The following is a 56123-nucleotide window of genomic DNA, read 5'->3' on the forward strand; positions in this document are numbered from 1 at the left end:
CGCCCACCTTGGGTGGGGCCGGGGGTGTTGGCCGGGGGGGGCCCCCCCCCCCCCCGGGGGGGGGGGGGGGGCGGGGGGGGGGGCGCCGCCACGCCCCACCAGGCCGCACTGCGGCAGGGCGACTCCGGCAGGCGCAGTGGATGCGCATCCCGCGCCGATCCCGCTGACGTAGACTCGGTGACCGTGTCCCGCTACGCCTCCCAGCCCGCGTTCAACCGCGCAGCGCTCGCGCCAGGAATCCTCGGCGCGATCGTCCTGATCGGCGGCCTCGCACTGATCGGGGGCGAGTGGTATCTCTACGTGCAGTACGCGGTGAGCATCCTCGCGCTCATCCTCTGCGTGTTCGCCGGGCAGGCGAAGCAGTGGTGGTGGCTGGCCGGGCTCATCCCTGTCGCCGTCATCTGGAACCCGGTCTGGCCGATCGCGTTCGACGACGTCGTGATCCGGCTGCTGCACCTCGCGGGCGCCGTGCTCTTCATCGCCGTCGCCGTCACCGTGAAGATCCCCGTCGATCAACGTCGCTGATTCCGGCATCCTCGCGTAAACTGGTGTGCGCGCCGCCGTTTCACTCGCGACGCATCCCGGCGCTCACCGCGGCGGGCAGGACCATTCGGTTCCCTGTCCGATCGCTGCGCCGGCCCTCACGCCACACGGCGTCCGCTCTTCGTCAGCGCGCGACGCTCCCACTGGAGGACCATGTCTCGTTCCGGTCAACGCACCAGCTCGTCGCGCCAGCAGCAGCGACGCAACCGCCACGCGAACAACGACGGGCTGATCCCCGTCCTCGCGCGCAAAGTGCGGGAGGTGGAGGCCAAGGCCGCTGACGGCAAGAAGCTCGGACCGACCAATCGCACCAAGTTCCAGGTCATCGCGTTCCTGATGCGCGAGGAGCGCGCGCGGGCGAAGTCCGACCCTGAGCTGAGCGACGCCGCGCGCGCCGAGCAGCTCAAACGGCTCGACGGCATCGCGACCATCCTCGCGAAGACCGCCGCGCGCGACACCTCGCTGATCTCTCTGCTGGAGAGCGAGTCGCCGCCGACCGCCACCGCGCAGACCATGCGCCGCGACTGGCTGCTCGAGTCCGGTACAGAGCTCACGCCGGACGACCTCATCATCACGGTGGAGCGGCCCGTCGCCAAGCAGGACAGCGTCATCACGCCGGAACTCGCCGAGAAGCAGGTCATCCCGCAGTCGGTGCGCGCCAGGCAGCTCTCCAACCCGTTCCTCGCCCCCGACTTCTCGAAGGCGACAGCGGCGCAGCCCGCCCCGCGGCGCCGCCTCGACTCGTGGGAGCTGCTCGGCCCCCTGTTCAAGTCGTTCGAGTACGGCTCAGGCGGCCAGGCGGCCAGCATGGACCTGCCGCCGGCGCCCGCGATCGACAGGTACTCGCCTCCCGGCCTGGAGCTGATGCACCACCAGGCGCGCTTCGTGGAGAGCGTCAGGCTCGGCCACCGCAGCTTCCTGCTCGCCGACGAGCCCGGCCTCGGCAAGACCGCCCAGTCGGTGCTCGCGGCGTCCGTCGTCGGCGCGTACCCTCTTCTCGCCGTCGTGCCGAACGTGGTCAAGATGAACTGGGCGCGCGAGGTCGAGCGTTGGACGCCGCACCGCAGGGCCACCGTCATCCACGGAGACGGCGAGGGGCTGGACGCGTTCGCCGACGTCGTGATCGTCAACTACGAGGTGCTCGACAGGCACCTCGCCTGGCTCAGCACCCTGGGCTTCAAGGGCATGGTCGTCGACGAGGCGCACTTCATCAAGAACCTGCACTCGCAGCGTTCCAAATACGTTCTCGGGCTCGCCGACGCCATCAAGAAGACCGGCGACCCTCTGCTGCTCGCCCTCACCGGCACGCCGCTGATCAACGACATCGACGACTTCAAGGCCATCTGGCAGTTCCTCGGCTGGATCGACGGCAACAAGCCGTCGCCGGAACTCATGCAGAAGCTGGAGGAGACCGAGCTCACCCCGGCCGACTTCGGGTTCTACGCCGCGGCCCGCGAGGCGGTCATCGACATGGGCATCGTCCGCCGTCGCAAGCTCGACGTCGCCTCCGACCTGCCGAGCCGCCGCGTTGTCGACCTGCCCGTCGAGCTCGACGACGACCTCGGCCGCAGCATCCGCCAGGCGGAGAAGGAGCTGGCGGCGCGCCTCGTCGCGAAGTTCCGCCGCGCATCCGCCGCTGGTCGCCCCGACTCGTTCGACGGCGACGACGACGCGCATCGCACGCACCTCATCCGCCTCGTCGCCCAGTCGGAGCTGGAGGAGTCGAAGTCGGCCAAGAGCGGGGACAACGTCTTCACGATGGTCCGCAAGATCGGCCAGGCGAAGGCCGGGCTGGCGTCCGACTACGCCGCGCAGCTCGCGCGCTCGGTGGGCAAGGTGGTGTTCTTCGCCAAGCACATCGACGTGATGGACGCGGCGGAGGACGCCTTCGCCGCCCGCGACCTGAAGACGATCTCGATCCGCGGCGACCAGACCGCCATCGCGCGCCAGCGCGAGATCGACGCGTTCAACAACGATCCGGAGGTGTCTGTCGCGGTGTGCTCGCTGACCGCGGCGGGCGTCGGGCTCAACCTGCAGGCCGCATCCAACGTGGTGCTGGCCGAGCTGTCCTGGACGGCGGCGGAGCAGACGCAGGCGATCGACCGCGTGCACCGCATCGGTCAGGAGGAGCCGGTCACCGCGTGGCGCATCATCGCTGCGCAGACCATCGACTCGAAGATCGCGGAGCTCATCGACGCCAAGCAGGGCCTCGCCGCCCGTGCTCTCGACGGTTCGGACGTCGAGATCGGCTCCGCGGACTCCGTGCAGCTCGACGCCCTCATCCACCTGCTGGAGGATGCGCTCGGCTAACCTGCGAATCGTGCGTCAGGCGATGTCGGCGTCGTCCGGGTCGAGCGGCACAGGGCGGTCGTCGTCGGGAACCAGCTCGTCGTCATTGTCGTCGGCGACGGGGAGGTCGTCTTCGTCGCGGACGTTCGGCGCAGGCTCGTAGTCGCCTTCCTGCTCCTCGCGGAAAGCGTCGAGGTCGTCGTCGCCGGGGCGCGTGTCGCTCTCGCTCATGCACCGAGGGTACCTCTCGCGCCGCCGGTGGTCGAGGGCAGATCGACGGGCGTCGCGCGTTCAGTCGAGCTCGAAGACGAAGGACGGCCCCCGCTCGTCGTGCAGGATGCGCGCGCTCCCCGCGAACCGGGAGAAGTCGCCCGTCCCTGTGCCAGGCACGATGTAGCCGAACGCCGAAGGATCGCCAGGGTGCTGCAGCGCGCCATGGTGCACCGTGAACGACCCTGTGCGCCCGTCCGGCAGCGTTCCTGTCACCCGCTCGGCGGCGAGGTAGCCTCGGCTCTCCTCCGTGCCGGACGACACGAAGTGCGCCACCGACTCGCCGACCAGGCCATCCGTGTACGTCTTGCGCATGGTGATGCCGCCGACCCAGTCTCCGTCGATGCCTGGCAGGTCGGCCGGGTCCCATCCTGTGACGTCGAATCGGGCGGTGATCGTCTCGCGTTCGCTCATCTCTTCACGATAGACAGCGCTGCCGTCCTGGTCTGGAAATTTCGCGACAGAGCGAAACTGCACTAGACAGGGGGAATGCCCCAGCACTCTCAGGTGGAAATCGAACGGAAGTACGACGTCGACGAGAACACGGAGCCCCCGTTCCTGGTCGGCGTCGGCGCCGTGGCGACGGGGTCGAAGCCGGAGACGGCCGAACTCGTCGCCACGTACTTCGACACCGCCGACCTCGCTCTCGCGCACGCGAAGGTCGCCGTGCGCGTCCGCCGTGGAGGCGCAGACGAGGGCTGGCACGTCAAGCTGCCTGCGGAAGAGGGCCGCACGGAGCTGCACTGGGCGCTGACCGACGGCGACGATGTGCCGGCCGAGCTGATCGCATCCATCGGCCAGGTGGCTCCGGATGTACGGGTCGGCGACGCCCGGCTCGTCCCGATCGCGCGGGTGACCAACACCCGCACGACGGTGGTGCTGCAGGACGCGGCCGGGTTCGACCTCGCGGAGTTCTGCGACGACCACGTGACCAGCGAGAACCTGCGCACCGGCGGAACGCAGAGCTGGCGCGAGTGGGAGGTGGAGCTGCTGAGCGGCGCCCCCGACACGCGCTCCGGCCGCACGGCGCTGCTCGACGAGATCGAGGAGCGGGTGCTCGCGGCTGGCGCCGTGGTGTCGGCCAGCTCGTCCAAGCTGCAGCGCACCCTCGGGCTCTAACCGCCCGCGCGCGTTGCGCACCGCTCGCACGCCGATGCTGCCGTGCCGGGCGTTTTTGTGCTGACGACCGGCGTCAGGCATGATTCACAGGTAGCGAAAATCACCCAGGGAGCAGCATTTTGAAGATCGGCATCCTCACCAGTGGCGGCGACTGTCCAGGACTGAACGCGGTCATCCGCGGCGCCGTCCTGAAAGGCGACCGCGCCCAGGGCACGGAGTTCGCCGGATTCCGCTACGGCTGGCGCGGCGTCGTCAACGGCGACATCATGCCGCTCGACCGCCACAGCGTGCGCGGACTCTCCCGTCAGGGCGGCACGATCCTCGGCTCCAGCCGCACCAATCCGTTCGAGGGCGACAACGGCGGCCCGGAGAACATCCAGCGCATGATGGACGAGAACGGCATCGACGCGATCATCGCCATCGGAGGCGAGGGTACGCTCACCGCGGCCCGCCGCCTGACCGACGCAGGACTCAAGATCGTCGGCGTTCCGAAGACCATCGACAACGACCTCGCCGCCACCGACTACTCGTTCGGTTTCGACACAGCCGTCGAGATCGCCACGGAGGCCATCGACCGCCTCCGCACCACGGCCGAATCGCACCAGCGCTGCATGGTGGTCGAGGTCATGGGCCGCCACGTCGGCTGGATCGCGCTGCACTCCGGCATGGCAGGGGGAGCGCACGCTATCCTCATCCCCGAGCAGCCGCAGTCGATCGAGCAGATCGTGGAGTGGGTCGAGTCGGTCCGCGACCGCGGAAGGGCGCCGGTCATCGTCGTCTCCGAGGGCTTCCACCTCGACACGATGGAGGAGGCGCACTCCCACAAGGGTTTGGATGCGTTCAACCGTCCGCGTCTCGGCGGAATCGGCGAGATGCTCGCCCCCATGATCGAGGAGCGCACCGGCATCGAGTCGCGAGCGACGGTGCTCGGCCACATGCAGCGCGGCGGCGTGCCGAGCGCGTACGACAGGGTGCTCGCCACGCGCCTCGGCATGGCGGCGGTCGACGCCGTCTACGAGGGACGCTGGGGCTCGATGGTGTCGCTGCGCGGCACGGACGTCGTCAACGTGTCGATCGCGGACGCCACGGGCGGTCTCAAGACGGTTCCGCAGGCGCGCTACGACGAGGCGGCGCTGCTCTTCGGCTGAGTTCGGGCTGCACCCCTGGCGGTCGCGGCAGCCGGAACTAGACTCCTCGTCACAGACGTAAGGAGTTCGTGTGCCCAGGTCCGTTCGATTCGACGAGTTCGGTTCCCGCGAAGTGCTCCACCTGATCGAGACGGCGCGGCCGTGGCCGGGCGCTGGACAGCTCGTCGTGCGGGTGATGGCAGCCGGCCTCAATGCCATCGACGCCAAGGCGTTCCAGGATGAGCGGGTGGCGGCGCGCTTCGGCGTCACCACGCCGAGCGGGCTCGGCCAGGACTTCGCCGGTTTCGTCGAAGAGGTGGGAGACGGCGTCACCGGCTTCACGGTCGGAGAGGCCGTGTTCGGGAGCGTGCCGTTCGCGACGTTCGCCGACTTCGTGGTGGTCCACGCCGACGGCGCCGTGCTGCACAAGCCGGACCCGCTCACCTTCGAGGTGGCCGGGTCGCTGGCGACGGTGGGCCGGACGGCGATGGCGACCACCGCATCCCTCCGGTTGCGCGAGCACGACACCGTGCTCGTGAGCGCGGTCGCAGGAGGAGTCGGCGTGCTGGCCGCCCAGCTCGCCGTGCGCGCCGGCGCGACGGTGATCGGGACGGCGAGCGAGGTGCACCACGACTACCTGGAGGGGCTGGGCGTCGTGCCGGTGACATACGGCGACGGCCTGGCCGACCGCATCAGGGACGTGCTGGACGGCGACAGGATCACCGCCGTGCTCGACAATCACGGTGCGGAGACGATCGAGGCGGCCCTGGAGCTCGGCGTGCCCGTCGACCGCATCAACACGATCGCCGCGTTCGGTCCCGCCGCCCACGGTGCGCGAACGGTCGGCGGCTCGGCGGCGGGGAACGCCGAGCTCGCAGAGATCGCGGCCATGCTCGCCGAGGACGAATGCCTGCTGCCGATCGACTCGATCTTCCCGATCGAGCGCGTCGCCGAGGCGTTCGCCAGGCTCGAGGCAGGGCACGTGCGCGGGAAGATCGTGCTGGTCACCGACTGACGGCCGATGTGGGCCGCACCCGGTGGATGCGCTCGCCAGCACCCTGGGAATCGCGGGGAAGGACGCCTAGACTCGCGGACATGGTTTTCCCGCTGAGCGTCAGGAGCATCCGATGATCGCCGACGACACCGCACGCCTGCTGCGTGCAGCAGGGCTCCGCTGGCGGCCCCAGTCAGGGGACACCTTCGCGATCGACCGCGAGGAGCTGGCAGGCGACCGGTTCACCGTGAGCGACATGACCATCGAACCGCACGAGTTCGACACCGGCACCATCCTCGGCTTCAACGGCACCACCGAGTGGGCGCTCGACTCGCTGGCCGTGGAGGACGCGCTCTGGATCCCGCGCGAGGACCAGCTGCGCGAGCTGCTCGGCGGCGCCTTCCGGCATCTCGCGCGCACCGACGACGGCTACCGGGTGACCATCCTGCTCGGCGGAGACGAGCGGCAGTTCGAGGACGAGGATGCGGCCACGGCGTACGCGCAGGCGCTGCTGTCGTTGATCGGCGCGTCGGTCTCCTAGCGAGGCTAGCGCGCGGCTCAGGGCGGCTGGCGCGGCTCAGACGCGGCTCAGGCGAAGATCGACGCGTCCAGCTCCGCCACGCTGCGCACCCCGGCGAGCCCCAGCGTGATGTCGAGCTCCGCGATCGTGTTCCTCAGCAGCTCGCGCACTCCGGCCTCTCCCGCGATGGCGAGAGCGTACACGTACGGCCGCCCGATGGCGACGGCGCGGGCGCCGAGCGCGAGCGCGACCACGGCGTCGGCTCCGCTGCGCACGCCGCTGTCGAACAGCACGGGGATGCGGCCGGCCACCGCCTCGACGACACGAGGGAGCGCATCCAGAGCCGGCTGCTCGTTGTCGAGCTGACGTCCGCCGTGCGTCGACACCTGCACGGCGTCCATGCCTGCGTCGACGGCGCGGGAGGCGTCATCGGGATGCAGGATGCCCTTGAGCACGATCGGCAGGGTCGTGCGCTCGCGCAGGAACGCCAGGTCGGCCCAGGTCAGGGCCGGGTTCGCGAAGACCTCAAGGAACGTCTCGATGGCGGCGAGCGGCTCGGGCGAGCGCAGATTGTCGCGCAGCCGGCCGGGGTGGTGCCGCAGAATGCTCGCGAACGAGGCGACGGTGGCGGGAGTCAGCGGCGTGCGCGCGCGTGGACCGCTCGCGGCGATGCGCTCGCGCACCAGGCGTCGGAACACCGGATCGCTCGTGTATTGCGCGATGCCCCTGCCGCGGCTGAACGGCAGGTAGCCGAGGTCGAGGTCCCGCGGCCGCCAGCCGAGAACGTGGGTGTCCAGCGTGACCACGATCGCCTCGCAGCCGGACGCCTCCGCGCGGGAGACCAGGCTCTCGACCAGCTCGTCCGACGAGCTCCAGTAGAGCTGGAACCAGCGGCTCGCGCCGGGGGACACCGCGTCCATCGCCGAGGCGACCTGCTCCATCGGCGTCGATGCCTGGTTGGAGAGCACGGCGGGGATGCCGAGCGCTGCTGCGGCTCGTGCTGCTCCCGCGTCCGCCGATGGATGCGCGAGATCGAGCACTCCGATCGGCGCGAGCAGCAGCGGGGTCGGCCTCTGCGTGCCGAACAGCTCGATGCCGAGGTCGCGCGACGAGACGTCGCGGAGCACGCGCGGCACGATCCGGTGATCGCCGAACGCCGCGGTGTCCGCCAGGTCGGTGCGCTCCAGCCCAGCAGAGCCCGCGACGTACGCGAACGCCGCCCTGGACATGCGGCGCTCCGCCGCCCGCTCGAGCGCGGGGAAACCGACAGGGATGCGCGGGGTGCGGCCGGAGACGCCCGCCCGGTAGATGGCGGACTGGGCATCGCGGCCGACGCTGGATGGCATGGCAACATTCTGCACCGTGGCCGAGAGTCGGCGGGGCCGAGAGTCGGCGGGGCCGAGAGTAGTCGTGGCGGACAGTCGGCGAGGCGGCGGGCCGGCTGGGCAGCGCGCCGTCAGCGGCCGGTCTGTGCTGCCCGCGCGGTTCAGCGGCCGCGGCGCGGCTTGCGCGAACGCGCGACGGGGCGCTTGCCCTGCTTCGCGCCTGGGCGGTTCTGGCTCTTCGCCGCGCGCGGGGGCTTCTTGGCGTCCTGCTTGGCGGCGTCCGCCTGTGCTGCGGCGACGTCGAGGTTCCGGGAGCTGTGGGCGGTGCGGCCGCGGACGATGCCGATGAACTCGTCGACCAGCTCGTGCTGTGCATCCCGTGGCCAGGCGAGGCCGACCCTGCTGGGCTCCGCGTCCTCCAGCGTCATCGCCACCACGTCTTTGCGACGCAGCGCCTTCGCCACCGACTGTGGCACGACGGCGATGCCGTCGCCCGCCGCGATGCTGCGGAACATCGCCTCCGACGGCACGCCGTCGATGCGCGGCTGGTCGTCGAGGTCGGCCAGGTGCAGCTTCTTCTCCAGGGTGAGCAGGTGCTCGTGGTGCATCGCGACCACGATGTCCTCCGCGTACAGCGGGATCAGGTGCAGGCCGTCCGTGTCGACGGGCTCGCGCACGAACGCCATGTCAGCGCCGCCCGTCTCGATGGCGTCGCGCTGCTCCGCGTCTGCCACGCGGGTCACGACGAGCTGCACCTCCGGGTGCCGCTGCTCGAAGACGCGGGTCCATTTGCCGACGGTCACGCCGAGGGGGAAGACGATCGTGAACGTAGACGGCATCCTCCGAGGGTAGCGAACGGATACCCTTGAAACCATGAGCGCCCAGAAGAAGCCCCAGACGATGAAGGCGGCGACCGCCGCGAAGAAGCTGGGGATCTACCTCCCGGCCGCCCCAGCAGAGTTCCAGGACGGCGAGATCAGCCGCACCGAGTTCGACGAGCTCGCCGCCAACCCGCCGGAGTGGCTGGCGACGCTGCGTGCGGATGGACCGCATCCACGGGATGTTGTCGCCCACAAGCTCGGCGTCTCCAACTCCGGTCTCGCCCGCGGCGGCGTCACGGAGGCGCTCACCACCGCCCAGATCAAGGCGCTCCTGGAGGAGCCTCCTGCGTGGCTCGTCACAGAGCGCGCTACGCAGGCCGCCGTGCACGCGGAGAACGCGCGCGTCAAGGCCCGCAACGCCGAGCGCGCGGCGCGCACCGACTGAGCGCAGCTCTCAGTTCGAGCCGGATGCGTCGCCCCCGGCGCCGCCGCTAGCTTCACCGGAGCGCGCGGCCCTGCTTCCAGCACCGGAGCGAGCCGCCGCCCTGCCGATGACCTCCGGTCCCGTGACGAGGGCGCGGCGCCACGGCGCGACGCCGTCGATCTCGATCTGCAGCGAGAAGCTCAGCACGGTCCTGATGAGGACGATCAGCGCGAGCACCAGGGCGTCGGTGAGGGACGGCGTCGACGTGACCGTCCTGACCAGGTCGGCGGCCACCAGGACCTCCAGGCCGAGCAGGATCACGCCGCCGAAGCTCTGCCTGAGCGTCGTGAAGGCGGTCGCGCCGCTGCGCGACACCACCCAGGCGCGGATCGCGATGCCGACGGCGACGACGAACCCGATGGCCATCGCGCTGACGCCGACCACCTCGAAGGCGATGGCGATGGTCTCGAAGAAGGCGTGACCGGACATGTCAGGACACGTGGACGGCTGGTCGGCGCTTGACGTCGCGCTCCGCCTCGCGGAGCACCTCGCGGGTGACGGGCGCGACCTCGCCGACGCCGGTGATGAGGAAGCGGAACATGTTGGAGATGGGGTTGCCCTCCGTCCACTCGAAATAGATCGTCGGCACGATCCCTGTCACGTCGCGGATCTCCAGCAGCACGGCCGCGATCGTGTTCGGCACGTTTCCCGCCTTCACCTGCAGCACCCGGTAGCCGTGCTTGACCACGCCGTGCACCACCAGGTCCTCCTCGAAGTCGGAGGAGTCGGAGCGGTAGACCTCGATGAAGATGGTGCGCGAGCGCTGCGGGATGTGGCTGAACTTGCGCTCGTCCTTGTTCTTCTGCTCGTACTCCGTGTTGGTGTCGACGTCCGGTTCGTGCGAGATGATGCGGATCTCGCCCTCCTCCGCGTCTTCGAGCACGAAGTCGAGCGCCGTCACGTCGAGCGTCACGCTCGTCGCCCTGAGCTGGAACGAGCGACCGATGCGGGAGACGATCGAGATGGTGAGGATGCCGATGATGAACAGGCTCGCGATGCGCAGGCCGTCCGGCCGCTCGAAGATGTTGGCGATGGTCGTGTAGACGAAGATCGCGGTGATGATGGCGAAGGCGATCGTGCGCTTCCGCTGCTTCTTCCTGAGCGCCGACAGCGTGACGGCGAGGGAGGCGGAGGTGATCAGCACCAGCACGCCTGTCGCGTATGCGCCGCCCTGCGCATCCACGTCGGCCTGGAAGACGAGGGTGATGATGAACGCGATGAGCGTGAACACCAGCACCAGCGGCCGCACGGCGCGCGCCCACTGCGGCGCCATGCCGTAGCGCGGCAGGTAGCGCGGCACCAGGTTGAGGAGGCCGGCCATCGCCGACGCCCCGGCGAACCACAGGATGAGGATGGTGCTGAGGTCGTAGACGGAGCCGAAGACGCTGCCCAGGTATTCGTGCGCCAGGTAGGCGAGCGCGCGCCCGTTCGCCTGGCCGCCGGACTGGAACTCCTTCTGCGGGATCAGCAGCGTGGTGGTGAAGCTCGACGTGATGAGGAAGCAGCTCATGATGATGGCCGCCGTCGTCAGCAGGCGACCCGCGCCCCGGATGCGCCCCTGCGGGTGGTCGGGGTCGTCGTCCGGCTTGCCCTTGATCTGCGGCATCACGGCGACCCCGGTCTCGAAGCCGGACAGGCCGAGGGCGAGCCGGGGGAAGACGAGCAGCGCGATGGCGATGACCATCAGCGGATCGCCGTGCTGCGTGTTCAGCGCCTGCCACCAGTCGTCGATGGCGCTGACGTGCTGGAACACCTCGACGATGGAGGTGCCGACCACGATCACGTTCAGGGCGAGATACACCGCGACCAGCACGACGGCGATGCCGATGGCCTCCTTGAAGCCTTTCAGGAACACCGCACCGAGCAGGGCGAGCAGGAACAGCGTGATGCCGACCTGGTTGCCATGGAACCACGACGGCGTGAACGGGTTCTCGATCGCGTGCGCCGTGGCGTCGGCCGCCGAGAGGGTGATCGTGATCATGAAGTCGGTGGCGGCGAAGCCGAGCAGCACGAGCACGAAGAGCTTGCCTGCCCACCAGGGCAGCAGCCGCTCGAGCATCGCGATCGAGCCTGACCCCTTGAAGCTCTCACGCGCGACCCTGCGATACACCGGCAGCGCACCGAGCAGGGTGAGGGCGACGAGCACGAGGGTCGCGAACGGCGAGACCACGCCGGCGGCGAGGGCAGCGATGGCGGGCTGGTAGCCGAGGGTGGAGAAGTAGTCGACGCCGGTGAGGCACATGACCTGCCACCAGGAGTGCTGCCGTTCCGGCTTCCTGCCGTGCGGCCCCTGGTGCGTCCCGCGCTCGTCGACCAGGCCGGAGAGCAGCCAGTGCCGGAACGCCCCGCCGCTCGACCGGGGCTGGGGCTCGTGCGCCTGCCCGGGAGCTGGGGCGGGGCTGGTCGGCGTCTGCTCCGCAGAAGTGCTGGACATCGAGTTCCTTCGTTCTCGCGCAGAACGTCGCGCAACTGAATTGTACGCATCAGGAGATCGCGCCACGGCGCGCGAATGACGCCGAATCAGCGGGTTTCGCCGATCGTTACCAAGCCGAGTTGCGGTAGTCCTTGAGGAACACTCCGTACAGGTCTTCTCCGGCCTCTCCGCGCACGATCGGGTCGTACACGCGGGCCGCACCGTCGACGAGGTCGAGCGGGGCGTGGAAGCCCTCCTCCGCCAGGCGCACCTTGGTGTAGTGCGGGCGCTCGTCGGTGATCCAGCCGGTGTCGACGGCCGTCATCAGGATGCGGTCGGTCTCGAACATCTCGCCTGCGCTGGTGCGGGTGAGCATGTTGAGCGCCGCCTTCGCCATGTTGGTGTGCGGGTGGCCTGGGCCCTTGTACCTGCGGCCGAAAACGCCCTCCATCGCGGAGACGTTGACGATGTACGCGCGTCCCGTGCCTGTTTCCGTGCCGGTCGCTGCCGCCATGGATGCGCGCAGCCTGCTGATCAGCAGGAACGGCGCCGTGGTGTTGCAGAGCTGCACCTCGAGCATCTCCAGCGGGTCCACATCCTGGACCGCCTGCGTCCAGCTGTTGACCGTGTGCACGTCCGGCACCAGGCCGCCCGCGTCGATCGCGCTGCCGTCGGCGTGCTTGGCGAGCGACGACGAGCCTGGCGCCATCGCGAGCGCTGCCAGCTCGTCCGCGGTCAGCGCCGACGGGCCGGCGAGCTCGGCGACCGTGCCCGCGACGTTCGCGGCCGACAGCAGGGGATGCGCGGCGACGGACGCCTCGAGCGCGTGCGGGTGCGGGTCCGCCGTGTGACCGAACGTCTCCATCTCCGGCAGCGGGCCGTCCGGCAGCGGCTGCGTCTCCGCCTCAGCGAGGAGTGAGTACGCGCCGGCCGAACGGCGGACGGTCTGCGCCGCGTTGTTGATGAGGATGTCGAGCGGGCCGTGCGCGGCAACGGAGTCTGCCAGCGCGATCACCTGGGCGGGGTCGCGCAGGTCGATGCCGACGACGCGGAGGCGGTGCAGCCACTCTCCGGAGTCCGGAAGCTGGGAGAACCGGCGGACCGCATCCCTGGGGAACCGGGTGGTGATGGTGAGGTGCGCGCCGTCGCGCAGCAGGCGCAGCGCGATGTGCATCCCGATCTTGGCGCGACCGCCGGTGAGGAGGGCGCGCTTGCCGGTGAGGTCGGTGCGGGCGTTGCGCTTGGCGTGGCTGATGGCAGCGCAGTCCGGGCAGAGCTGGTGGTAGAAGGCGTCGACCAGCGTGTAGTGCTGTTTGCAGATGTAGCAGGCGCGCGACTTCAGCAGGGTGCCTGCGCTCGCACCCTCCGCACTGGTGGAGAGGTCGAGCCCGCGGGTCTCGTCGTCGATGCGGTCCGGTGCTCCGGTGGCGGTGGCGGCGACGACGGCCTTGTCCGCCTCTGCGACGGCGCGGCGGATCTCCTTGCGCCTGGCCTGCTTGACGGCCTTGAACATGTGCGCGGTCGCGCGGCGGACGGTGATGAAGTCCGGGTGCTCCTCATCGAGCTCGTGCAGGTTCTCGAGCACGCGCAGGGCCGCGGCGAGGTCGGCGGGGTCGACGCGCGGCGCGTCGGGGGAATCGAGCGGGGAGGAGTCGGGGAGCACCGGAGAATTCTACGCGGTGGCGCCTGGACGCACTTCCAGCCAGCTCAGCCCGCGCAGGTCGATGCACACCCGCTCGCGCTCTTCGACGGCCACGAGGAGCACATCCCCGCACACCGAGCAGCGGACCACCAGCCCGTGATCGTTCGGGTACACCCGCGCGACGGCGACGACGGCCTCGTCTCCGCAGCTCGCACACCGCCCGACCGCACTGGTGATGTCGACGGCGAACACCTCGGAGAGGAGTCCGGCCGCCGCGTTTCCGTCGAGGTAGTCCTGGTCGGTCATGACGCGCCTCCGATTCCGCCATAGCGCTCCGTCTTGATGCGGGAGGGGTCGTGCCCGGCGTCGACCAACCAGCCGGACACGGTCTCGACGAACGCGGTCGCTCCGCAGAGGAAGAATGTGGGGGACGCGCTCGCCGGCAGCGCTGCGGACGCCAGGACCGCCGCCGTGAGGCGTCCGGCCGGCACCGGCCAGTCGGCGGGGGCGGTGCGGGTGTAGACGTATTCGACGGAGAGCGGGGCCGCCGCATCCCGCGCAAGCGCCGCGAGTTCGTCGCGGTAGTAGACCGACTCAGGCGACCGCACAGAGTAGAGCAGCCGGAACGGCGCTGCGCTCGCCGCGGCCGAGTGGGCGCGCGCCATCGACATCAGCGGCACCACACCGGACCCGCCGGCGATGAGCTGGACGGGCGTCAGGTCGCCGGGTCGCCAGACGAACCAGCCGCCGACGGGGCCGCGCACCTCCACCTGGTCGCCGACCATCACGCCGCGCACGAGGTAGGGGGAGACCTCGCCGTCCGCCAGCTCCTCGACCGTCAGCTCCAGTTCGTCGCCAGGCAGCGCAGACGCGATCGAGTACGACCGCACGGCCTGGTAGCCGTCGGGGGCGGTGAGCCGGACATCCACGTGCTGTCCGGCCAGATGTCCGCTGAGGCCGGGGATGCGCAGCCGGAGCGTGCGCGCGGTCGGCGTCTCGAAGCGGGCGGCGATCACGTCCGCGACGCGCCAGGCCGTGCTCACCAGTAGCGCTCTTCCTTCCAGGGATCCCCGTACATGTTGTAGCCGTTGCTCTCCCAGAAGCCCGGCTGGTCCTGCGGAAGCATCTGCAGGCCGTTGACCCATTTCGCGCTCTTCCAGAAGTACAGGTGCGGCACGAGCAGCCGCGCGGGTCCTCCGTGCTCTGGTGCGAGGTCGGCTCCGTCGAAGGTGTGCGCGATCCAGGCCTTGCCGTCGAGCAGGTCGGCGAGCGGGACGTTGGTGGAGTACCCGCCGTATGAGTGCGCCATCGTGTACTCGTACTCGGTGTCGACGCCGTCGAACAGCGTGTCGATGGCGACACCCCGCCACGAGGTGCCGAGCTTGGACCAGCTGGTGACGCAGTGGATGTCCTGGGTCACGTCCTCCTGCGGGAGGGCGAGGAACTCGTCCCAGCTCCAGCGGTGCACCTGTCCCTTCTCCGTGGTGATCGTGAAGGCCCACTCGTCGTGCGTGATGCGCGGAGTGGGGCCGGCGGAGAGCACAGGGAAGCCCTCTGTGAGGTATTGGCCTGGCGGAAGTCGGGTGTCCTCGGTACGGCGGCGGCCGAGGAATCCGGAGGAGATGATTCCCATGCGCGCAGCTTATTCCCCAGCGGGCGGCGCGGTCTATGGTGATGGAATGACCGTCGTGAATCTCGGCACACCGCGGAGCGCCGCTCTGCGGGACGCTGCGCGACGGGAGACTGCGCCGCGGAGCGCGCCGAGCCTCGACGGACGCCCCGCTGTCCCCGGCCTGATCGACCGGTTCGGCAGGGTCGCCCGCGACCTGCGAGTGTCCGTCACAGAGAAGTGCTCGCTGCGCTGCACGTACTGCATGCCGGAGGACGGGTTGCCGAGCATCCCGCGCGAGGAGCTGCTGACCGCCGCCGAGATCGCCAGGCTGGTGCGCATCGCCGCGCGCGACCTGGGGATCACCGAGGTGCGGTTCACCGGGGGAGAACCGCTGATGCGCGCCGACCTCGCCGAGATCGTCGGGCTGTCCGCGGAGGCGGCGCCAGGGGTGGACCTCTCGATCACGACCAACGGGATCGGGCTGGACCACCGCATCCGGAGCCTGGTGGATGCGGGCCTCACCAGGGTGAACGTCTCGCTCGACACGGTCGACCGCGAGCACTTCGCCCGCCTGACCAGGCGCGACAGGCTCCCCGCGGTCATGGCTGGCATCCGCGCCGCCCACGACGCAGGGCTCACCCCGCTGAAGCTCAACGCGGTGCTGATGCGCGAAACGCTCGCCGGAGCGCCCGCCCTGCTCGCCTGGGCGATCGAGAACGGCTGCCGCCTGCGTTTCATCGAGCAGATGCCGCTCGACGCCGACCACACCTGGATGCGCGACAACATGGTGCCTGCCGCCGAACTCCTGGACGTGCTCGGCACCGGCTTCACGCTCACGGAGGCGGGGAGGGACGACCCGTCCGCCCCAGCGGAGGAGTGGCTGGTCGACGGCGGACCGGCGACGGTCGGGATCATCGCGTCGGTGACCCGCTCGTTCTGCGCCGCGTGCGACCGCACCAGGATCACGGCGGAAGGGACGGTGCGCTCCTGCCTCTTCGGCGACGACGAGACCGACCTGCGCGGTCTGCTCCGCGGCGGGGCGGACGACGCGGAGATCGCGCGCTGGTGGCGCGGGGCGATGTGGGGCAAGCAGGCAGGGCACGGAATCGACGCGGCCGGGTTCGTCCCTCCGCGCAGGAGCATGGGGGCGATCGGTGGCTGACAGTGCGGACGGGGCTGCGGCGACGGTGCTCGTGCGGTACTTCGCCGCGGCGGAGGGGGCGGCGGGGCGGCAGGAGGAGCGCATCCAGCTGGCGGACGCGACCCTCGGCGCACTGCGCGCCGAACTGCTCGCGCGCTACGGGGCGCCGATGGAGCTGGTGCTGCGGTCCGGGTCGTTCCTGGTGGATGCGGTCGTGTCCCGCGACCCTGAGCGACGGGTGACGGGGACCGTGGATGTGCTTCCGCCGTTCGCGGGCGGCTGACCCCGCATCCGCTAGGTTGGGGGCACAGGTGGGGCTGAGCAGGGGAGGCGCGCGATGAGTACACAGGCTGAGACAGGCACGCTGATGAGCGAGTTCGAGGCGATGCAGCGGCGGCGTCGCCGGGTGGCGCTGCTGGTGGTCGCGGCGGTCGTCGCCGGTGTCGGCGCGTGGCTGACAGGGCCGATCGGCGTCGTGATGATCGGGTTCGGGAGCGCAGCAGGCTGGGCGCTTGCCGCACTCGGACTGGTGCTGCTGGCCGCGATGGTCGTGGCGCTCGTCGCCGCTGCCCGTTCGCGGCTCGCTCCGGAGAGCCGTCCAGGAAAGGCCAACGCCCGATTCGACGAGCCGGTGCCCTCCCGCAATCCCAACGGCGGCCACGGCATGATCGGCTCCGGCATCGGCGGTCACTGACCCGGCACCCGGCCGGGGGGACGGCCGGACGGGGTCAGGCGGGGTAGACGCGGAGGTCGTCGGGGGAGACGGCGAGGGTGACGGGCGTGCCGGGGGCGAGCGCCAGGTCGGCGACGATCGACGGCGCGACCAGGGCAGGGAGAGTGTCGGTGCGCACCAGGACGAGGTCGGCGCGCGGCTCGAGACCGGTCACCACCGCGGAGATCAGGTTGGCCGTCGCCGTGCCCGGTTCCGCGGCGAGCACGCGCACGCTCGACGGGCGAACGGCCGCCGCGACCCGGTCGCCGGGAGCAGCGGCCTCCACGACGGTCGCCGCGAGTGAGAGGCCGTCGTCGGTGACGATCCCGGATGCGGTGCGCCGCCCCGTCAGCAGCGTCACCCCTGTCAGCTCGGCGGTGAACGCCCTGCGCGGCCGGTCGAGGACGTCGCGGACGGGGCCGTCGTCGACGATGCGGCCGTCGTGCAGCACGATCACGCGATCGGCGAGCAGGTAGGCGTCGAGCGCGTCGTGGCTGACGATGACGGCGGTGCGGCCGTCGAGGGCCCGTGCGAGCGTCTGCCGCACGTCGCCGGTCACCGCGACGTCGAGCGCGGAGAGCGGTTCGTCGAGCAGCAGCAGTCGCGGCTCCGCTGCCAGCGCACGGGCGACGGCCACGCGCTGCGCCTGGCCGCCGGAGAGTTCGTCAGGGCGGCGCGCGGCGAACCCGTCGACGCCGACCGTGCGCAGCCACCCGTCCGCGACAGAGCGGGCATCCGCACGGGATGCGCGTGCTGCCCGCGGACCGAACTCCACGTTCTGCCGAACGGTCAGATGCGGGAACAGCAAGGGCTCCTGCGCGAGCAGCGCGACCCCGCGGCGGTGCGGAGGAGTCCAGGAGCCAGGCAGGTCGAACAGCACGTCGTCGCCGAGCGTCGCCCGGCCGGTGTCCGGGCGGATCAGCCCGGCGAGCATCCCGAGCATGGTGGACTTGCCTGCGCCGTTCGGGCCGAGCACGGCGACGGTCTCCCCGTCTGCGACGGAGAGGTCGACGTCGACGCCGCGCTCAGCGAGTGTCGCGCGCAGCCGGACGGCCGCCCCGCTCATCGGGCGACCTTCAGACGGCGGCGGGCCGGCTCGCCCGCTCCGTGCGCGACGGCGACCACGATCACGGCGACCACGATCAGCACCAGGGACAGGGCGACCGCCGCGTCCGGGTCCGTCTCGCGCTGGAGGTAGATCTCCAGCGGCAGTGTGCGCGTGACGCCCTGGAGGCTCCCTGCGAAGGTGAGGGTGGCGCCGAACTCGCCGAGCGCCCGCGCGAACGACAGGATCGCGCCGGAGACCAGCGCAGGCAGCACCAGCGGCAATGTCACCCGGAACAACACGGTCGCCGGCCGGGCGCCGAGGGTGGCGGCGACGGCTTCGAAGCGGGTCCCAGCCGTGCGGAGCGCGCCCTCGAGGCTCAGCACGAGGAACGGGAGGGCGACGAACGTCTGCGCGAGGATCACCGCCGTGGTCGAGAACGCCACGTCGAGCACTCCGCCGAGCAGACCGCGCCTGCCGAACAGGAAGAGCAGTGCCAGGCCGCCGACCACCGGAGGCAGCACCAGCGGGAGCAGCACGATGGCGCGCACCACCCGTTGGCCGGGGAACGGCACGCGCGCGAGCACCGTCGCCATCGGCACGCCGAGCAGCACGCACAGCGCCGTGGCGGCGACGGAGGTGCGCAGGCTCAGCCAGAGCGCGTCCAGCGACGAAGGCGATGTGATCAGCGGGAGGAAGTCGGCCCAGTCGACCCTGACCAGCATCGCCACCAGCGGCAGCAGCACGAACAGGCCGCCGACGACCGCGATCACGACGACCCAGGTCGGCACGTCCAGCCGACGCGGAGACGATCCCACGGTCTACGGCGCTCCGAAGCCGGCGGTCTTCAGGACCGCGCGGCCCTTCTCACCGGTGACGAAGTCGACGAACGCCGCGGCCCCGGAGGGATTGGCCGCTGCCTTCAGAGCAACGATCGGATAGGTGTTGACGGTCGACGCAGCCTCCGGGAACGGCACAGAGTCGACCTTGCTTCCCGCGCCCTTGACGTCGGTGACGTAGACGATGCCGGCGTCGGCCTCGCCGGACTCGACCTTGCCGAGCACATCGGTCACCGACGACTCCTGGCTCACCGGCGTCAGGGTCACGCCGCTCGACGCCTCCACCTTCACGGTGGCTGCACCGCACGGCACCTGCGGGGCGCAGACGACGGTCTTCACCCCCGGCTTCGCCAGGTCGGAGAACGCGGTGATCTTCGCGGGGTTGCCGGGAGGCACGGCGATGGCCAGGACGTTGGTGGCGAAGTCGACAGGCTCGCCGTCGGCCAGCTTCGCGGTGGTGACCTTGGCCATGTTGGCCTCGTCGGCCGACGCGAACACGTCGGCGGGCGCTCCCTCGGTGATCTGGGAAACCAGATCGGACGATCCGGCGAAGCTGAACGTCACCTTCGCCCCAGGGTGCTCTGCCTCGAACGCCTTCCCCAGGTCGGTGAAGGTGGCCGTGAGCGAGGCTGCGGCGAACACGGTGACCGTCCCTGAGACGGCATCCGCCGACGGCGACCCCGTGGATGCGCTGGAGGCGGGGGCGGAGGAGGCCGCGCATCCGGTGAGGGCGAGAGCTGCTACCGCGATGACGGCTGCTGCGACGATCCGCTTGCGCACGGTCAGTCCTTTCCGATGGGGGTCTCGACGATGACGGTGGTGGCTTTGACGACCGCGACGGCCACGGAGCCGAGTTCGAGCCCGAGCTCCCGCACGGCCTCGCTGCTCATCAGCGACACCACCCTGTGCGGGCCGCACTGCAGCTCCACCTGCGCCATGACGGTGTCGACGACGATGCTGGTGACCAGGCCGACGAAGCGGTTGCGTGCCGATCGCGCCACACCCGACGGATCGGTGGGGAGCACGGCGTTCTGTTTGGCGAGCTGGGCGAGCTCGTAGCCGTCGACCACGGTGCGCCCTGCGTCGTCCTTCGCGCTGCCGAGCAGTCCGGCGTCGATCCAGCGGCGGACCGTGTCGTCGCTCACCCCGAGGTACAGCGAAGCGTCTTTCACCCGAATCTGCGGCACAGCGCCCACTTTATCCCCGCGTCTGCGCCTCCGCAGCAATCGAGTCCGAAGTTGTTCAGCTCAATGCCCGGCGTGTCGCCTGAACAACTTCGGACTCGATTGCGTGGGAGAGGGGCGGAGGGGAGGGCGAGGGGCGGCTAGAGGCCGACCCACTCGGAGACGCCGTCGGCGAAGTGCTGGCGCTTCCAGATCGGCACCTTGGTCTTGATGAGGTCGACCAGGGCGGCGCAGGCCTCGAACGCCTCCGCCCTGTGCGGTGCTGCGACGGCGGCGATGAGTGCTGGGTCGCCGATGGTCAGCGAGCCGACCCTGTGCTCTGCGGCGACCCGCAGACCGCTGCGCGCCGCGATCTCCTCGCAGCACTCGCGGAGGAATCGCTCGGCCTCCGGATGCGCCCGGTAGTCCAGCGAGACGACGCCACGGCCGCCGTCGTGGTCGCGCACGATCCCCTGGAACGACACGACGGCGCCGGACCCCGACCGCCAGACGAACTCGTCGACCGTCGAGCCGTCGAGGGGGTCGGCGCTGATGGCGGCGTACACGTCGCTCATCGGGTGTGGTCGCCCCCGCCGAGCTGGTCGAGCAGGTGCGGGAGCAGGTCGGCGAGCACGGCCAGGCCGTCGGCGACGCCGCCGCGCGAGCCGGGCAGGTTGACCACCAGCGTCCTTCCCGCGACCCCTGCCACGCCCCTGCTGATCGCGGCGAGCGGCGTGTGCTCCGCCCCGCGGGCGCGGAGTGCTTCCGCGACGCCTGGCAGGGTGCGGTCGAGCACGGCGGCCGTCGCCTCCGGGGTGCGGTCGGTGGGGGAGACGCCGGTGCCGCCCGTGGTCAGGAGGACGGCGGGGCGGGCGAGCACCGCATCCCGGATCGCGGAGGCGATGTCAGTGTCGGCGACCACGCGCACCTCCGCTGGAAGCTGCCGCTCGCCGAGCCACGCCGCGATCACCGGGCCGGTGGTGTCCTCCGCCTCGCCCGCTGCGGCCCGCGTGGAGGAGACCACGACGACGGCGGTGGATGCGGCGGGTTCCGTGGCGACCGCGGCCGTCGGTTCCGCCGCCTGCGACTCCTCCGACAGCGACTCCGCCTCCGTCTCCGCGCTCTGGCGCCGCCAGTCGCCGCGCTTGCCTCCGCTCTTCGAGACGAGCTGCACGTCCGTCAGCGTCGCCGCAGGGTCGACCGCCTTGATCATGTCGTGCAGGGTCAGCCCGGCGACAGCGACGGCCGTCAGCGCCTCCATCTCCACCCCGGTGCGCCCGTGGGTGCGGGTGGTCGCCTCGATGGCGATGACGCCGGCGTCGGCATCCAGGGAGAACACGATGTCCACGGCCGTCAGCGGCAGCGGGTGGCACAGCGGGATCAGCTCGGAGGTGCGTTTGGCCCCGCCGATGCCGGCCAGCCGCGCCGTCGCCAGCACATCTGCCTTGGGCAGGTCGTCGGCCCTGACCAGGCGCACGACGTCGGAGCGCGTCACGACGCGGCCGCTGGCCACGGCGACCCTGTCCGTCTCCTGCTTGCCTCCGACGTCGACCATCCGCGCCCTGCCTTCGCCGTCGATGTGGCTGAGTCCGCTCATAGGGTCCACACTGTCACGTCGTCGCCCTCCGCGAGGTCCACGGTGTCCGTCGGCACTTCGATCAGCACGTCGGAACGCGCCATCGCCGCCACCAGATGCGAGCTGGGGCCGGCGACCTGCTGCACCGTGCCGTCCTGCAGGCGCCTGCCGCGCAGGAACTGCCGCTTGCCTGCGACGGAGTGCACGGCCGCGGCGAGCGGCGCAGGAGACGGCGGTGCGGCGGGAAGCCCGGCGGAGGCGCGCAGCAGGTCGCGCAGGAACACCGTGAACGAGACCTGGGTGCTCACCGGGTTGCCGGGGAACGACAGCACGGGAACCCCGGAGACCACGCCGGTCGCCTGCGGCCCACCCGGCTGCATCGCCACCGTCACCACCTCGGCGCCGTGCGGCTCCAGCACCTCCCGCACCACCTCGTACGCGCCCTTCGAGATGCCGCCGGAAGTGACGACGATGTCGCTCACGCTCACCGCGTGCTGCAGGGCGCGCTCGAACTCGGCGTGGTCGTCGGTCGTCGCCGTCCGCACGGAGACGAGTGCGCCGCACTCCTCGACCAGGGCGGCGAGCGCCACCCCGTTCGCGTCGAACACCTGGCCGAACTCGGCGGTCGCGCCCGCGGCCACCAGTTCGGCGCCGGTGGTCAGGATGCCGACCCGCAGGCGGGCGCGCACCTCCACCGCCTCCGCCCCCGCCGCTGCGATGGCGGCCAGGTGGCGGGCGGCCAGCCGGGTGCCGGAATCCACCAGGGTGTCGCCGCGGCGCAGGTCGCTGCCGCGCTCGCGCACGTACTCTCCTGGGCGGCGGGAGCGGCGGATCTCGACAACGGCGCCGGAGAGGTCGTCGTCGCGGCCGAGCACCAGCTCGGTGTCCTCGACCGGCACGACGGCGTCCGCGCCGCTCGGCACAGGAGCGCCGGTCATGATGCGCACGGCGGTTCCCGGGGTGAGGACCACCGGCACCGTGTGCCCGGCAGGGATGTCCCCTCTCACTTCGAGGGCGACGGGCGTGTGCTCGATGTCGGCGGAGCGCACGGCGTATCCGTCCATCTGCGAGTTGCGGAACAGTGGCAGGTCGACGTCCGAGCGCACGGCGACGGCGGTGACCCTGCCGGACGCCTCCGCCAGCGGGACCCGCTCCGCGGCCGCAACGGCGAGCAGCGGCTCGACGAGGCGGGCGATGGTCTCTGCGTGCTCCTCGACCGTGCGCGGTGGCGTCATGTCCTTAGTATCGCGCCAGGTCGCCGTCGATGTCTCTGGCCCAGGCGTCGATGCCGCCGGCGAGCACGATCCCGGATGCGCCCGCCTCCGCCAGCTTCGCCCGTGCGGTCTCCGCGCGCACGCCGTGGTGGCAGACGATCACGAGAGGATCGTCGCCGAGCCGCGCAGCGACGCCTGCTGGGTCGGCCATCACCACCCCGAGCGGCACGAGCAGGGAGCCGGGGATCTCGGCGATGTCCGCCTCCCACGGCTCTCGCACGTCGAGCAGCGTGTGCGGTTCCCCTGCCAGCAGGCGGGCATGCAATTCGGACGGGCTGATGGTGTCTGTCACTCCGCAGAACTCCTCATAGTCGATCAGGCCGGTGATGGGGGATGCACCGGGGTCGCGCTCGTATGCCAGCTCGCGGGTGTCCCCGCGCAGGGCGTCGTGGATCAGCACGCGGCCGAGCAGCGGAACGCCGGTGCCGGTGACGAGTTTCACGGCCTCGCTCACCATGACGCTGCCGATCACGCCGCACACCGAGGGAAGCGCGCCGGCCTCCGCGCAACTCGCAACGCTGCCAGGCTCCGGCGGCACGGGGAACAGATCGCGGTAGTGCGGGCCGTGCTCCGCCCAGCTCACGCCGGCCTGACCGCCGAACTGGTGCACGGCGCCCCAGACCACGGGCAGCCCGGCGAGCACGGCAGCGTCGTTCACCAGGTAGCGGGTGGGGAAGTTGTCGCTTCCGTCGAGCACCAGGTCGAACCCGGTCAGGATGCGCTCGACGTTCTGCGCCGTCAGCCGCTCCGGGAACACGACGATCTCGGTCTCCGCGTCGAGAGCGCGGACGGTCTCCGCCGCGGAGGCCGCCTTGCCGCGGCCGACGTCGGCCGGGGTGTGAACGGTCTGCCTCGGCAGGTTGCTCGGCTCCACTCTGTCGTCGTCCACGATGCCGATGGTTCCGACGCCGGACGCGGCCAGCAGCGGGAGCACAGCGGAACCGAGCCCGCCGGCGCCGACCACGAGGATGCGGGCGTTGCGGAGACGACGCTGGGCGAGCATCCCGAATCCTGGCAGTCGCGCGGTGCGGGCGTAGCGGGATTCGCGCTCCGGCGAGAGCTCAGAGCCGGGTGCGACGAGGGGAGGGATGCCCATGCACCCAGTATCCTCGCTCGACGGCAGGAACCGTCACGGCGGGTCAGGCGACCGTGACCTGGATGCTGTGCAGGCCCGTCGCGCCGTTGGGCACGACGTCGGCGACCTTCGAGGTCTGGACCGTGCCGTGCGCATCGGTTGCGCGCACCGTGATGGTGTGGGTCCCCGTGGTGGCCGGCCAGGCGTACTTCCACTGGCGCCAGGTGTCCACCGAGATCGCGTCTGCGAGGGTCGCCTCCTCCCACGGGCCGCTGTCGATCCGCACGTGCACGGCGCTCACGCCGACGTGCTGCGACCAGGCGACGCCGGCCACCGCGACCGTTCCAGCGGCGACCTGACGGCCGGACGCAGGAACGTCGATGCGGGACGACAGCTTGACGGGCCCGCGCTGCGACCAGCCGCGATCCGTCCAGTACGAGGTGACCTTGTCGAACCTGGTCACGTTCAGCTCGACCACCCACTTCGTGGCGGACACGTACCCGTAGAGCCCGGGCACGACCATCCGCACCGGGTAGCCGTGCTCCAGCGGCAGCGGCTGGCCGTTCATCCCGACGGCGAGGATGGCGTTCCGCTCGTCGGTCAGGGCCTCGATCGGCGTGCTGGCCGTCCAGCCGTCCTGGCTCTTCGACAGCACCATGTCGGCGTCCGCGCTCGGTTTCGCGCGCGCCAAGAGATGCCGGATGGGGTATCCCAGCCAGGTGGCGTTGCTGATCAGGTCGCCGCCCACCTCGTTCGAGACGCAGGTGAGGGTGGTGGTCGACTCCTCCAGCGGCAGCTTCAGGAGTTCGGCGAAGGTCAGCTCGACCTCGTTCTCGACCATCCCGACGATGCGCAGCTTCCAGGTGGCAGGGTCGATGCCGGGGATCTGCAGTGCGGTGTCGATGCGGTAGAAGTCGGCGTTCGGCGTGACGATGGGGGAGAGCCCGGCGATGTCGAACGACGCTCCCGCGGGGATGGGCGGCGCGACGACCGCGGGCTTCGGCAGGTGGAACGCCGCCCGCGCCGCCGCGGCCGTGCGGTAGCCGGTCGCCACCACCTGGCCGACGATCACGGCGAGCGCCCCCGCCGCGGCCGTGGTGCCCGTCGCCGCGAGGAACCGGCGTCGCGTCACAGAGCCGTCCGGCGCGATCCTGGTGGGGGAGGTGCCGCGCAGCATCCTCGCCAGGATGCCGAGCGCGATGATGCCGACGGCCGCCGTGACCACGGAGGGCGCGGCATCCAGCAGCCCGGCGCCGGAGCGGGTGAGCGCGGCGAACACGCCGACAGCGCCGCCGACGCCGATCAGGATGCGCCCGAGCGGCGGCCGACGCAGTTCCAGCCATCCGGCGAGCGCTCCGGCAGCGAGCACGACGATGGCGAGCGAGACGACGAGCACCGCCTTGTCGCCCGTGCCGAAGAGGGCGATCACGCCTTCCTTCAGCCAGGCGGGCACCAGGTCGATGATCAGAGCGCCGACCACGAGCACGGGGCTGCCGTTCTGCACGAGGAACGCACTGACGAGTTCCCCTGCACCGACACCGGCGAGCACGCTCGCCACCCCGGCAGCGGCCGGACGCCAGAACGACACCATGGCGCGAGGCTAGGCGCGCAAGCTGTGACGATGTCGAGTGCGGCACGGGCGTGGGAGGCTTGGGTCACGATGTCAGAACGCAGTCAGCTCCGCGTCGGGACGATCCCCGGCTACACCGGTCCAGCCAGCCTGGACGACGACGCCCTCTACGACACCTTCGTGGCGTGGGTGGAGGAGGGCGGCATCAGCCTCTACCCGGCCCAGGACGAGTCGGTGATCGAGGTCGTCGCGGGAGCGAACCTCATCCTGAGCACACCGACAGGCACCGGCAAGTCGCTCGTCGCCGTCGGCGCCCACTTCGCCGCGCTCGCTCGCGGGGAGCGCAGCTTCTACACCGCGCCGATCAAGGCGCTCGTCTCGGAGAAGTTCTTCTCCCTTGTCGAGATCTTCGGCGCGGAGAACGTCGGCATGATGACCGGAGACTCCGCGGTCAACGCCGACGCCCCGATCATCTGCTGCACAGCTGAGATCCTCGCCAACCTCGCCCTCCGCCACGGGGCGGACACCCCGGTGGGCCAGGTGGTGATGGACGAGTTCCACTTCTACTCCGACCCTGACCGAGGCTGGGCGTGGCAGGTGCCGCTGCTGACTCTGCCTCGCACGCAGTTCGTGCTCATGTCGGCGACCCTCGGCGACGTCACGGCGCTCGCCGACGACCTCAGCGCGCGCACTGGCCGCGAGACGGCGACCGTCACCGGCGTCGAGCGTCCGGTGCCTCTGCACTACTACTACGAGGTCACCCCGGCGCACGAGACGGTCGAAGACCTCCTCAGCACGGGGCAGGCGCCCATCTACATCGTCCACTTCTCCCAGCTCGCAGCGCTCGAACGGGCGCAGGCGCTCTCCAGCGCGCGCATCGCCAGCAGGGAGCAGCGGGATGCGATCGCCGAGCTGATCGGCGAGTTCCGGTTCACGACCTCGTTCGGCAAGACCCTCTCGCGCCTGCTCAGGCAGGGCATCGGCGTGCACCACGCCGGGATGCTGCCCAAGTACCGCAGGCTGGTCGAGCAGCTGGCCCAGCGGGGGATGCTCAGGGTGATCTGTGGAACGGACACGCTCGGCGTCGGCATCAACGTCCCGATCAGGACGGTGCTGCTGACCGCCCTCACCAAGTTCGACGGCACCAGGATGCGGCAGCTCAACGCCCGCGAGTTCCACCAGATCGCCGGGCGAGCAGGGCGGGCGGGCTACGACACGGCAGGCACGGTCGTCGCCCAGGCTCCCGAGCACGAGTCGGAGAACCTGAAAGCGATCGAGAAGGCGGGCGACGATCCGAAGAAGCGTCGCAAGATCGTCCGCAAGAAGGCGCCGGACGGGTTCGTGTCGTGGGGCGAGCCGTCGTTCAGGAAGCTGATCGAGGCCGAACCGGAGACCCTCACCTCCTCCATGCAGATCACCAGCGCGATGCTCATCAACGTGATCGGCCGCGGGGGAGACGTCTACGGGCACGTCCGCGCCCTGGTGTTCGACAACCACGAGCCATGGAAACGGCAGCTCGCCCTCGCCAGGCGCGCCATCGGCCTGTACCGCTCCCTGCTCACCGCGGGCGTGGTGGAGAACGTCGACGGGCGCATCCAGTTGACGGTGGACCTGCAACCGAACTTCGCTCTCAACCAGCCGCTGTCCCCGTTCGCGCTCGCCGCCTTCGAGCTGTTCGACCCCGAGGCGCCGGAGTACGCGCTCGACATCGTGTCCGTGGTCGAGGCGACCCTCGACGACCCGCGCCCTGTGCTGTCCGCGCAGCAATTCCAGGCGCGCGGAGAGGCCGTCGCGGCGATGAAGGCGGACGGCGTGGAGTACGACGACAGGATGGAGGCGCTGGAGCAGGTCACGCATCCACAGCCCCACGCCGAACTGCTGGCGGCGGCGTTCTCCACCTATGCCGCCAGCCAGCCCTGGGTGGCCGACTTCGAGCTCAGCCCGAAGTCGGTGGTGCGCGACCTGTACGAGCGCGCGATGACGTTCGGCGAGTACATCGCCCTCTACAAGCTCGCCCGCTCGGAGGGAGTGGTGCTCCGCTACCTGTCCGACGCGTACCGCGCCCTCGGCCAGACGGTGCCGGCCGACCTTCGCACGGACGACCTCCGCGACCTGATCGAGTGGCTCGGCGAACTGGTCAGGCAGGTCGACTCCAGCCTGCTCGACGAGTGGGAGGAGCTCATCCACCCGGATGCGTCCGCCCACGCCGCCTCCGCGAGCGAGCTGGCCCCTCCTCCACCCCGCAATGTCACGACGAACCGGCGCGCGTTCTTCGTGCTGGTGCGCAACGAGCTGTTCCGCCGCGTGCAGCTCGCCGCCCTCGACAGGGTGCAGGACCTGGGAGCGGTGGAGGTCGAGGCGGCGTCACTGGCCGGCCTGGCCACCCCGACCTTCACGGAGCTCGACTGGGATGAGGCGCTGGAGGCGTACTACGCGGACCACGACGAGATCGGCAAGGATGCTGCGGCGCGCTCGGCGGCGATGATCATCGTCGACGAGACGGCGGCGGCGGCCGACGGTGTGTGGAAGGTGCGGCAGATCCTCGCCGATCCGGCGGGCGACCACGACTGGGGCATCACCGCCGAGGTGCTGCTCGCCGCCTCGGCAGAGGCGGGGGTCGCCGTGGTGTCGGTGACAGGGGTGGGGCGGCTGTAGCCCGCCCCACCGCCGTGGTCACCCCACGTGGTGCCGGCGCTCGAGTGCAGCGCCCTCCACATCCACGTTCGGCAGGACGCGGTCGAGCCAGCGCGGAAGCCACCACGCCGAGCGGCCGAGCAGGTGCATCAGGGCCGGCATCAGCAGCATCCGCACCACGAACGCGTCGACGAGCACGCCGAAGGCGAGGCCGAAGCCGATCGAACGGATCATCGTGGAGTCGCTGAACACGAAGCCGCCGAAGACCGAGATCATGATGAGGGCCGCCGCGATCACCACGGTGCGGCCCGCCCGCAGGCCCTTCACGACCGCCAGGCGCGCGGGGGCGCCGTGCACGTACGCCTCGCGCATCCCGGAGGCCAGGAAGAGCTGGTAGTCCATCGCGAGCCCGAACAGGATGCCGACCAGGATCACCGGCAGGAAGCTCAGGATGGGGCCAGTGTGGATGCCGAGCGCCTCGGCGCCCCAGCCCCACTGGAACAGGGCCGTGATGGCGCCGTAGGTCGCGAACAGCGACAGGATGAAGCCGCCCGTCGCGATCAGCGGCACCAGCAGCGAGCGGAACACCAGGATCATGATCAGCAGTGACAGCCCCACCACCACCAGCAGGTAGAGCGGCAGCACATCCGCGAGGTTCTGCGAGATGTCGAGGTTGATCGCGGTCTGGCCGGAGACGCCGAGGGTGATGTCGCCGTTCACCTTCCCGATGGCGCGGAGGTCGCCGACGAGCTTCTCGGTCGAGACGCTGTTCGGGCCTTCGGCCGGGACGACCTGGAACGCCATCAGCCTGTGGTCGTCCGAGACCGCGATCGGGGCGACGGCGACCACGTCCTTCTGGTCGGCGAGCTTCCCGGCGATGTCGAGCTGCGTCGATGTCACCTGGTCGTCCTGCAGCCCGGCCGGGATGTTCGCGGTGACCAGCAGCGGACCGGTCGCTCCGTCGCCGAAGGCGTCCGCCGTCTGCTGGAACGCGTTGTACGTGGTCGAGCCGACGGGCTCGGAGGAACCGTCCGGCAGGCCCACCCGCATCGACAGGGCGGGGATGGCGACGACCAGCAGCGCGGCGGCGGTCGCCACGACCGTGATCACGGCGCGCCAGGTCGACATCGGCTTGGCCGCGGTGTCGTCGTGGTGCACCTGGCCGACCTTCGCCCTCGCCCGCTTGGACAGCAGGCGGGTGCCGAGGAGGCCGAGGATGGCGGGCGTCAGCGTGATCGCGATGAGCACCGCGAGGATCACGGCGACGGCGCCGACCGTGCCCATCAGGCCGAGGAACGGCACGCCGGTGACGTTCAGGGCGAGCAGTGCGACGACGACGGTCGTGCCGGCGAACACGACGGCGTTGCCCGATGTGCCGTTCGCGAGGCCGACGGACTCGTGCGGCTCCGCACCCTCCAGGAGCTGGCGTCTGTGCCGCTTCACGATGAACAGCGAGTAGTCGATGCCGACTGCGAGGCCGAGCATGATGGCGAGCACGGGCGTCACGGACGCCATGTCCACGATGCCGGAGAACGCCAGCGAGCCGAGCGCTGCGACGCCGACGCCGAACAGGGCGGTGACGAGGGGGAGCGCTGCCGCGACGAGCGAGCCGAGCACCACGACGAGCACGATCGCGGCGAACACGACGCCGACGGCCTCGCCGACGCCGACGATCTGCGGAACGCCCTGCGCGATGTCGGTGGAGAACGAGACGGTCACCCCGTCGATCGGCTTCGACTCGAAGTGCTCGATGACGGCCTGCTTGGAGTCCTCCGACAGTTCGAGGCGCGGCTCGGTGAACGCCACGTTCACCAGCGCCGTCGCGCCGTCCTTCGACACAACGCGGATGCCGTCGGACAGCTTCAGGAGCTCCGACCCCTGCTCCAGCTCCTTCTGCTTCGCAGTGATCGTGGCCTCGTTCGCGTCGATCGTCTGCTGCTGGGCGTCGAGCTGGGTGGTCGGCAGCCCTGCCGCTTCGAGCTGCTGCTTCGCCGCATCCAGTTGCTGCTGCCCTGCGTCGAGCTGCGCGGATGCCTGGTCCAGCTGTGCGCGTCCGTCGGTGACCTGGGCCTGGCGATCCGCTCGCTGCTTCTCCGTGCTGAACGGGTCGATGATGTCTGCCACGTCCGGCAGGCCGTCCCCGTCCTTCACGAGTGCGCTGATGTCGTCGCGCTGCTCGGAGGTGAACGCCGTGCCGTCCTTCGTCTGGAACACCACGGTTCCCGAGGCTCCGGCGTAGTCGGGGAGCTTCTTGGTGAGCTGGTCCACCACGGCACCGGATGCGGTCCCCGGCACATCGAAGCTCGTCGTCAGGCCCTTGAATCCGATCAGGAATCCGCCGACGGCGATGCCGAGCACGATGATCCAGGCGATCACCACCCGCCAGGCTCTGCGTGCGGAGAACTTCCCGAGGCGGTACAGCAGTTCGGCCATTTCGCATCCCTTTCGTGGCGTCCGCGTCGATAATACGCAACGGTTCGTCTCGATAAATGCAGGTAAGCTGTGAGCCATGCCGGAAGGACGACGAGGAGCACCCCGCAGCGAAGCGGCGCGGCTCGCGATCCTCGAAGCGACGGCAGCGCTCTTCGCCGAGCGAGGCTACGACCACCTCAGCATCGAGGGCATCGCCGCTCGTGCAGGGGTGGGCAAGCAGACCGTCTACCGCTGGTGGTCCGGCAAGAGCGCGCTGATCGCCGAGTGCCTGCTCGAAGGCATGCTGCTGCCGGAGCGTTTCGTCCTCGCAGACACCGGAGACCTCAGGGACGACCTCACAGCGTGGCTCACCGAGGTGCTGTCCGTGCTCGAGGGCCCTGCGGGAGAGGGGTTGTTCCGTTCGCTGATCGCGGCGGCGACGGAGAACGCCGACGTCGGCAGCAGGCTGCGCGAGTCCCTCGCCGATCCCCGGCTCTTCGCCACCAGGCTGAGGGATGCACGCGCATCCGGAGAGCTGCGGGCGGACCTCCCGATCGACGACGTCAGCGAGACCGTGATCGGCGCTCTGATCTTCCGCGCGCTCGCCGGCGCGCCCTCCGACGCGGGATTCGCGGCGCGGCTGGTCGATCTCGTCCTCGGACCCCGGCCGCTCGCCCCGCGAGCCTCCGCGTGAAGTTGACCTGATCCCGCTGCCGTGTGAGTATTTTCGTGGTTGCCTAACAGCGCCAGGTCATTTGCATGAATCCCCGATGAACTCTGGCGGGGAGGACTGTGTCCCGACACGAGAAAGTATCCGGTGGATCTCACCCTCATCGTCGTGCTGGTCATCGCGCTGGCCCTGTTCTTCGACTTCACCAACGGCTTCCATGACACCGCGAACGCGATGGCCACTCCCATCGCCACCGGCGCCATGCGGCCGAAGGTCGCTGTCGCCCTCGCCGCCGTCCTGAACCTGGTCGGAGCGTTCCTCTCCACCGAGGTCGCGAAGACCATCTCGGGCGGCATCATCAAAGAGGGGTCAGGGGGTGTCCAGATCACCCCTGAGCTGATCTTCGCCGGTCTCGTCGGCGCGATCATCTGGAACATGGTGACCTGGCTGCTCGGACTTCCGTCCTCGTCCAGCCACGCCCTGTTCGGCGGTCTGATCGGTGCGGCTCTCGTCGGCGCCGGCCTCGGCTCCGTCGACTTCGTCGTCGTGCTCGACAAGGTCATCCTGCCCGCGCTGATCGCCCCGGTCACGGCCGGCGTCGTCGCGTACTGCGCGACCAAGCTCGCATACTGGATCACCCGCCGCTACGACGGTCGCCCCGATGGTCGCGGCGGGTTCCGTTACGGCCAGATCTTCTCCTCCTCCCTCGTCGCGCTCTCGCACGGCACCAACGACGCGCAGAAGACGATGGGCGTCATCACGCTCACCCTCATCGCCGCCGGGGTCCAGACGGCCGGGTCCGGCCCGGAGCTCTGGGTGGTCGTGGCCTGTGCGCTCGCCATCGCGATCGGCACGTACTCCGGCGGCTGGCGCATCATCCGCACGCTCGGCCGCGGCCTCACCGAGGTGAAGCCCGCGCAGGGCTTCGCGGCGGAGACGAGCACGGCGGCGACCATCCTGGCCTCCAGCCACCTCGGATTCGCCCTGTCCACGACGCAGGTGGCCTCCGGCTCCGTCATCGGCTCCGGTCTCGGCCGCCGTGGCGCCTCCGTGCGCTGGGGAACGGCCGGCAGGATCGCCCTCGGCTGGCTGCTCACCCTCCCCGCAGCGGGAATCGTCGGCGCCGTCTCCGCCTGGCTGGTCGACCTCGGCCCGATCGGCCTCGCCATCGACGCCATCGCAGCGGTCGTGGTGATCGTGTTGATCTTCTGGCTCTCCAGCCGCAACAAGGTGGACAGCAAGAACGCCGTCGCCCCTGCACCCGTGCAGGGCGTGAGCGAGGTGGCCGCATCCGGTCGCGCCGTCAAGATCAAGAAGGTGAAGCCGCTCAAGAAGCCGCGCGGCAAGGAGAAGGAGTCAGCATGATCGACTGGATCGCCTTCCTCGTCGTCTTCGCCGCATCCATCGTCGGCGCCTGCGTGGTCGTCGGCCTGTACGCGTTCGGCACGCGCCTGCTCGCGGTCGCCGGCCGCGCCCTGTTCGTCGAACCGGTCGAGTTCACGGACGCCATCACGGTCATCTCGCCGGAGGAAGCGGCCCGCGCGCTCAAGAAGGCGGCGAAGGCCCGCAAGAAGAACCCGCTGTCCGACGCCCAGAAGCGCTGGGCGCTGACGGGCGCGTACGCCTGCTTCGTCGGCTGCGGCCTCGCCGTGCTGTACGGGCTCTACCTGATCATCCCGTTCTTCCACCAGTAAACGGTGCGCCCGGCCGTCGCAGGCCGGGGCACGAGGTGTCCGCTCAGTCGGTGCCGCGGAGGCGGGCGATGGTGCGCATCAGGTGGTACACGACGATCGCGGCGATGGTGCCGAGGGCGATGCCGTTGAAGGTGAGCTGGCCGAGGTGCAGGGTGAAGTCTGCGATGCCGATGATGAGGGCCGTCGCCGCGGTGAACTGGTTGACCGGCTTGGAGAAGTCGACCTTGTTGTCGAGCCAGATCTTCACGCCGATGATGCCGATGAGGCCGTAGAGCGCCGTGGTCACGCCGCCGAGCACTCCGGCAGGGATCGTGTTGATCACCGCGCCGATCTTGGGCGAGAGGCCGAGCAGCACGGCCACGAAGCCCGCCACCCAGTACGCGGCGGTCGAGTAGATGCGCGTGGCGGCCATCACGCCGATGTTCTCGCCGTACGTCGTCGTGCCTGAACCGCCGAAGAAGCCGGCGATGGTGGTCGCCAGGCCGTCGGCGAAGAGCGCGCGGCCGGTGAGCTTGTTCACCGCCGGGTCGGTGAGCTGGGCGACGCCGCGGATGTGGCCGACGTTCTCCGCCACCAGCACGAGCACCACGGGGAGGAAGGCGGGCAGGATGCCGAACGTCGCGCCGGGGTTCTCGAACGGGTTGGCAGGGAACGCGAACGTGGGGAAGCCGATCCAGTCGGCCTTCGCGACGGCGGAGAAGTCGACCTCGCCGAGGATGACGGCGAAGATGTAGCCGACCACGACGCCGATAAAGATCGACAGGCGGCCGAGCAGGCCCCTGAACAGCACGGTGCTGAGCAGGACCGCGAGCAGCGTGACGATGGCCGTCCACGGCGCCGCCATGAAGTTCTTGCCTGCGGCGGGCGCCAGGTTGAACCCGATCAGCGCCACGATGGCACCGGCGACCACAGGCGGCATCAGGGCGTCGATCCACCCGGTGCCGGTCAGGACGACGATCCCGCCCACGATGGCCAGCAGGATGCCGACGGCCACGATGCCGAACAGGGCGCTGCCCATCCCGTTGCTGACCGTGGCGGCGGTGATCGGCGCGATGAACGCGAACGACGACCCCAGGTAACTGGGCAGCCGGTTGCCGGTGATCAGCAGGAACAGGATGGTGCCGATGCCGGAGAACAGCAGCGTGGTGCTCGGCGGGAAGTGCGTGAGGACGGGGACGAGGAACGTCGCGCCGAACATCGCGACGACGTGCTGGGCGCCGAGGCCGATGGTGCGCGGCCAGGTGAGCCGCTCGCCTGGCAGCACGACCGTGGAGGCCGAGACGTTCTTTCCGTCGCCGTGGAGTTTCCAGGGAAGTGGCATGGCGCATCCTTCGCGTCGTATGGGGCGGTGCGGGCGTCTAGGCTTGTTCCCGCGCATTCGCGCAGGAAAGCCCTCGCCAGATACTACGGGAGACGAACTTGTCCGCATCGCCAACGAACACCACGCAGGCGCCGACGTTCCGCAATCGGCTCGACCGGTTCTTCGAGATCAGCGCCAGAGGCTCGAACTGGGCCACGGAGCTGCGCGGCGGCGTCCTGACCTTCGTGACCATGGCGTACATCGTCATCCTCAACCCGCTGATCCTCGGCGGAACGGAGGACGTGGCAGGTCACTCGCTGCAGGGAACGCAGCTCGCCGCCGTCACCGCGCTCAGCGCCGGAGTGATGACCGTGCTGTTCGGCCTCGTGGCCCGTCTGCCGTTCGCGTTCGCGGCCGGGCTCGGCATCAACTCGTTCCTCGCGGTCAATGTGGTGAAGATCCTCACCTGGCAGGAGGCGATGGGCCTCGTCGTCATCAACGGCGTCATCATCGTGATCCTCGCCGCCACCGGCCTGCGCCGCCTGATCTTCAACGCGGTTCCCGCCCAGCTCAAGACGGCGATCACGGTCGGCATCGGCCTGTTCATCGCGTTCATCGGCTTCGTCGACAGCGGGTTCGTGCGCAGCACCAACCTGTCGTCGCCGCCCGTTCAGCTGGGCGAGGCAGGGTCGATCGCCACCGTCCCCACCGTCGTGTTCCTCATCGCGCTCGTCATCATGGCCGTCCTGATGGCACGCAAGGTGAAGGGCGCGCTCCTGATCGGCATCGTCGCAGCGACCATCGTCGCGATCATCGCCGAGGCGATCTTCCACGTCGGCCCGTCGCTCGGCAAGAACCCGGCAGGCTGGAACCTCACCGTCCCGCAGCTCCCCACCTCGCTCGTCGCGCTGCCGGACCTCAGCCTCGTCGGCCAGTTCGACGTGGTCGGCTCGTTCGGCCGCATCGGCGCCCTCGCGGCGATCATGCTCATCTTCACCCTGGTCTTCACCAACTTCTTCGACGCGATGGGCTCGATGACCGGCCTCGCCCGCAGCGCGGGCCTCGCCAAGGAGGACGGCACGTTCCCGCGCCTGCAGCCCGCGCTCATCGTGGAGGGTGTCGGCGCCATCGTCGGCGGCGGAACGTCCGCCTCCTCGAACACGGTGTTCGTCGAGTCGGCCTCCGGCATCGGCGAGGGGGCGAAGACCGGGTTCGCCAGCGTCATCACCGGTGCGCTGTTCCTGCTCGCGATGTTCTTCACCCCACTCACCCAGGTGGTGCCGCTCGAGGTCGCCGCCGCTGCGCTCGTCATCGTGGGTGCGCTCATGGTGGTGCAGATCCGCCACATCGACTTCTCGGAGTTCTCCAGCGTGCTGCCCGTGTTCCTGACGATCATCGTGATGCCGCTGACGTACTCGATCGCGAACGGCATCGGCGTGGGCTTCATCAGCTGGGTGCTCATCCGGTCGCTGGCAGGCAAGGCACGCGAGATCAGCCCGCTGCTGTGGATCGTGGCCGCCGGGTTCCTCGTCTACTTCGCCCGTGGGCCGATCGAGGCGATCCTGCCGCACTAGCGTGCGCAGGAAGTCAGGGTGACCCCTGAGCGGAATCGGGGGATAACCGGATGGTGCTGCTACGCATCCACCGGTTGACTGGAAGCACATCGTCAACCGAGGAGAACCAGCAATCATGACCACCAACGTCGCCTACCAGGCCCCCGCCAGGACGCTCAGCATCACGAGCTTCGTGCTCGGGCTCGCGTCGATCGTCTTCGGCTGGACGTTCGTCGCGCCGCTCGCCGGCCTCGTGGTCGGCATCATGGCTGTCGGCCGCGAGCCGCAGGGCAAGACGTTCGCCGTCTGGGGCATCGTCCTCAACGCGATCATGCTCGCCGGGGCCATCTTCGTCGCCATGCTCGCCGTCGTCGGCGCAGGAATCGGCCTCGCCTTCCTCCCGTTCGCCTGGCTCTAGCCACCGCATCCATCGAGCCCAGGGCTCTCACCGTTCCGTAGTTCGACGGTGAGAGCCCTGGGCTCGATCGTTTGGGAGAATGGGGGACGTGGAAGAGCAGAAGCAGGTCGGACGGCAGCGCAGTTTCGTGACCAGGGGACGGAAGACCGAGGCGCAGACCAGGGCGATCGACGAGCTCTGGCCGGTCTACGGCGTCGACTTCGACAGCGCGCCCATCGATCTGGATGCGGTGTTCGGCCGCACAGCGCCGCGCGCGGTGGAGATCGGCTTCGGCAACGGGGAGAACCTGCTCACCCTGGCGGAGCGGCACCCGGACACCGACTTCCTCGGCGTCGAGGTGCACGGGGCGGGCGTCGGCCGTGTGCTGGGCGAACTGCGTACCCGCGGTCTCGAGAACATCCGGCTGGTGCGGCACGACGCCGTCGAGGTGTTCGAGCACGGCCTCGCTGAGCACAGCGTCGACGAGGTCATGATCTATTTCCCCGACCCGTGGCCGAAGGCCCGTCACCACGGCCGCCGCATCGTGCAGCCGGACGTCGCGACGCTGATCGTGCGCGCCCTCGCGCCCACCGGCGTGCTCCGGCTCGCCACCGACTGGGAGCCGTACGCCGAGCACATGGTGCAGGTGCTGGATGCGGAACCCGGCCTGGTCAACGTCGCAGGAGACGCCCGCTTCGTGCCCCGCCCGGACGACCGTCCCGTCACGAAGTTCGAGCGCAGGGGCGAGGGCCTCGGACACGCGATCTTCGACCTGGAGTACCGGCCTGCCGCGCATCCGTAGGATGGCCGCATGACACCTGCGCAGACCGCCGCCGACCTCCGTGTCGCGTTCGACCGCGGCATGACCAAACCGCTGTCCTGGCGACTCGCCCAGCTGAAGGCCATGCGCAGGATGCTCACCGAGCGGTCGGCGGAGTTCGAGGACGCCCTGCTGGCCGACCTCGGCAAGAACCCGACGGAGTCGCAGATCGCCGAGCTGGGCTTCGTGGTCGGCGAGATCGACCACATGGTCAGGCACCTGCGGCGCTGGCTGCGGCCGAAGCGGGTGAGCGTGCCCGGCGCGCTGCTGCCCGCCGGCGCATCCATCGTCCGGGAGCCCGTCGGGCTGGTGCTCGTCATCGCGCCGTGGAACTACCCCGTGCAGCTGCTGCTCGCGCCGGCGGTGGGCGCCATCGCAGCGGGCAACGCCGTCGTGCTCAAGCCGAGCGAGCTGGCGCCCGCGACGTCCGCGGCGATGGCGAGGCTGATCCCGGAGTACCTCGACCGGCGCGCTGTCGCTGTCGTGGAGGGCGGCGTGCCGGAGACCACAGAGCTGCTCGCCCAGCGCTGGGACCACATCTTCTACACCGGCAACGGCCGCGTCGGACGCATCGTCGCTGCGGCAGCTGTCGAGAACCTGACCCCTGTCACGCTCGAGCTCGGCGGAAAGTCGCCCGTCTACGTGGACGACACGGTCGACCTGGCCGCTGCTGCTGCGCGCATCGCGTGGGGCAAGTTCATGAATGCGGGCCAGACCTGCGTCGCGCCTGACTACGTGCTGGCGACGCCCGCCGTCGCCGCCCGGCTGGCGACGGCGCTGGCCGCGGCCGTGACGACGCTCTACGGCGACGACCCGGCGGCCAGCCCCGACTACGGCCGCATCGTCGACGACCGCCAGTTCCAGCGTCTCGCCGCCCTGCTGGATGCCGGCACCACCGTCACGGGCGGAACGCGCGACGCGGCATCCCGCTACCTGGCGCCCACCGTCATCGTCGACGTGCCCCGTGACGCACCGGTGATGCGGGAGGAGATCTTCGGCCCCATCCTGCCGATCGTCGCGGTGGACGGGCCGGACGACGCCATCCGGTACATCGCATCCGGTGACAAGCCGCTCGCCCTCTATGTGTTCAGCGAGAGCGCGAAGATCCGCCGCCGCTTCCTCACCGAGACGAGCTCCGGCGCGGTGGGCTTCGGCGTTCCTGCTGCGCACCTCGCGGTGGCGGGGCTGCCGTTCGGCGGGGTCGGGGAGAGCGGCATGGGCGCGTACCACGGCGAGCGGTCGCTGCAGACGTTCAGCCACGAGAAGGCCGTGCTGACCAAGTCGCTGAAGCCGGACACCCTGCGGCTGATCTACCCGCCGTTCACCGAGGCGAAGGACAAATTCGCCCGGGGGCTGCTCCGCAAGCTCGGCTGAACCGTTTCGCCCGTAACCTCCGTGGATGCACGCGGTAGGCTCGTATGGTCGGTGGCCACGAACAACCGACATGAACAATGCCACCCGCACAACGACAGGCAACGGAGCCAACCGTGAATTCCCCCACAGCAATGATGGACGAGCCGAAAACCCACCCGATTCCCGTGATCGACGCTTCCCAGAACGTCTCAGATGTCCCGACCCCGACCGCGGACGGCGGCCCCGTCCGCACCGAATCGGACTCGCTCGGCACCAGAGAGATCCCTGCGGACGCGTACTGGGGCGTCCACACCTCTCGGGCGCTGGAGAACTTCCAGATCGCCAAGCGACCCATCTCCGTCTACCCCGATCTCATCGTCGCCCTGGCCAGCGTGAAGCAGGCCGCAGCGCGCGCGAACCTGGAGATCGGCGTGCTGGACAAGCACAAGGCCGCGCTGATCGACAAGGCCTGCCAGCTCATCATCGACGGCCAGTACCACGACCAGTTCGTGGTCGGCGTGATGCAGGGCGGCGCAGGAACGTCGACGAACATGAACGCCAACGAGGTCATCGCGAACGTCGCGCTCGAACTCGACGGCCACGCCAAGGGCGAGTACCAGTACATCAGCCCGATCGACGACGTCAACCGCAGCCAGAGCACGAACGACACGTACCCGACGGCCATCAAGATCGCCCTCACCTTCGCGCTCGGCCACCTGCTCGACGAACTCGCCAAGCTCCGCGACTCCTTCGCAGACAAGGGCAAGGAGTTCCGCCACGTCCTCAAGGTCGGCCGCACGCAGTTGCAGGATGCGGTGCCGATGACCCTCGGCCAGGAGTTCCACGGCTTCGCCACGACGCTCACCGAGGACCACGCCCGTCTCACGGAGACCAAGTGGCTGCTGGCCGAGATCAACCTCGGCGCGACAGCGATCGGCACCGGCATCACCGCGGACCCCGGGTACGCCGCCGCGGCCGTCCGCCACCTCAACGTGATCACCGGGCTCAATCTGGAGACCGCCCCCGACCTCATCGAGTCGACCTCGGACGCCGGAGCGTTCATGTCGTTCTCCGGCTCGCTCAAGCGCAGCGCCATCAAGCTGTCGAAGATCTGCAACGACCTGCGCCTGCTCTCCAGCGGCCCGCAGGCCGGTCTCGGCGAGATCAACCTCCCGCCGCGCCAGGCCGGTTCCAGCATCATGCCCGGCAAGGTCAACCCTGTCATTCCCGAGGTCGTCAACCAGGTCGCCTTCTCGGTGGCCGGCGCCGACGTGACCGTGACGATGGCCGCAGAGGGCGGTCAGCTCCAGCTCAACGCATTCGAGCCTGTCATCGCGCACTCGCTGCTGCAGTCGATCACCTGGATGACCCAGGCGTTCCACACCCTCCGCGTCAACTGCGTCGACGGCATCACCGCCAACGAGGAGCGCCTGGGCGCGATGGTCGGCTCGTCCGTCGGCGTCATCACGGCGCTCATGCCGCACATCGGATACGCGGCGGCCGCTGCGCTCGCCAAGACGGCGCTGCTGACCGGCGGCAATGTCGCCGACCTGGTGGTCGAGGCGAAGTTGATGAGCCGCGAGGACGTCACCAGGCTGCTCTCGCCCGCCCGGTTGAGCGGACTCGAGGCGATCACCACGGCCATCCCGATCATCGAGACAGAGGCGTAACGCAGGACGAACGCGGCGACACGCCGCCGGGGTCTCCGTTCGGACGGAGATACCGGCGGATGTCGCCGCGTTCTCCTGTTCTGCGGGCGCTCGCGACGTCAGTCGCGGCGGGCGTCCTCGGCCCGCTCCGCGCGGTGGAAGAGGGCGACCATGTCGCGGGCGAGCTGGTGCGGTGCGGTCTCGCACGGGCTGTGGCCGGTGCTGTAGACGGCGAGCGTCGCGCCGAGCGCCTGCGCGTTGGCGGCGTGCAGGTGGGTCGGCCACAGGTCGTGGTTGCCTGTCGCCACCAGCAACGGGATGCGCAGGGCGGCGACCCTGCCCCGCACATCCGGAACCCGCTTCATCAGCCCGACGATGTCGTCGACACTGGAGCGCCTGGTGAGCGAGAACCGGGAGCGCACGAACGCGAGCCTGGACGGCGGCACCTTGTTCTTGTTGGTGACGATTCCCCAGATCATCAGCCCAGCGCCCTGGCGGCCGTTCAGGAACCAGCTCAGCCAGCCGATCACGCGCACGCCACGGAACGCCTGCCCTGGCTCCGGCGGCGTGGTCAGCAGCGTGAGGCTGCGGAACAGGTGCGGATGCTCGACCAGCGCGAGCTGCGCCAGCACACCGGCGAACGAGTAGCCGAGCACGTGCGCAGGAGGACCGGACTGCAGGAACGCCACGATGTCGGTGACGAGCAGTTCGTAGGTGTAGTGGCCTCCCGGCACCGGACCGGCGTCTGCGGACTCGTACTGGCCGGCGATGTCGAAGCTCTCGACGTGGTATCCGGCAGCGACGAGGATCGGCGCGAGCAGGTAGAAGTCCTCCTTCGACCCCGTCACGCCGGGGATGAGGACGACGCGCGGGTCTGCCGGGTCGCCGAGCGAGACGACGGAGAGCTCTCCACTGGGGGCGGCGAACCGCGAGAAGACGGCGCCGACCGGCGCGACGGACCAGTCGATGTCGGGAAGCCCGGCATCGAGTCGCGCAGCGTCGTCGTCACCTCCGGCGACCCCTGGCCGCCTCTCACCGATGGACACCCTTCCACGCTAGCCGACACGCCGGACGTTTCGTGCCAAGCGCGCGTTTTCGTGACGCAGCTGCCCGCCCGATAGCCTGGGTGGGTGAGATTCTCGCACCTCAGCTCGACCACAGATCCAACGCCGCGTCTCGCGGCCGTCATCGGCGACGGCGCCCTCTTCCTGGAGGAGGTGATGGATGAGGCCCCTCGCGATCTGCAGGACCTCATCGAGCGGGGCGACGGCGCCCTCTCCCACGTCACGGCGGTCGTGAACAACGCCATCGCCCAGCACACGAGTCTCACGCCGGTCAGAGAGCTTCGTCACGCCTCGGCGGTGCTGCGCCCACCCTCGGTGATCGCGATCGGCGCGAACTACGCCGCGCACGCCTCCGAACTGGCGCTGCGCAGCGAGAAGGCGGCCACCATCTTCTCGCTCTGGCCCAACTCGCTCGCCGGTCACGGCGGCACGACGATGTGGCCAGGTGACCTGACGACCCAGGTCGACTACGAGGCGGAGCTCGGCGTCATCATCGGCAAGCCGGCCAAGGATGTGTCTGTGCAGGATGCGCTCGACTACGTCTGGGGCTACACGGTCGTCAACGACATCACGGCGCGCGACCTCCAGTTCTCCGAGGCGCAGTGGTCGCGCTGCAAGTCGTTCGACGGCTTCACCCCGAACGGACCCGTCGTGGTGACCGCCGACGAGATCCGCGACCCGCAGGACCTGTGGCTGACGACGAACGTCGACGGCACGATCCTGCAGGACGCGTCCACGGCCGACATGGTGCGGTCCGTCGCGGAGATCGTCTCCTACCTGTCGCGGTCTGCGACCATCCCGCCCGGCACCCTCATCTCCACGGGCAGCCCCGGCGGTGCAGGGTACTCGCGCACGCCGCCGGTGTTCCTCAAGGACCACTCGACGGTGACCGTCTCGATCGGCGGGATCGGCTACCTCACCACATACTGCCGCGTCACCTGATCAGGCGATGGCGCCTGGCGCCTCGTCGGCGTGCTCGTCCTCCCAGCGGCGGCGGGCGGCTCGGCGACGCCACGGCGACTCCTCCGGCAGGTGCATCCTGAGCGTGTTGTACGCCCAGCCGAGGCGGCGTCCGAAGCCGCGCCAGGTGCTGAACGGCCGGGCGGAGATGCCGACGGTGAGCCGCTCGTCGTAGCGCACGAGCTGGTCGGGGTCCAGGTGGATGGCGAGGTCGAGGTCGTCGTGGATCTCGCGCATCCCGCGGTGGACGCGGCCGCGCACGCGCTCCCAGACCTCGCGGCGCATGGCGAAGTTGGAGCCGAAGATCGGCGGGTGGCCGAGCCAGATCTCCATCGACCAGAAGTAGCCGCCGATGTAGAGCGTCTGCCCGAGGCCCGCGATGAACGTGTTGCCGTCGTAGAAGATGCCCGGACCGGTCAGCACGCCGATCTCCGGTGCGTCCACGAACTCGGCCTCGATGTGCAGCAGCCAGTCGACAGGAGGACGGGAGTCGGCGTCGAGCCGCGCGATGATGTCGGAGGTCGCCGCGTCGTACCCGGTGGATGCGGCCGGCCAGATCCCGCGCTGCGACTGCCCGATCACGCGTGCGCCCCTGGCCGCGGCGACCTGAGCGGTGTCGTCCGTGCTGCCGTTGTCGACGACGATGATCTCGTCGGCCTGCCTCAGCTGGGCCGCCAGATCGTCGAGGCAGCGCGCGAGCATCTCCGAGTCGTTCAGTGCTGGGATCACGACGGCGATGGTCGGCACGTGCGAGATCCCCTCCTCCTGCGAATGCGTGTAAGTCGCTGGAAAGCCTACGCCTGGGAGGACCTCCAGAGGTGCATTCCGGCGTAGCTGCGCCACGGAGCCCAGCGCGAGCCGTACGACGCGAGGGCGCGCGCCTCGTCCGGCAGGCCGAGTCTCGCCGCACCCTGGCGGATGGCGAGGTCGCTGGTGAGCAGGATGTCCGGGCTGCCGAGCACGCGCATCGCGATGTAGCCGGCCGTCCACGGCCCGATGCCAGGGAGAGCGGTGAGCCTGGACTCCAGCTCCTCGCGCGACTCGCCGACGTCGATGACGAGCTCGCCTGACGCGATGGCTGCTGCGGTGTCGACGATGGTGTCGATGCGCTTCGCAGGCCCGCGCAGCACCTCCCTGCCGTGCTCGGCGATGTCGGCGGCGGTGGGGAAGAGGCGGGTGAAACCGCCGAGGTCGATCGGCCGCCCGAGAGCGTCGGTGAGCCTGGTGAGCGCTGTGCGCGCCGCGGGGACGGAGATCTGCTGGCCGATCAGGGCGCGGAAGACGATCTCCTCCGCGTCCACGGCACCTGGCACGCGGCGTCCTGGCGCTGCGGCGACGCTCGCGGCGAGGGCCGGGTCGGCGGAGAGGGCGTCGTCGATGGCGGCGGCGTCCGCATCCAGGTCGAGCAGCCGGCGGACGCGGGCCACGAGCGGTGCGAGGTCCGCGACATCGGCCAGGGTGGCGTCGCACTCGACGAACGGGGCGGTCGCCGTGCCTCCCACGGCGAGCCGCACGACGGCGGGGCCGTGGGGGAGGGAGAGCGCGCGGGCGTATCCGTCGGCGCCTCCGGTCTCGACGCCCGCGATCGACCTGGCGCCGAGGAAGCCGAGGACGGCCGCTCCGTCGAACGGTGCGCGGGCAGGGAGCCGCAGGCTCATGGTCGCGGCGCCAGGGGCGGTGTCCGTGCCGGCGTGGTGGTCGGCGTGCCCGTCTGCGTGTCCGGCGGCGGGTCCGCCCGGCCTGGATGCCGTCCTGCTCTTCGCCGACGCGCGGATCGCGCCGGGGGTGGTGCGGTAGATGTCGGCCATCGTCTCGTTGAACTGGCGAACGCTGGTGAACCCGGCCGCGAACGCCACATCCGTGATCGACAGGTCGGTTCCTGCGAGCAGCAGCCTGGCAGTCTGCGCCCTGTGCGCCCTGGCGAGGGCGAGCGGGCCGGCTCCCAGCTCGGACGCGAGTACCCGCCCGAGGTGACGGGGCGTGTATCCGAGGCGCTTGGCCAGACCCGGCACGCCGTCGCGCTCCACGGTGCCGTCGGCGATGAGGCGCATGGCGCGGGCGGCGAGATCGTCGCGGGTGTTCCACTCCGGCGAGCCTGGCACGGCGTCCGGCAGGCAGCGCTTGCACGCGCGCAGTCCTGCCTCGTGCGCGGCCGCCGCGGTGAGGTAGAAGGTGACGTTGCCCGGTTTCGGAGCGACGGCGGGGCAGCTCGGGCGGCAGTAGATGCCGGTGGAGTGCACGCCGGTGATGAACTGGCCGTCGAACCGCGCGTCTCTGGCGCTCATCGCACGGTAGCGCTCGGCGAAGACGGGGTCGGCGAGCTTGTCTGTTTCGCGGTTCATGCCTCCAGCCTCGCACCAGCCACCGACGTTCGGTAGCGGAAAACGGACATTACCCGCGATCAATATGCTGAACCGCATGGATGTTCTGGAGTGGTTGTCCGCAGCGCTCGGCGAAGAGGCGGTCGCGGCCGGCGTGCTGAGCACCGATCGGGATGCGCTCGACGCGGCCCGCACGGACCGCTCCGGCTGGATCGCGGACGGCCGCCCGCTCGCCGTCGTCAACGCCACAGCCGTCGAGCACGTGCAGGCGACCATGCGGGCGGCGAGCGAGTTCCGCATTCCCGTCGTGCCGCGCGGCGCGGGGACGGGGCTCGCGGGCGGCGCCAACGGCACGGAGGGTTCCATCGTCCTCAGCGTCGCCGGCATGAACCGCATCCTGGAGATCTCCGGCGACGACGAGCTGGCCGTGATCGAGCCAGGGGTGATCAACGCCGACCTGAACGACGCCCTCGAACCGTACGGTCTCTTCTTCGCGCCGGACCCGGCGAGCAAGGCCATCTCGACGGTCGGCGGCAACATCGCCACCAACGCGGGCGGTCTGCTCTGCGCCAAGTACGGCGTCACCCGCGAGGCCGTGCTCGCCCTCGACGTCGTGCTGGCGGACGGCCGCCTCGTGAAGCTGGGGCACCGCACCGTGAAGGGCGTGACGGGGTACGACCTCACCGCGCTCTTCGTCGGCTCTGAGGGGACGCTCGGCGTGATCGTCGGAGCGACCGTGCGCGCCCTGCCGATCCCGGCGGGGCAGCCGACGACCATCGGCGCGATCTTCCCCGATGTGCGTGCGGCGGCCGCCGCGGCGGCCATGGTCACCGCCTCCCGCCTCCGCCCAGCGGTGATGGAACTGCTCGACGCCGCGTCGCTCGAGCGCATCTCCTCGTATCTCGGCGAGGACACCATCCGCCAGGCGTTCGGGGTCACAGGAGGCGGAAGCTACCTGCTGGTGCAGTTCGACGGCCCGAGCGCGCAGGCGGACGCCGACGCAGCGGCTGTCCTCGTCCGCGAGGCAGGCGGCGCCGTGCGCGTCTCCGCGGACGCTGACGAGGGCGAGCGGCTACTCGCGATCCGCCGCGCCTTCCATCCGGCGCTCGCCGCGACGGGGGAGGTGCTCATCGAAGACGTCTCTGTTCCGCGATCCAGGATGCCCGAGATGTTCGCCGCCATCGAGCGCATCTCCGAGAAGCACGGCGTCGCCATCCCGACCGTTGCGCACGCCGGCGACGGCAACCTGCACCCGAACTTCGTGTACTCCGGCGCCGAAGTGCCTCCCGTGGTGTGGGAGGCGGCCAACGAGCTGTTCCGCACGGCGATGGAGCTGGGGGGAACGCTCACCGGCGAGCACGGTGTCGGCGTCCTGAAACGCCGCTGGCTCGCCGATGAGCTCGGCCCGGACTCCTACGACCTGCAGGTCAAGCTCAAGTCGGTCTTCGACCCGCTCGGCATCCTGAACCCTGGCAAGGTCTTCGGCTGACCCGTCCGCCGGACAGCAGGTGGCCGCAGCGGATGCGCGTCAGCGCACCGCCGCGGGCAGCAGCACCTCCACGTCCGCGTACGCGTGCTCTGCCGTGCGAGACGGCACGTCGAACACCCGCGCCGCCTCAGAAGACGTGTCGAACGGCGTCCAGCCAGGGTCTCCGTCGACGATGAACGACACCGCTGCGCCGTGCACGTCGTCGGCGAGCGACTGCGGAGGGTTCGCCCCTGCGATGTATTCGACCCGTTCGGCCGCCAGGCAGTCGAAGAAGAACGGCATGTCCAGGCAGTGGCACGCGCCTCCGATGGTCGGGGACGGCCAGGCGAACCGGTAGAGCCAGGTGGGTGCGCCCGTCTCCGCCCGCTCTGCGGCGAGCGTCAGCGCCGTCGTGCGGAACATCCGGTCGGTGATGTACTGGCCGAGGATGTCTGCCGTGTCGCGACCGGCGTTGGCGTCGACGTAGGCCACGACGGTCTCCTCGGCGAGGCCGAATCTGCCGAGGACGGCGGCGGCGGGCACGGCGGCCAGCGCATCCCGCTGCGCCGTCAGCGCCATGTTGAACTCGTTGTCCGTGGCACCGAGCACGAGTTCCTTGTCGGCGCCGACGCCGGAGCGGATGGCGTCTGCGACGCTCTGCGGCAGCAGTTCCCCGTCAACGACAGGGCCCCAGACAAGGCCGCCGGAGGCGAGCTGGACGAGACCGGCGAGCGGATCCTCCTCTGTGCCTGGCTCGGGCGCTGGAGACGCGAGCTGCGCCTGCAGGCCGAGGACAGTCGCCTCGTCGAGCGAGGAGAGCCCCGCCCTGGTGGGCGGCACGCCGCCGAGCTCGGCCAGCCGTCGGCCGTACGTCTCCGCTTCGGCGACGGGCAGATCGCTGGTGGCGCCGGAGATGCTGATGGCACGCTGGAACAGCCCGGAGGCCCGGGGGACGGCGAGCAGGGTGAGCACGGCGCCGCCGCCTGCCGATTGGCCGGCGATCGTCACCAGCGCCGGATCGCCGCCGAACGCCGCGATGTTGTCGCGCACCCACTCCAGTGCGAGCAACCAGTCCAGGATGCCGCGGTTCTGCGGGGCGTCCTCGATCCAGCCGAACCCGTCGAAGCCGAGCCGGTACGAGACGGACACGGTGACCACTCCGTCTCTGTTGAAGGCGGCGCCGTCGTACCAGGGGCTCGCCGGGGAACCGGCGATGAATCCGCCGCCGTGGATGTAGACGAGGACGGGCAGCCGCGCATCCCGGTCGCCTGGCGCGGGTGTGAAGACGTTCACGTTGAGCGTGGAGTCGCCGGGGTACGACGGCTCGGGGATCAGGGTGATCTCCGAGAGCGCGGCGCGCTGCGGCGTGGCGCCGTACGCGGTCGCGTCTCGCACGCCGTCCCACGGCGCGTGCGCGACGGGAGCCGCGAAGCGGAGGTCGCCGATCGGTGCCTCGGCGAACGGGATGCCGAGGAAGGCGGCAGAGCCGTCGCGCCAGAGCCCGCGGACGCGCCCTGCTGTCGTGTCGGCCTCTGGGGCGGTCGGCTGGGTGGTCTGTGTTGTCGACATGGGGGTCGTGTCCTTTCTCAGCGGACGCTCTTGATGGGGATGAGCACGAGAGCCGCGAGCGCGACGGCCACCATGCCGAAGATGAACAGGGCTGGATAGCCGCCCGCGGCGCCGATCAGGACGGCGGCGATGGTGGGGCTGAGCGCCTGCGGGATGTTCGTCGCGATGTTCAGGATGCCGAGATCCTTCGCGGCCGCGGTGCCGCCGCCGGGAAGAACCTCGGTCATCAGCGCGGTGTCGCACGCCATGTACAGGCCGAAGCCGAAGCCGTTGACGGCGCTCATCACGAGCATCCCTGTCACGTTCGGCGCGATCAGCGGGATGCTGAGACCGACGACCATGAGCGCGCTGGCGGCGTAGATGAACACCTTGCGCCTGCCCAGCTTGTCGCTCAGCCAGCCGGCGAGGGAGATGGAGACGACGGTGGTCACCAGCGACGCCAGGCTGAGCAGCCCGATCGTCGAGTTGGCCTGCCCGATGGACATCCCGATGTAGTCGGTGAGGATGAAGAGCTGGTATCCGAACGTCACGAAGTAGCCGAGGATGAACAGGAAGCGCGCCGCGAACGCCCAGGCGAAGTCCGGATTGGTGCGCGGGTTGATCCAGAACCCCGACAGGAACTGCTTCGAGCTGAAGGGCGGATGCACGGCGTCCTTGCTCGAGAAGTCCCTGTTGAGCAGCACGAACGCGAGGGTGAGGACGAGAACCGCCGCCCCGAACACGGTGTAGCCGACGCCCACGTTCGCGGCGAGCTGCCCGGCGACGAGCACGCCGATCGTGCCGCCCGCCATCGTGCCGACGCCGACCATCGCGGAGGCGACACCGCGGCGGCTGCGCGGGAAGCGGTCGGGCGTGATCGCGCTGAGCGGCCCCTGCAGAGCGTTGAGGGCCACCTGGATGATGACCCAGAACACGGTGATCCAGACGATCGAGCTGAGCGATCCCAGCCCGGCGAGGAAGACGGCTCCGACCGCGGCGCCGATGATCATCCACGGAGCGCGCCGGCCGAGGCGGGACCGCGTCCGGTCGCTGAACGCGCCGACGATGGGCTGGGCGAACAGTGTGAAGACGAACGACACGGTGGTCACAATGGCGAGGTTGCCGACCTTGTTCGCCGGGTCGATGTCCTGCACCTGGTTGGGGAGGAGCACGGCGATCAGGCCGGAGTATGTCGCGAACAGCACGAGCGAGGTGACGGCGAGCGACGGCAGCAGGCGGCGGGTGGCGCTCGGCGACGAGGCGGTGGATGTGCGGGATGTGGGGGAGGTCGCGGTGGGGAAGGCGGCGGGGGTCGGCGCTGCTGTCGCGGCTGCTGCTGTCGCGGCTGCTGCTGCGGCGGATTGGGAGGGCTCTGGCGGTTCGACGACGGGATCGAACGCGGGGTTCTGAGTAGGCACAACACTCCTCTTCGTTGAGTCGGTGCGGCTGGGGAAGCCGGACGGCGCGAAAACCATGCGTCGCTCGGTAATGAGTATGGCGAAGACGGTTAGTTAATTCAAGGGTCGAATTATCGCGATTCGACTGCGATAGGGAGGGGCGGCAACGGAGGGGGCGAGGCGGCTCGCCTGCGGCTCTCCTGTCGGCCTCAGCGTGCGGCGAGGCGCAGGGGGTCGGCGATGGCCGCATCCCTGGCCTGGTGCAGTGCGCCGAGCAGCGCGGCGTCCGCACCGAGGCGGCCGGCGACGATCGGGGGTGTGGGGGCGAGCGCCCCGTCGACGCCGAGCCGCAGTCGCGGCGTCGTCGCCTCCGCGATCTGCTGCGACAGGTCGGCCCAGTAGCCGCCCAGCACGATCACGGACGGGTCGAGCGTCATCCGGAGGATCGCGATCGTCCTGGCGATCCACACCGAGGCGGAGGCGAACGCTGCGGTCGCAGCTGGCTCTCCAGCGCGCACGCGCTCGACGAACGCGGCGAGGGCGGCGGTGAGGCCGTCGCGGTCGCGGACGTCCGCCATTCCTGCGGCTGCGAGCACCACGTCTGGACCGGCGACGTTCACGAGGCACCCGCGCTGCCCGCAGGCGCAGGGGAGGCCGTCGTGGTCGACGGGGAGATGTCCGACGGCCCCGGCCAGCGCGTGCGCTCCCTGGACGAACGCGCCGTCCGCGAGGTATGCGCCGCCGATTCCACTGTTGCTCTTGAGGTAGAGCACGAAACGCTCGCCAGGCAGCAACTGCGCCTCGGCGAGCGCGGCGGGCTCGTCGGAGCTGAGGAGCGCGTCGGCGGGCAGGCGCGGCTCGCGTGTGCGGAGCATCCCGAGCACATCCACCTGTCCCCAGCCGAGGTCCGTGTCGGCCAGGACGATGCGCGGCTCCCCGCCGACCGGCGCGAGCACGACGACCGTGAGCCCGACCGGAGCGCGGCCGAGGCTGTCCAGCTCATCCAGCCCTGCGCCGATGACGTGTGCGGCGACATCGATGACCGCATCGGGGTCGCCCATCGGCCGACCGTGATGCTCTGCGACGCGCACCAGCTCCTCTCCGGCGAGGTCGTGGGCGAGGAAGATGGCCTGGTCGGCGTCGAGCTGCACAGCGGCGAACGCGAACCCGTCCGCCGCGAGCGTCAGCATCGTCCGGGGGCGGCCGGTGCCAGAGGCGACCACCGAGGACTCGCGCACCAGCCCGGCGTCGCTCAGAACATCGACCAGCGCGGTGACGGTGCCGCGGGATAGCCCGACCGCCGCCGCCAGTTCGCTGCGCGAGCTCGGTCCGTCGACCAGCCGGCGCATCAGCAGCCCCAGGTTGTGGATGCGGACATCGGCGCTGTCCAGGCCGGCGGGAGAACTCATAGCGTCAGAATCTCACACCGAGCCCGGCTGTTAAAGACTCGACGCCCGGTGGTGCGGCGATGCCTGCGACTCTCCCGGGCGACGAGTTGATCTTGTGATCTACCTACAGCGTGCTCCGCATCCCGGGCGAGCGCAAGAGCGGATTTCGGACATGCGCTCTCAGAGAACGGACTTTGACGCGGGGCTGCCCAGCCAGTTGGATGGACGCATGGCAGAAAACACCAACCAGAAGCCCGAAGTCGACGCCCCCGACGGCCCGGCTCCCGAGGCGCTCGAAATCGTCGACATCGTCGAGGGCACCGGCCCGGAGGCGACAGCAGGCTCCAAGGTGGACGTGCACTACCTCGGCGTCGAGTACGAGACCGGCGAGGAGTTCGACTCCTCCTGGAGCCGCGGGCAGTCCATCAACTTCCCGCTCAACAACCTCATCAAGGGCTGGCAGGACGGCATCCCCGGCATGAAGGTCGGCGGCCGTCGCAAGCTCACCGTCCCGCCCGCGCAGGCGTACGGCCCGGCAGGCGGAGGGCACCCGCTCTCCGGCAAGACGCTCATCTTCGTGATCGACCTGCTCGGCGTCTCCTAAACCAGCGCACGATTCATCCAGAAGGTGCGGTGCGGCTCGTCCGCACCGCACCTTCTGCGTGTGGGCTCCGGTCAGAGCGCCGGCGGGTGCATGAGGGTCGGGATGGCGATGCGGTTCCAGACGTTGATGGTCGCGATGGCGAGCAGCAGGTTCGCCAGCGCTTCCGCGCCGAACTCGGCGAGCGCCCTGGCGTAGAGGTCGTCGGAGACGCCGCCCTGGATGAGCGTGACCTCCTCTGTCAGCTCGAGCGCGACCCGTTCCCGCTCGCTGAACCACTCCGATTCGCGCCAGGTGATGACCGAGAACACCTTGCGCAGGGGATAGCCGCCCGCCTGCAGGTCGACGGAGTGCATGTCGACGCAGAACGTGCATCCGTTGATCTGGGATGCGCGGAGCTTGATGAGGTCGCCGAGAGGTTCCTCGACGTGCTGGCCGACGTAGCCGTCGAGGTTGATGACCTTGCGGTAGCCGTCGGGGACGACGGAGGAGATGTCGATTCGTTCTGTCATGTGCCCAGCCTAAAAACGTCAATGGCCGCGTGTAAGCTCCAATCCAGCACATTCCGATCAGGCCAATCTCGGGGGTTCTCGTGGACGTCCACGTGCAGATCGGCGGCAGGGGAGACCGCGCCGACCGCATCTACCGGCAGTTGCGCGACGCCGTGCTCGACGGGCGGCTCCGGCACGGCGAGCGCCTCCCGGCCACGAGAGAGCTCGCTGAGCGGCTGTCCGTCTCGCGCACGACCGTCGCGACGGCGTACGAGCGCCTCACCGCGGAGGGCTACCTCAGCGCGCGGGTGGGCTCTGGAACGTTTGTATCTGCGCCGACCGCCGAGCCGACCGGGTCCGCCGCGCGCGGGGAGAGAACGGCAGCGCGTCCCGTCGAGCGGTGGGCGAACATCCAAGACCCGCTGTGGTCGGAGCCGTTGCCGATCGCGTACGACTTCAGCGTCGGCACCCCAGACCCCGCGCTGTTCCCCGCCGAGTCGTGGCGCCGGTTCGTCGCCGCCGAGCTGCGCGGCGGCATCCTGCGCTCCGGCCACTACCGCGACCCGTCGGGGCTGCAGCGGCTGCGGGATGCCCTCGCCAGGCACCTCGGGGTTGCACGCTCGGTGGATGCGCTGGCCGACGACATCCTGATCACGAGCGGGGCGCAGCAGGCGTTCGACCTGATCGGCCGGGTGCTGCTCGAACCCGGCGACGCGGTCGCGGTCGAAGACCCTGGCTATCCACCGGTGCGCCAGCTGTTCGAGACGATGGGGGCGCAGGTCGTGCCGGTGCCCGTCGACGGCGACGGCATCCGGGTGGATGCGCTGCCCCCGGCCGCGAAACTCGTGTACGTGACGCCGTCGCACCAGTTCCCGCTCGGCGGCGTGCTCTCGTTCGAACGCCGCACGAGGTTGCTGGCCTGGGCGAGCGAGCACGACGCCGTGATCGTCGAGGACGACTACGACAGCGAGTATCGATACGCTGACCGCCCGCTCGACCCGCTTCAGCGCCTCGACACCGAGGGGAGGGTGGTCTACGTCGGCACCTTCTCCAAGACGATGCTGCCGGCGCTCCGGCTCGGCTTCCTGGTGGCGCCGCCGTCGCTGCTGCCCGCGCTGCGCAGCGCGAAGCGCCTCACCGACTGGCACAACGACCACGTGACCCAGGCGGCGATGGCGCGTTTCATCGACTCCGGCGGCTTCGCCAGGCACGTCCGTCAGGCCACGAAACACTACGGGATGCGGCAGCGCCAGATCCTGGAGCAGGCGGAGGCGCAGCTCGGCGGGACGCTGCGTGCCGTGCCATCGGTGGCCGGCCTGCACGTCTGCCTGCTGCCGGTGGACGGCGCGGCGTTCGACTCCGACCGTGCAGCAGCAGAGGCTGCCGCATCCGGTGTCTCCGTGCAGTCGATCGCGCGCTTCGGCATCGGCGCAGCACCGGTCTCCGGCCTGATGCTGGGCTTCGGCGCGATCGCGCCGGACGACGTGCCGGACGGCCTGCGCGTGCTCGCGCGCGCCGTGGCGCGGGCGAGCACGCGCGGCTGACGCGGCGCTCAGGCGGTGGACCGGCTCAGATCGCCGACCAGCCGCCGTCCGACGCGAGGACGACGCCGCTGACGTTGGCGGAGTCGTCGCTGAGCAGCCAGGTGATGGATGCGGCGAGCTGCTCCGGCTGCGCGACCGGCGGCACCATGGTCTGCATCAGCGGGCCGAGGCGCTGGCCGGCCCACTCCGAGCGGAACGGCGCCTCGATGTTGGTGGCGACCGGGCCGGGCGCGACCGCGTTGGTGCGGATGCCCTTCGGCGTGTAGAAGACCGAGGTGGACTTGGTGTACCCGACGACGGCGTGCTTCGACGTGGTGTACGCGACGCCGGCCGCCGAGCCGCGGAGGCCGGCCTCGGAGCTGACGTTGACGATCGAGCCGGAGCCCGCCTCCAGCATCACAGGGAGCACGGCGCGGGTGAGTCGCATGATCGCGGTGATGTTGATGTTCAGGACGCGGTCCCAGGTGGCGTCGTCGATCTCGGCGGCGGGCTGGAAGCCGTCCATGATCCCCGCGACGTTGGCGAGCGCATCCACGCGTCCGCCTGCGGCGGCGAGGATTTCCGCGATGGTCTCCTCGCTGGAGACGTCGCCCGCGACGGTCACCAGGTCGAGGTCGGGGTGCTCGGCGGTGAGCGCCTCCAGACGATCGGGGGCGATGTCGCTGGCGATGACGCGGCCGCCCTCCGAAGCGATGCGGAGCGCCGTCGCCCTCCCGATGCCGGAGCCGGCGCCCGTGACGATGGCGGTTTTGCCTGCGAAGCGAGCGGAATCGTTTGTGCTCATTCCAGAATCTCCTGTGTCGTGTGTGGCGCTCGAGGTGGGCGTCGATGTATTTATAGCACTCGGTGCCATAATGGGAGATGTGAATTCGCCAGCAGCCGAATCGGGCCCCCGCCGCCGCGGTCGCCCGGTCGACGTCGACCCGGACGAGGTCGCCCTGCTCGCCCTCCGTCACTTCGCCGAGCACGGCTACGAGGCCACCACGATGGACGACATCGCGCGCATCGCGGGGATCGGCAGGCGCACGCTGTTCCGCTACTTCCCGAGCAAGCCGGCGCTGGTCTGGGGCGGCATGGAGCCGGTCGTCGAGCGCACCAGGGCAGAATTGGATGCGGCCACGCCCGACGAACCGACCGCCTCCGTGCTGCGCCGCGCCATCGCCCGCTCGCTCGACATGCCGCCCGACCGCATCGAGGCGACCAGGCGGCGCCTGCTGCTGATCGGCTCCGACGACTCCCTGATCGCGTTCGGCCTCGGCAGGCTCGCGCTCAACAGGGACGTGCTCGCGGCCTTCATCGCCCGCCGCACGGCGTCGGAGCCCAGCGGCCTGCACGCGAGCGTGCTCGCCGACGCGCTCTCAGCCGCGTCGTTCTCCGCCCTCCTCTGGTGGGCGGCCAACAGCGACCAGGAGCCCGCTTCCGTCGTCGCCGAGGCGCTGGCCGCCATCGGCGGCTGACCCCAGGCGACGCGCTCGGGTTCTGTCGCTCAGCCGTTCGGCAGAATCACCGCCCTGCCGCGGATCTTCCCCTCGTGCAGCCGCTCGTACGCCTTCGGCGCCTCGTCCAGGGAGTACGTCTCGATCTCCACCTCGATGGACCCAGCGCGGGCCAGGTCGAGCACTTCGATCAGCTCAGCGCGGGAACCCCAGTACGGGGTGCGGACGGCGACGTCGTATGCGATGCGTCCGAATCCGACCGCCAGCGCTCCTCCGCCGATGCCGACGATCGTCACGTCGCCCTCTGTCGCCGCCATCGCTCCGGCGAGCTCGACGGTCGGCTGGACGCCGACGAAGTCGAAGACCGCGTTCGCACCGCGTCCGTCGGTGAGCTCTCGGACCCTCGCCACCGCATCCTGGTTGGACAGCAGCGCGTGGTGGGCGCCGACCGCCATCGCCAGGTCGAGCTTCTCCTGGTTGACGTCCAGGGCGATCACGGTCGCCCCGGAGATCGCGCGGAGGATCTGGATGCCGACGTGGCCGAGCCCGCCGGTGCCGATCACGACGGCCGTCGTGCCCGCGCCGAGCTTCGGCAGCGAGTTCTTGATCGCGTGGTACGGCGTCAGCCCGGCGTCGGTGAGCGACACGTTCGCCACGGGGTCGAGGCCGTCGAGCGGAACCAGGTGGCGCTCGCTGTCGACCACCAGGTACTCGGCCATCGAGCCAGGGGAACCGAGCCCCGGAGGGCGGATGCTTTCCGCCTGCGCGTTGAGGCAGTAGTTCTCCTTGCCCTGGGCGCACATCAGGCAGCGGCCGCAGCCCCACGGACCGTAGACCGCGACCGCATCGCCCTTCTTCACGCCGGTGACCCCGTCGCCGACAGCCTCGACGACGCCGGCGCCCTCGTGGCCGAGGGTGAGCGGGATGCCGTAGACGTACTGGTCGGCCGGCAGGCCCATGATGAACTCGTCGGAGTGGCAGACTCCGGCGGCGGTGACCTTCAGCAGCACCTGGCCTGGGCCGATCTGCGGGTCGGGGATCTCGACGACCTCTGGGCGGGAACCGATCTCACGATATTGGAGTGCCTTCATATGCCGCACGTTACTCCGGGCGGGTGTCCTCAGGACAGGCCGTCGGTCCCGTTCGCGCGCGGGGCGCATCCCCGCTGGTCTGGTAAGCTTTCCAGGTTGCCGTCTAACGGCCGCGGATAAAGAGAGCCCAGGCATTCGGCCATCGGGCACCGCGCAACGAGAGAAAGGGGATCACCTCTATGGCACTTGATGCAGACGTCAAGAAGGCGATCATCGAAGAGTACGCGACCCACCCCGGTGACACCGGATCCCCCGAGGTTCAGGTTGCAATCCTGACCAAGCGGATCAAGGACCTCACCGAGCACCTCAAGGAGCACAAGCACGACCACCACTCGCGTCGTGGCCTGCTCCTCCTGGTCGGTCAGCGTCGCCGCCTGCTCGGCTACCTGTCGGACATCGACATCGCCCGTTACCGCTCGCTGATCGAGCGTCTCGGCCTCCGTCGATAACGCAGGAGTCGCGCGCGTAGCAGCTCATCGCTGAAACCGCGAGCTTCTTACGAACGGGCCGTCACCCTCCGGGGTGGCGGCCCGTTTCGTCGTTCCTGGGCGAGTCGCGGCCGCTAGAGTCGTCGCGTGGCCTCTCGGTTCGTGCCGTACATCGTCGTCAGCGTCGTCCATCTCGTCTGTGTGCTCGCGGGCGCGGCGACACTCGTCGCCGTCACGAAGCCGCTGCTGATGCCCGTGCTGCTGGTGTGCCTGCTCTGGGCGCTTCCCGTCCGGCGCGGCGAGGTGGCACTCCTCGGGTCGCTCGCAGTGCTGTTCGGCTGGCTGGGCGA

The 56123-nt window shown here is 70.2% G+C and carries 56 protein-coding genes (1 of these 56 running past the window's edge); 26 read left to right on the forward strand and 30 right to left on the reverse strand.

Translation table 11 applies throughout. From position 1 onward, the window contains the following. Positions 1-183 precede the first annotated feature (183 nt). Entirely contained in the window at positions 184-525 is a 342-nt protein-coding gene (locus ACIRCZ_RS01070) for a DUF6804 family protein (protein WP_235500389.1), read from the forward strand. Positions 526-696: 171 nt separating this feature from the next. Further along, a complete protein-coding gene (locus ACIRCZ_RS01075; RefSeq protein ID WP_055892266.1) occupies positions 697-2853 on the forward strand; it encodes a DEAD/DEAH box helicase in 2157 nt (718 codons plus the stop codon). Between the two features lie 15 nt (positions 2854-2868). Here the strand turns inward: ACIRCZ_RS01075 and ACIRCZ_RS01080 are convergent, their stop codons facing one another. Together ACIRCZ_RS01080 and ACIRCZ_RS01085 are read right to left on the reverse strand one after the other, a co-directional pair. Continuing rightward, positions 2869-3063: a hypothetical protein gene (locus ACIRCZ_RS01080; protein WP_402848694.1), complete on the reverse strand. Its 195-nt coding sequence runs from the start codon at positions 3061-3063 to the stop codon at positions 2869-2871. A gap of 60 nt (positions 3064-3123) precedes the next feature. Continuing rightward, complete coding sequence (locus ACIRCZ_RS01085) at positions 3124-3516, reverse strand: DUF3224 domain-containing protein (RefSeq protein ID WP_402848697.1); 393 nt, start codon at positions 3514-3516, stop codon at positions 3124-3126. 75 nt (positions 3517-3591) lie between these two features. On the opposite strand from ACIRCZ_RS01085, the gene ACIRCZ_RS01090 reads away from it, so the two are divergent. The 4 genes from ACIRCZ_RS01090 to ACIRCZ_RS01105 all read left to right on the forward strand — a co-directional run bounded on the left by ACIRCZ_RS01090 (position 3592) and on the right by ACIRCZ_RS01105 (position 6883). Further along, positions 3592-4221 carry a CYTH domain-containing protein gene (locus ACIRCZ_RS01090; protein ID WP_402848700.1) on the forward strand — a complete coding sequence of 210 codons (630 nt, stop codon included), beginning with the start codon at positions 3592-3594 and terminating at the stop codon, positions 4219-4221. 119 nt (positions 4222-4340) lie between these two features. Beyond that, positions 4341-5369, forward strand: a complete 1029-nt coding sequence (locus ACIRCZ_RS01095) for a 6-phosphofructokinase (protein ID WP_055892278.1) — start codon at positions 4341-4343, stop codon at positions 5367-5369. A gap of 70 nt (positions 5370-5439) precedes the next feature. Further along, positions 5440-6363: an NADP-dependent oxidoreductase gene (locus tag ACIRCZ_RS01100; protein WP_402848703.1), complete on the forward strand. Its 924-nt coding sequence runs from the start codon at positions 5440-5442 to the stop codon at positions 6361-6363. Between the two features lie 112 nt (positions 6364-6475). Then, positions 6476-6883, forward strand: coding sequence for a hypothetical protein (locus tag ACIRCZ_RS01105; protein WP_055892284.1), 408 nt, complete (start codon positions 6476-6478; stop codon positions 6881-6883). A 47-nt stretch (positions 6884-6930) separates the two neighbouring features. Here ACIRCZ_RS01105 and ACIRCZ_RS01110 read toward each other — a convergent pair whose 3' ends face one another. Further along, a complete protein-coding gene (locus ACIRCZ_RS01110) occupies positions 6931-8208 on the reverse strand; it encodes an alpha-hydroxy-acid oxidizing protein (protein ID WP_402848707.1) in 1278 nt (425 codons plus the stop codon). A gap of 140 nt (positions 8209-8348) precedes the next feature. Next, a complete protein-coding gene (locus tag ACIRCZ_RS01115) occupies positions 8349-9026 on the reverse strand; it encodes a LysR family substrate-binding domain-containing protein (protein WP_402848710.1) in 678 nt (225 codons plus the stop codon). Between the two features lie 34 nt (positions 9027-9060). Between ACIRCZ_RS01115 and ACIRCZ_RS01120 the strand changes: the two genes are divergently transcribed. Next, positions 9061-9453 (forward strand): DUF5997 family protein, encoded by a 393-nt coding sequence (locus ACIRCZ_RS01120; RefSeq protein WP_055892291.1) that lies wholly within the window; start codon positions 9061-9063, stop codon positions 9451-9453. Between the two features lie 9 nt (positions 9454-9462). Here ACIRCZ_RS01120 and ACIRCZ_RS01125 read toward each other — a convergent pair whose 3' ends face one another. The 6 genes from ACIRCZ_RS01125 to ACIRCZ_RS01150 form a co-directional block, all read right to left on the reverse strand. Beyond that, complete coding sequence (locus ACIRCZ_RS01125; protein ID WP_055892292.1) at positions 9463-9921, reverse strand: DUF1622 domain-containing protein; 459 nt, start codon at positions 9919-9921, stop codon at positions 9463-9465. A gap of 1 nt (position 9922) precedes the next feature. Next, on the reverse strand, positions 9923-11926 hold the full coding sequence (locus tag ACIRCZ_RS01130; protein WP_402848714.1) for an amino acid transporter: 2004 nt from the start codon (positions 11924-11926) through the stop codon (positions 9923-9925). A gap of 106 nt (positions 11927-12032) precedes the next feature. After that, positions 12033-13568, reverse strand: a complete 1536-nt coding sequence (locus ACIRCZ_RS01135) for an SDR family NAD(P)-dependent oxidoreductase (RefSeq protein ID WP_402848717.1) — start codon at positions 13566-13568, stop codon at positions 12033-12035. A gap of 9 nt (positions 13569-13577) precedes the next feature. After that, a complete protein-coding gene (locus tag ACIRCZ_RS01140; protein ID WP_055892302.1) occupies positions 13578-13853 on the reverse strand; it encodes a DUF6510 family protein in 276 nt (91 codons plus the stop codon). After that, the gene (locus ACIRCZ_RS01145) at positions 13850-14590 is read right to left on the reverse strand and encodes an FAD-binding oxidoreductase (RefSeq protein WP_055892307.1); all 741 of its coding nucleotides are present in this window, start codon (positions 14588-14590) and stop codon (positions 13850-13852) included. The genes ACIRCZ_RS01140 and ACIRCZ_RS01145 overlap by 4 nt, the downstream gene beginning before the upstream one ends. Then, positions 14587-15180 (reverse strand): sulfite oxidase-like oxidoreductase, encoded by a 594-nt coding sequence (locus ACIRCZ_RS01150; protein ID WP_402848727.1) that lies wholly within the window; start codon positions 15178-15180, stop codon positions 14587-14589. Before ACIRCZ_RS01150 ends, ACIRCZ_RS01145 begins: the two co-directional genes overlap by 4 nt. A gap of 46 nt (positions 15181-15226) precedes the next feature. Between ACIRCZ_RS01150 and moaA the strand changes: the two genes are divergently transcribed. The 3 genes from moaA to ACIRCZ_RS01165 are packed head-to-tail and all read left to right on the forward strand — an operon-like array spanning position 15227 to position 16994. Continuing rightward, entirely contained in the window at positions 15227-16321 is a 1095-nt protein-coding gene (gene moaA, locus ACIRCZ_RS01155) for a GTP 3',8-cyclase MoaA (protein WP_055892309.1), read from the forward strand. Continuing rightward, positions 16314-16583: a MoaD/ThiS family protein gene (locus ACIRCZ_RS01160; protein ID WP_402848735.1), complete on the forward strand. Its 270-nt coding sequence runs from the start codon at positions 16314-16316 to the stop codon at positions 16581-16583. Before moaA ends, ACIRCZ_RS01160 begins: the two co-directional genes overlap by 8 nt. Before the next feature lie 54 nt (positions 16584-16637). Beyond that, positions 16638-16994, forward strand: coding sequence for a hypothetical protein (locus tag ACIRCZ_RS01165; protein WP_402848738.1), 357 nt, complete (start codon positions 16638-16640; stop codon positions 16992-16994). A 34-nt stretch (positions 16995-17028) separates the two neighbouring features. On the opposite strand, the gene ACIRCZ_RS01170 is transcribed toward ACIRCZ_RS01165, so the two are convergent. The 9 genes from ACIRCZ_RS01170 to ACIRCZ_RS01210 all read right to left on the reverse strand — a co-directional run bounded on the left by ACIRCZ_RS01170 (position 17029) and on the right by ACIRCZ_RS01210 (position 25575). Beyond that, positions 17029-18078 carry a sulfate/molybdate ABC transporter ATP-binding protein gene (locus ACIRCZ_RS01170; RefSeq protein ID WP_402848741.1) on the reverse strand — a complete coding sequence of 350 codons (1050 nt, stop codon included), beginning with the start codon at positions 18076-18078 and terminating at the stop codon, positions 17029-17031. Beyond that, a complete protein-coding gene (locus ACIRCZ_RS01175) occupies positions 18075-18875 on the reverse strand; it encodes an ABC transporter permease (RefSeq protein ID WP_402848744.1) in 801 nt (266 codons plus the stop codon). The genes ACIRCZ_RS01170 and ACIRCZ_RS01175 overlap by 4 nt, the downstream gene beginning before the upstream one ends. 3 nt (positions 18876-18878) lie before the next feature. Further along, positions 18879-19682, reverse strand: a complete 804-nt coding sequence (gene modA / locus ACIRCZ_RS01180) for a molybdate ABC transporter substrate-binding protein (RefSeq protein ID WP_402851599.1) — start codon at positions 19680-19682, stop codon at positions 18879-18881. After that, positions 19679-20083 carry a molybdopterin-binding protein gene (locus ACIRCZ_RS01185; RefSeq protein WP_402848748.1) on the reverse strand — a complete coding sequence of 135 codons (405 nt, stop codon included), beginning with the start codon at positions 20081-20083 and terminating at the stop codon, positions 19679-19681. Before ACIRCZ_RS01185 ends, modA begins: the two co-directional genes overlap by 4 nt. A gap of 137 nt (positions 20084-20220) precedes the next feature. Further along, a complete protein-coding gene (locus ACIRCZ_RS01190; RefSeq protein ID WP_402848751.1) occupies positions 20221-20634 on the reverse strand; it encodes a molybdenum cofactor biosynthesis protein MoaE in 414 nt (137 codons plus the stop codon). Then, positions 20631-21656, reverse strand: a complete 1026-nt coding sequence (gene moaCB, locus ACIRCZ_RS01195; protein WP_055892330.1) for a bifunctional molybdenum cofactor biosynthesis protein MoaC/MoaB — start codon at positions 21654-21656, stop codon at positions 20631-20633. The genes ACIRCZ_RS01190 and moaCB overlap by 4 nt, the downstream gene beginning before the upstream one ends. Continuing rightward, entirely contained in the window at positions 21653-22870 is a 1218-nt protein-coding gene (gene glp / locus ACIRCZ_RS01200) for a gephyrin-like molybdotransferase Glp (RefSeq protein ID WP_402848756.1), read from the reverse strand. The genes moaCB and glp overlap by 4 nt, the downstream gene beginning before the upstream one ends. 4 nt (positions 22871-22874) lie before the next feature. Beyond that, complete coding sequence (locus tag ACIRCZ_RS01205) at positions 22875-24005, reverse strand: ThiF family adenylyltransferase (protein WP_402848759.1); 1131 nt, start codon at positions 24003-24005, stop codon at positions 22875-22877. A 43-nt stretch (positions 24006-24048) separates the two neighbouring features. Further along, complete coding sequence (locus ACIRCZ_RS01210) at positions 24049-25575, reverse strand: molybdopterin-dependent oxidoreductase (protein ID WP_055892341.1); 1527 nt, start codon at positions 25573-25575, stop codon at positions 24049-24051. A 69-nt stretch (positions 25576-25644) separates the two neighbouring features. Here ACIRCZ_RS01210 and ACIRCZ_RS01215 point away from each other — a divergent pair, with 69 nt between their 5' ends. Further along, a complete protein-coding gene (locus ACIRCZ_RS01215) occupies positions 25645-28209 on the forward strand; it encodes a DEAD/DEAH box helicase (protein ID WP_402848762.1) in 2565 nt (854 codons plus the stop codon). An 18-nt stretch (positions 28210-28227) separates the two neighbouring features. On the opposite strand, the gene ACIRCZ_RS01220 is transcribed toward ACIRCZ_RS01215, so the two are convergent. After that, on the reverse strand, positions 28228-30621 hold the full coding sequence (locus ACIRCZ_RS01220) for an MMPL family transporter (RefSeq protein WP_402848765.1): 2394 nt from the start codon (positions 30619-30621) through the stop codon (positions 28228-28230). 76 nt (positions 30622-30697) lie between these two features. Here ACIRCZ_RS01220 and ACIRCZ_RS01225 point away from each other — a divergent pair, with 76 nt between their 5' ends. From ACIRCZ_RS01225 to ACIRCZ_RS01235, 3 genes are all read left to right on the forward strand, one after another. After that, the gene (locus tag ACIRCZ_RS01225) at positions 30698-31294 is read left to right on the forward strand and encodes a TetR/AcrR family transcriptional regulator (RefSeq protein ID WP_402848768.1); all 597 of its coding nucleotides are present in this window, start codon (positions 30698-30700) and stop codon (positions 31292-31294) included. A 123-nt stretch (positions 31295-31417) separates the two neighbouring features. After that, positions 31418-32635, forward strand: coding sequence for an inorganic phosphate transporter (locus ACIRCZ_RS01230; RefSeq protein ID WP_055892358.1), 1218 nt, complete (start codon positions 31418-31420; stop codon positions 32633-32635). After that, positions 32632-32964 (forward strand): hypothetical protein, encoded by a 333-nt coding sequence (locus ACIRCZ_RS01235; RefSeq protein WP_055892361.1) that lies wholly within the window; start codon positions 32632-32634, stop codon positions 32962-32964. The genes ACIRCZ_RS01230 and ACIRCZ_RS01235 overlap by 4 nt, the downstream gene beginning before the upstream one ends. Positions 32965-33007: 43 nt before the next feature. On the opposite strand, the gene ACIRCZ_RS01240 is transcribed toward ACIRCZ_RS01235, so the two are convergent. Further along, complete coding sequence (locus ACIRCZ_RS01240; RefSeq protein WP_402848772.1) at positions 33008-34285, reverse strand: uracil-xanthine permease family protein; 1278 nt, start codon at positions 34283-34285, stop codon at positions 33008-33010. Between the two features lie 98 nt (positions 34286-34383). On the opposite strand from ACIRCZ_RS01240, the gene ACIRCZ_RS01245 reads away from it, so the two are divergent. The 5 genes from ACIRCZ_RS01245 (at position 34384) to ACIRCZ_RS01265 (ending at position 40057) form a co-directional block, all read left to right on the forward strand. Further along, the gene (locus tag ACIRCZ_RS01245; RefSeq protein WP_200949581.1) at positions 34384-35838 is read left to right on the forward strand and encodes an NCS2 family permease; all 1455 of its coding nucleotides are present in this window, start codon (positions 34384-34386) and stop codon (positions 35836-35838) included. Positions 35839-35953: 115 nt separating this feature from the next. Beyond that, complete coding sequence (locus ACIRCZ_RS01250) at positions 35954-36235, forward strand: hypothetical protein (protein ID WP_235500391.1); 282 nt, start codon at positions 35954-35956, stop codon at positions 36233-36235. A gap of 88 nt (positions 36236-36323) precedes the next feature. Beyond that, positions 36324-37016, forward strand: a complete 693-nt coding sequence (gene trmB, locus ACIRCZ_RS01255) for a tRNA (guanosine(46)-N7)-methyltransferase TrmB (protein ID WP_235500392.1) — start codon at positions 36324-36326, stop codon at positions 37014-37016. Between the two features lie 9 nt (positions 37017-37025). Then, a complete protein-coding gene (locus ACIRCZ_RS01260; protein ID WP_402848777.1) occupies positions 37026-38408 on the forward strand; it encodes an aldehyde dehydrogenase family protein in 1383 nt (460 codons plus the stop codon). Positions 38409-38542: 134 nt separating this feature from the next. Beyond that, positions 38543-40057, forward strand: a complete 1515-nt coding sequence (locus ACIRCZ_RS01265; protein ID WP_055894335.1) for an aspartate ammonia-lyase — start codon at positions 38543-38545, stop codon at positions 40055-40057. 98 nt (positions 40058-40155) lie between these two features. Here ACIRCZ_RS01265 and ACIRCZ_RS01270 read toward each other — a convergent pair whose 3' ends face one another. Next, positions 40156-41082 (reverse strand): alpha/beta fold hydrolase, encoded by a 927-nt coding sequence (locus tag ACIRCZ_RS01270; RefSeq protein ID WP_055892380.1) that lies wholly within the window; start codon positions 41080-41082, stop codon positions 40156-40158. Between the two features lie 84 nt (positions 41083-41166). Between ACIRCZ_RS01270 and ACIRCZ_RS01275 the strand changes: the two genes are divergently transcribed. Continuing rightward, a complete protein-coding gene (locus ACIRCZ_RS01275) occupies positions 41167-42042 on the forward strand; it encodes a fumarylacetoacetate hydrolase family protein (RefSeq protein WP_402848780.1) in 876 nt (291 codons plus the stop codon). Here the strand turns inward: ACIRCZ_RS01275 and ACIRCZ_RS01280 are convergent, their stop codons facing one another. Continuing rightward, positions 42043-42807, reverse strand: a complete 765-nt coding sequence (locus ACIRCZ_RS01280) for a glycosyltransferase family 2 protein (protein WP_055892387.1) — start codon at positions 42805-42807, stop codon at positions 42043-42045. Between the two features lie 47 nt (positions 42808-42854). Next, positions 42855-44402, reverse strand: coding sequence for an AlkA N-terminal domain-containing protein (locus ACIRCZ_RS01285; protein ID WP_402848785.1), 1548 nt, complete (start codon positions 44400-44402; stop codon positions 42855-42857). A gap of 76 nt (positions 44403-44478) precedes the next feature. Between ACIRCZ_RS01285 and ACIRCZ_RS01290 the strand changes: the two genes are divergently transcribed. After that, positions 44479-45870: an FAD-binding oxidoreductase gene (locus ACIRCZ_RS01290; protein WP_402848788.1), complete on the forward strand. Its 1392-nt coding sequence runs from the start codon at positions 44479-44481 to the stop codon at positions 45868-45870. Between the two features lie 39 nt (positions 45871-45909). On the opposite strand, the gene ACIRCZ_RS01295 is transcribed toward ACIRCZ_RS01290, so the two are convergent. From ACIRCZ_RS01295 to ACIRCZ_RS01305, 3 genes are all read right to left on the reverse strand, one after another. Then, entirely contained in the window at positions 45910-47418 is a 1509-nt protein-coding gene (locus ACIRCZ_RS01295; protein ID WP_402848791.1) for a carboxylesterase/lipase family protein, read from the reverse strand. Positions 47419-47435: 17 nt separating this feature from the next. Continuing rightward, positions 47436-48815 carry an MFS transporter gene (locus tag ACIRCZ_RS01300; protein ID WP_402848794.1) on the reverse strand — a complete coding sequence of 460 codons (1380 nt, stop codon included), beginning with the start codon at positions 48813-48815 and terminating at the stop codon, positions 47436-47438. 188 nt (positions 48816-49003) lie between these two features. Then, the gene (locus tag ACIRCZ_RS01305; RefSeq protein ID WP_402848797.1) at positions 49004-50203 is read right to left on the reverse strand and encodes an ROK family protein; all 1200 of its coding nucleotides are present in this window, start codon (positions 50201-50203) and stop codon (positions 49004-49006) included. A 208-nt stretch (positions 50204-50411) separates the two neighbouring features. Here ACIRCZ_RS01305 and ACIRCZ_RS01310 point away from each other — a divergent pair, with 208 nt between their 5' ends. Further along, positions 50412-50786: an FKBP-type peptidyl-prolyl cis-trans isomerase gene (locus tag ACIRCZ_RS01310; protein ID WP_055892399.1), complete on the forward strand. Its 375-nt coding sequence runs from the start codon at positions 50412-50414 to the stop codon at positions 50784-50786. A 71-nt stretch (positions 50787-50857) separates the two neighbouring features. Here the strand turns inward: ACIRCZ_RS01310 and ACIRCZ_RS01315 are convergent, their stop codons facing one another. Then, complete coding sequence (locus ACIRCZ_RS01315; protein ID WP_055892402.1) at positions 50858-51295, reverse strand: carboxymuconolactone decarboxylase family protein; 438 nt, start codon at positions 51293-51295, stop codon at positions 50858-50860. Positions 51296-51375: 80 nt separating this feature from the next. Here ACIRCZ_RS01315 and ACIRCZ_RS01320 point away from each other — a divergent pair, with 80 nt between their 5' ends. Then, positions 51376-52818 (forward strand): PLP-dependent aminotransferase family protein, encoded by a 1443-nt coding sequence (locus ACIRCZ_RS01320; protein WP_402848802.1) that lies wholly within the window; start codon positions 51376-51378, stop codon positions 52816-52818. Positions 52819-52843: 25 nt separating this feature from the next. On the opposite strand, the gene ACIRCZ_RS01325 is transcribed toward ACIRCZ_RS01320, so the two are convergent. Next, positions 52844-53602 (reverse strand): SDR family NAD(P)-dependent oxidoreductase, encoded by a 759-nt coding sequence (locus ACIRCZ_RS01325; RefSeq protein WP_055892409.1) that lies wholly within the window; start codon positions 53600-53602, stop codon positions 52844-52846. A gap of 79 nt (positions 53603-53681) precedes the next feature. Here ACIRCZ_RS01325 and ACIRCZ_RS01330 point away from each other — a divergent pair, with 79 nt between their 5' ends. Next, entirely contained in the window at positions 53682-54275 is a 594-nt protein-coding gene (locus ACIRCZ_RS01330) for a TetR family transcriptional regulator (protein WP_402848807.1), read from the forward strand. Between the two features lie 29 nt (positions 54276-54304). On the opposite strand, the gene ACIRCZ_RS01335 is transcribed toward ACIRCZ_RS01330, so the two are convergent. Next, a complete protein-coding gene (locus tag ACIRCZ_RS01335; protein WP_402848810.1) occupies positions 54305-55345 on the reverse strand; it encodes an NAD(P)-dependent alcohol dehydrogenase in 1041 nt (346 codons plus the stop codon). A gap of 179 nt (positions 55346-55524) precedes the next feature. On the opposite strand from ACIRCZ_RS01335, the gene rpsO reads away from it, so the two are divergent. Both rpsO and ACIRCZ_RS01345 read left to right on the forward strand, forming a co-directional pair. Then, positions 55525-55794 (forward strand): 30S ribosomal protein S15, encoded by a 270-nt coding sequence (gene rpsO / locus ACIRCZ_RS01340; RefSeq protein WP_055892416.1) that lies wholly within the window; start codon positions 55525-55527, stop codon positions 55792-55794. Between the two features lie 126 nt (positions 55795-55920). Continuing rightward, a protein-coding gene (locus tag ACIRCZ_RS01345; protein WP_402848813.1) for a lysoplasmalogenase family protein crosses the window boundary here: on the forward strand, positions 55921-56123 show its 5' end (the start). The gene runs 472 nt beyond the window's last position; only the first 203 of its 675 coding nucleotides appear in the window; it begins with the start codon at positions 55921-55923; its stop codon lies beyond the right edge, outside the window.

The organism is Leifsonia sp. NPDC102414, assembly GCF_044765685.1.
In the GTDB taxonomy this organism is placed as follows: domain Bacteria; phylum Actinomycetota; class Actinomycetes; order Actinomycetales; family Microbacteriaceae; genus Leifsonia.

Bases quoted from the DNA above. Each gene is read 5' to 3' on its own strand.
- ACIRCZ_RS01075 (WP_055892266.1), top strand. From the start codon at position 697: ATGTCTCGTTCCGGTCAACGCACCAGCTCGTCGCGCCAGCAGCAGCGA.
- ACIRCZ_RS01080 (WP_402848694.1), bottom strand. From the start codon at position 3,063: ATGAGCGAGAGCGACACGCGCCCCGGCGACGACGACCTCGACGCTTTC.
- ACIRCZ_RS01085 (WP_402848697.1), bottom strand. From the start codon at position 3,516: ATGAGCGAACGCGAGACGATCACCGCCCGATTCGACGTCACAGGATGG.
- ACIRCZ_RS01090 (WP_402848700.1), top strand. From the start codon at position 3,592: ATGCCCCAGCACTCTCAGGTGGAAATCGAACGGAAGTACGACGTCGAC.
- ACIRCZ_RS01105 (WP_055892284.1), top strand. From the start codon at position 6,476: ATGATCGCCGACGACACCGCACGCCTGCTGCGTGCAGCAGGGCTCCGC.
- ACIRCZ_RS01110 (WP_402848707.1), bottom strand. From the start codon at position 8,208: ATGCCATCCAGCGTCGGCCGCGATGCCCAGTCCGCCATCTACCGGGCG.
- ACIRCZ_RS01115 (WP_402848710.1), bottom strand. From the start codon at position 9,026: ATGCCGTCTACGTTCACGATCGTCTTCCCCCTCGGCGTGACCGTCGGC.
- ACIRCZ_RS01120 (WP_055892291.1), top strand. From the start codon at position 9,061: ATGAGCGCCCAGAAGAAGCCCCAGACGATGAAGGCGGCGACCGCCGCG.
- ACIRCZ_RS01125 (WP_055892292.1), bottom strand. From the start codon at position 9,921: ATGTCCGGTCACGCCTTCTTCGAGACCATCGCCATCGCCTTCGAGGTG.
- ACIRCZ_RS01130 (WP_402848714.1), bottom strand. From the start codon at position 11,926: ATGTCCAGCACTTCTGCGGAGCAGACGCCGACCAGCCCCGCCCCAGCT.
- ACIRCZ_RS01140 (WP_055892302.1), bottom strand. From the start codon at position 13,853: ATGACCGACCAGGACTACCTCGACGGAAACGCGGCGGCCGGACTCCTC.
- ACIRCZ_RS01150 (WP_402848727.1), bottom strand. From the start codon at position 15,180: ATGGGAATCATCTCCTCCGGATTCCTCGGCCGCCGCCGTACCGAGGAC.
- moaA (WP_055892309.1), top strand. From the start codon at position 15,227: ATGACCGTCGTGAATCTCGGCACACCGCGGAGCGCCGCTCTGCGGGAC.
- ACIRCZ_RS01165 (WP_402848738.1), top strand. From the start codon at position 16,638: ATGAGTACACAGGCTGAGACAGGCACGCTGATGAGCGAGTTCGAGGCG.
- ACIRCZ_RS01170 (WP_402848741.1), bottom strand. From the start codon at position 18,078: ATGAGCGGGGCGGCCGTCCGGCTGCGCGCGACACTCGCTGAGCGCGGC.
- ACIRCZ_RS01190 (WP_402848751.1), bottom strand. From the start codon at position 20,634: ATGAGCGACGTGTACGCCGCCATCAGCGCCGACCCCCTCGACGGCTCG.
- moaCB (WP_055892330.1), bottom strand. From the start codon at position 21,656: ATGAGCGGACTCAGCCACATCGACGGCGAAGGCAGGGCGCGGATGGTC.
- glp (WP_402848756.1), bottom strand. From the start codon at position 22,870: ATGACGCCACCGCGCACGGTCGAGGAGCACGCAGAGACCATCGCCCGC.
- ACIRCZ_RS01205 (WP_402848759.1), bottom strand. From the start codon at position 24,005: ATGGGCATCCCTCCCCTCGTCGCACCCGGCTCTGAGCTCTCGCCGGAG.
- ACIRCZ_RS01210 (WP_055892341.1), bottom strand. From the start codon at position 25,575: ATGGTGTCGTTCTGGCGTCCGGCCGCTGCCGGGGTGGCGAGCGTGCTC.
- ACIRCZ_RS01215 (WP_402848762.1), top strand. From the start codon at position 25,645: ATGTCAGAACGCAGTCAGCTCCGCGTCGGGACGATCCCCGGCTACACC.
- ACIRCZ_RS01220 (WP_402848765.1), bottom strand. From the start codon at position 30,621: ATGGCCGAACTGCTGTACCGCCTCGGGAAGTTCTCCGCACGCAGAGCC.
- ACIRCZ_RS01225 (WP_402848768.1), top strand. From the start codon at position 30,698: ATGCCGGAAGGACGACGAGGAGCACCCCGCAGCGAAGCGGCGCGGCTC.
- ACIRCZ_RS01235 (WP_055892361.1), top strand. From the start codon at position 32,632: ATGATCGACTGGATCGCCTTCCTCGTCGTCTTCGCCGCATCCATCGTC.
- ACIRCZ_RS01240 (WP_402848772.1), bottom strand. From the start codon at position 34,285: ATGCCACTTCCCTGGAAACTCCACGGCGACGGAAAGAACGTCTCGGCC.
- ACIRCZ_RS01250 (WP_235500391.1), top strand. From the start codon at position 35,954: ATGACCACCAACGTCGCCTACCAGGCCCCCGCCAGGACGCTCAGCATC.
- ACIRCZ_RS01260 (WP_402848777.1), top strand. From the start codon at position 37,026: ATGACACCTGCGCAGACCGCCGCCGACCTCCGTGTCGCGTTCGACCGC.
- ACIRCZ_RS01265 (WP_055894335.1), top strand. From the start codon at position 38,543: ATGGACGAGCCGAAAACCCACCCGATTCCCGTGATCGACGCTTCCCAG.
- ACIRCZ_RS01285 (WP_402848785.1), bottom strand. From the start codon at position 44,402: ATGAACCGCGAAACAGACAAGCTCGCCGACCCCGTCTTCGCCGAGCGC.
- ACIRCZ_RS01290 (WP_402848788.1), top strand. From the start codon at position 44,479: ATGGATGTTCTGGAGTGGTTGTCCGCAGCGCTCGGCGAAGAGGCGGTC.
- ACIRCZ_RS01295 (WP_402848791.1), bottom strand. From the start codon at position 47,418: ATGTCGACAACACAGACCACCCAGCCGACCGCCCCAGAGGCCGACACG.
- ACIRCZ_RS01305 (WP_402848797.1), bottom strand. From the start codon at position 50,203: ATGAGTTCTCCCGCCGGCCTGGACAGCGCCGATGTCCGCATCCACAAC.
- ACIRCZ_RS01310 (WP_055892399.1), top strand. From the start codon at position 50,412: ATGGCAGAAAACACCAACCAGAAGCCCGAAGTCGACGCCCCCGACGGC.
- ACIRCZ_RS01315 (WP_055892402.1), bottom strand. From the start codon at position 51,295: ATGACAGAACGAATCGACATCTCCTCCGTCGTCCCCGACGGCTACCGC.
- ACIRCZ_RS01325 (WP_055892409.1), bottom strand. From the start codon at position 53,602: ATGAGCACAAACGATTCCGCTCGCTTCGCAGGCAAAACCGCCATCGTC.
- ACIRCZ_RS01335 (WP_402848810.1), bottom strand. From the start codon at position 55,345: ATGAAGGCACTCCAATATCGTGAGATCGGTTCCCGCCCAGAGGTCGTC.
- rpsO (WP_055892416.1), top strand. From the start codon at position 55,525: ATGGCACTTGATGCAGACGTCAAGAAGGCGATCATCGAAGAGTACGCG.